Annotated in this window: 44 protein-coding genes and 1 CRISPR repeat array (1 of these 45 running past the window's edge); of the genes, 14 read left to right on the forward strand and 30 right to left on the reverse strand. The window is 40.3% G+C overall.

All coding sequences use genetic code 11. The features are described from left to right. The 7 genes from NWP17_RS12280 to NWP17_RS12310 form a co-directional block, all read right to left on the reverse strand. Nucleotides 1-1,059: peptidylprolyl isomerase (locus NWP17_RS12280; RefSeq protein ID WP_280655191.1), on the reverse strand; the 1,059-nt coding region annotated here is incomplete at its 3' end. 102 nt (nucleotides 1,060-1,161) lie between these two features. Continuing rightward, on the reverse strand, nucleotides 1,162-2,202 hold the full coding sequence (locus NWP17_RS12285) for a methyltransferase domain-containing protein (RefSeq protein WP_280655192.1): 1,041 nt from the start codon (nucleotides 2,200-2,202) through the stop codon (nucleotides 1,162-1,164). Between the two features lie 138 nt (nucleotides 2,203-2,340). Next, a complete protein-coding gene (gene bchB / locus NWP17_RS12290; RefSeq protein WP_280655193.1) occupies nucleotides 2,341-3,867 on the reverse strand; it encodes a ferredoxin:protochlorophyllide reductase (ATP-dependent) subunit B in 1,527 nt (508 codons plus the stop codon). Nucleotides 3,868-4,165: 298 nt separating this feature from the next. Then, nucleotides 4,166-4,858: a DevA family ABC transporter ATP-binding protein gene (locus NWP17_RS12295; RefSeq protein ID WP_280655194.1), complete on the reverse strand. Its 693-nt coding sequence runs from the start codon at nucleotides 4,856-4,858 to the stop codon at nucleotides 4,166-4,168. A 29-nt stretch (nucleotides 4,859-4,887) separates the two neighbouring features. Next, nucleotides 4,888-6,060, reverse strand: coding sequence for an ABC transporter permease DevC (gene devC / locus NWP17_RS12300; protein WP_280655195.1), 1,173 nt, complete (start codon nucleotides 6,058-6,060; stop codon nucleotides 4,888-4,890). Between the two features lie 32 nt (nucleotides 6,061-6,092). After that, nucleotides 6,093-7,286, reverse strand: coding sequence for an ABC exporter membrane fusion protein (locus tag NWP17_RS12305; protein WP_280655196.1), 1,194 nt, complete (start codon nucleotides 7,284-7,286; stop codon nucleotides 6,093-6,095). A gap of 131 nt (nucleotides 7,287-7,417) precedes the next feature. Then, nucleotides 7,418-7,753 (reverse strand): hypothetical protein, encoded by a 336-nt coding sequence (locus NWP17_RS12310; RefSeq protein WP_280655197.1) that lies wholly within the window; start codon nucleotides 7,751-7,753, stop codon nucleotides 7,418-7,420. Nucleotides 7,754-8,344: 591 nt separating this feature from the next. Here NWP17_RS12310 and NWP17_RS12315 point away from each other — a divergent pair. The 6 genes from NWP17_RS12315 to NWP17_RS12340 all read left to right on the forward strand — a co-directional run bounded on the left by NWP17_RS12315 (nucleotide 8,345) and on the right by NWP17_RS12340 (nucleotide 21,714). Continuing rightward, nucleotides 8,345-8,608 (forward strand): hypothetical protein, encoded by a 264-nt coding sequence (locus NWP17_RS12315; protein ID WP_280655243.1) that lies wholly within the window; start codon nucleotides 8,345-8,347, stop codon nucleotides 8,606-8,608. A gap of 236 nt (nucleotides 8,609-8,844) precedes the next feature. Beyond that, nucleotides 8,845-14,775, forward strand: a complete 5,931-nt coding sequence (locus NWP17_RS12320; protein ID WP_280655198.1) for a type I polyketide synthase — start codon at nucleotides 8,845-8,847, stop codon at nucleotides 14,773-14,775. 72 nt (nucleotides 14,776-14,847) lie between these two features. Further along, nucleotides 14,848-17,175, forward strand: coding sequence for a PfaB family protein (locus NWP17_RS12325; RefSeq protein ID WP_280655199.1), 2,328 nt, complete (start codon nucleotides 14,848-14,850; stop codon nucleotides 17,173-17,175). Between the two features lie 87 nt (nucleotides 17,176-17,262). Beyond that, complete coding sequence (locus NWP17_RS12330) at nucleotides 17,263-18,879, forward strand: PfaD family polyunsaturated fatty acid/polyketide biosynthesis protein (protein ID WP_280655200.1); 1,617 nt, start codon at nucleotides 17,263-17,265, stop codon at nucleotides 18,877-18,879. A 3-nt stretch (nucleotides 18,880-18,882) separates the two neighbouring features. Next, nucleotides 18,883-20,205 carry a phthiocerol/phthiodiolone dimycocerosyl transferase family protein gene (locus NWP17_RS12335; protein WP_280655201.1) on the forward strand — a complete coding sequence of 441 codons (1,323 nt, stop codon included), beginning with the start codon at nucleotides 18,883-18,885 and terminating at the stop codon, nucleotides 20,203-20,205. A gap of 42 nt (nucleotides 20,206-20,247) precedes the next feature. Beyond that, a complete protein-coding gene (locus NWP17_RS12340; RefSeq protein WP_280655202.1) occupies nucleotides 20,248-21,714 on the forward strand; it encodes a thioester reductase domain-containing protein in 1,467 nt (488 codons plus the stop codon). A gap of 65 nt (nucleotides 21,715-21,779) precedes the next feature. Here the strand turns inward: NWP17_RS12340 and NWP17_RS12345 are convergent, their stop codons facing one another. Together NWP17_RS12345 and NWP17_RS12350 are read right to left on the reverse strand one after the other, a co-directional pair. After that, complete coding sequence (locus tag NWP17_RS12345) at nucleotides 21,780-22,649, reverse strand: tyrosine-type recombinase/integrase (protein ID WP_280655203.1); 870 nt, start codon at nucleotides 22,647-22,649, stop codon at nucleotides 21,780-21,782. Between the two features lie 940 nt (nucleotides 22,650-23,589). After that, nucleotides 23,590-24,511: direct repeats of the CRISPR family, unit length 36 nt; unit sequence GTCCCCACTCGCTGGGGATATCATTTGAATGGAAAC. A gap of 374 nt (nucleotides 24,512-24,885) precedes the next feature. Further along, nucleotides 24,886-25,473 carry a hypothetical protein gene (locus NWP17_RS12350; RefSeq protein ID WP_280655204.1) on the reverse strand — a complete coding sequence of 196 codons (588 nt, stop codon included), beginning with the start codon at nucleotides 25,471-25,473 and terminating at the stop codon, nucleotides 24,886-24,888. A gap of 429 nt (nucleotides 25,474-25,902) precedes the next feature. Here NWP17_RS12350 and NWP17_RS12355 point away from each other — a divergent pair, with 429 nt between their 5' ends. Continuing rightward, on the forward strand, nucleotides 25,903-26,739 hold the full coding sequence (locus NWP17_RS12355; RefSeq protein WP_280655244.1) for an alpha/beta fold hydrolase: 837 nt from the start codon (nucleotides 25,903-25,905) through the stop codon (nucleotides 26,737-26,739). Between the two features lie 96 nt (nucleotides 26,740-26,835). After that, nucleotides 26,836-27,555 (forward strand): hypothetical protein, encoded by a 720-nt coding sequence (locus NWP17_RS12360; protein ID WP_280655206.1) that lies wholly within the window; start codon nucleotides 26,836-26,838, stop codon nucleotides 27,553-27,555. Here NWP17_RS12360 and NWP17_RS12365 read toward each other — a convergent pair. The 9 genes from NWP17_RS12365 to larC all read right to left on the reverse strand — a co-directional run bounded on the left by NWP17_RS12365 (nucleotide 27,545) and on the right by larC (nucleotide 38,233). Further along, on the reverse strand, nucleotides 27,545-29,473 hold the full coding sequence (locus NWP17_RS12365) for a hybrid sensor histidine kinase/response regulator (RefSeq protein WP_280655207.1): 1,929 nt from the start codon (nucleotides 29,471-29,473) through the stop codon (nucleotides 27,545-27,547). The two genes, NWP17_RS12360 and NWP17_RS12365, sit on opposite strands and share 11 nt — an antisense overlap. A 5-nt stretch (nucleotides 29,474-29,478) precedes the next feature. After that, nucleotides 29,479-29,928 (reverse strand): response regulator, encoded by a 450-nt coding sequence (locus NWP17_RS12370; RefSeq protein WP_280655208.1) that lies wholly within the window; start codon nucleotides 29,926-29,928, stop codon nucleotides 29,479-29,481. 127 nt (nucleotides 29,929-30,055) lie between these two features. Beyond that, nucleotides 30,056-32,326: a sensor histidine kinase gene (locus tag NWP17_RS12375; RefSeq protein WP_280655209.1), complete on the reverse strand. Its 2,271-nt coding sequence runs from the start codon at nucleotides 32,324-32,326 to the stop codon at nucleotides 30,056-30,058. A 531-nt stretch (nucleotides 32,327-32,857) separates the two neighbouring features. Continuing rightward, nucleotides 32,858-33,517: a heterocyst differentiation related protein gene (locus tag NWP17_RS12380; RefSeq protein ID WP_280655210.1), complete on the reverse strand. Its 660-nt coding sequence runs from the start codon at nucleotides 33,515-33,517 to the stop codon at nucleotides 32,858-32,860. Nucleotides 33,518-33,729: 212 nt separating this feature from the next. Further along, the gene (gene trpA / locus NWP17_RS12385) at nucleotides 33,730-34,566 is read right to left on the reverse strand and encodes a tryptophan synthase subunit alpha (RefSeq protein WP_280655211.1); all 837 of its coding nucleotides are present in this window, start codon (nucleotides 34,564-34,566) and stop codon (nucleotides 33,730-33,732) included. A gap of 69 nt (nucleotides 34,567-34,635) precedes the next feature. Next, nucleotides 34,636-34,947, reverse strand: coding sequence for a DUF3007 family protein (locus NWP17_RS12390; RefSeq protein WP_280655212.1), 312 nt, complete (start codon nucleotides 34,945-34,947; stop codon nucleotides 34,636-34,638). 23 nt (nucleotides 34,948-34,970) lie between these two features. Then, nucleotides 34,971-35,213: an NAD(P)H-quinone oxidoreductase subunit L gene (ndhL, locus tag NWP17_RS12395; RefSeq protein ID WP_280655245.1), complete on the reverse strand. Its 243-nt coding sequence runs from the start codon at nucleotides 35,211-35,213 to the stop codon at nucleotides 34,971-34,973. 712 nt (nucleotides 35,214-35,925) lie between these two features. After that, nucleotides 35,926-36,882, reverse strand: coding sequence for a lysylphosphatidylglycerol synthase domain-containing protein (locus NWP17_RS12400; RefSeq protein WP_280655213.1), 957 nt, complete (start codon nucleotides 36,880-36,882; stop codon nucleotides 35,926-35,928). Between the two features lie 100 nt (nucleotides 36,883-36,982). Next, nucleotides 36,983-38,233, reverse strand: coding sequence for a nickel pincer cofactor biosynthesis protein LarC (larC, locus tag NWP17_RS12405; RefSeq protein ID WP_280655214.1), 1,251 nt, complete (start codon nucleotides 38,231-38,233; stop codon nucleotides 36,983-36,985). A gap of 267 nt (nucleotides 38,234-38,500) precedes the next feature. Here larC and NWP17_RS12410 point away from each other — a divergent pair, with 267 nt between their 5' ends. Together NWP17_RS12410 and NWP17_RS12415 are read left to right on the forward strand one after the other, a co-directional pair. Beyond that, nucleotides 38,501-39,151 (forward strand): L-threonylcarbamoyladenylate synthase, encoded by a 651-nt coding sequence (locus NWP17_RS12410; protein ID WP_280655215.1) that lies wholly within the window; start codon nucleotides 38,501-38,503, stop codon nucleotides 39,149-39,151. A 323-nt stretch (nucleotides 39,152-39,474) separates the two neighbouring features. Further along, nucleotides 39,475-40,695, forward strand: coding sequence for a HetZ-related protein (locus NWP17_RS12415; protein WP_280655246.1), 1,221 nt, complete (start codon nucleotides 39,475-39,477; stop codon nucleotides 40,693-40,695). A gap of 161 nt (nucleotides 40,696-40,856) precedes the next feature. Here NWP17_RS12415 and NWP17_RS12420 read toward each other — a convergent pair whose 3' ends face one another. Next, entirely contained in the window at nucleotides 40,857-41,711 is an 855-nt protein-coding gene (locus tag NWP17_RS12420; RefSeq protein ID WP_280655216.1) for a DNA adenine methylase, read from the reverse strand. Nucleotides 41,712-41,821: 110 nt separating this feature from the next. On the opposite strand from NWP17_RS12420, the gene NWP17_RS12425 reads away from it, so the two are divergent. The 3 genes from NWP17_RS12425 (at nucleotide 41,822) to NWP17_RS12435 (ending at nucleotide 43,379) form a co-directional block, all read left to right on the forward strand. Continuing rightward, a complete protein-coding gene (locus tag NWP17_RS12425) occupies nucleotides 41,822-42,028 on the forward strand; it encodes a DUF751 family protein (RefSeq protein WP_280655217.1) in 207 nt (68 codons plus the stop codon). 67 nt (nucleotides 42,029-42,095) lie between these two features. After that, nucleotides 42,096-42,524, forward strand: coding sequence for a 30S ribosome-binding factor RbfA (gene rbfA, locus NWP17_RS12430; protein WP_280655218.1), 429 nt, complete (start codon nucleotides 42,096-42,098; stop codon nucleotides 42,522-42,524). A gap of 615 nt (nucleotides 42,525-43,139) precedes the next feature. Beyond that, a complete protein-coding gene (locus NWP17_RS12435; protein WP_280655219.1) occupies nucleotides 43,140-43,379 on the forward strand; it encodes a DUF4327 family protein in 240 nt (79 codons plus the stop codon). A gap of 501 nt (nucleotides 43,380-43,880) precedes the next feature. On the opposite strand, the gene NWP17_RS12440 is transcribed toward NWP17_RS12435, so the two are convergent. The 3 genes from NWP17_RS12440 to NWP17_RS12450 form a co-directional block, all read right to left on the reverse strand. Then, the gene (locus NWP17_RS12440) at nucleotides 43,881-44,399 is read right to left on the reverse strand and encodes an RNA-guided endonuclease TnpB family protein (RefSeq protein WP_280655247.1); all 519 of its coding nucleotides are present in this window, start codon (nucleotides 44,397-44,399) and stop codon (nucleotides 43,881-43,883) included. Then, the gene (locus NWP17_RS12445; RefSeq protein WP_280655220.1) at nucleotides 44,378-44,731 is read right to left on the reverse strand and encodes a hypothetical protein; all 354 of its coding nucleotides are present in this window, start codon (nucleotides 44,729-44,731) and stop codon (nucleotides 44,378-44,380) included. The genes NWP17_RS12440 and NWP17_RS12445 overlap by 22 nt, the downstream gene beginning before the upstream one ends. 242 nt (nucleotides 44,732-44,973) lie before the next feature. Then, nucleotides 44,974-46,734, reverse strand: a complete 1,761-nt coding sequence (locus NWP17_RS12450; RefSeq protein ID WP_280655221.1) for a protein kinase domain-containing protein — start codon at nucleotides 46,732-46,734, stop codon at nucleotides 44,974-44,976. A gap of 280 nt (nucleotides 46,735-47,014) precedes the next feature. Between NWP17_RS12450 and NWP17_RS12455 the strand changes: the two genes are divergently transcribed. Further along, on the forward strand, nucleotides 47,015-47,500 hold the full coding sequence (locus tag NWP17_RS12455) for a hypothetical protein (protein WP_280655222.1): 486 nt from the start codon (nucleotides 47,015-47,017) through the stop codon (nucleotides 47,498-47,500). Here NWP17_RS12455 and NWP17_RS12460 read toward each other — a convergent pair. From NWP17_RS12460 to csx7, 8 genes are all read right to left on the reverse strand, one after another. After that, the gene (locus tag NWP17_RS12460; RefSeq protein WP_280655223.1) at nucleotides 47,497-48,999 is read right to left on the reverse strand and encodes a dolichyl-phosphate-mannose--protein mannosyltransferase; all 1,503 of its coding nucleotides are present in this window, start codon (nucleotides 48,997-48,999) and stop codon (nucleotides 47,497-47,499) included. The genes NWP17_RS12455 and NWP17_RS12460 overlap by 4 nt on opposite strands. Nucleotides 49,000-49,101: 102 nt before the next feature. Beyond that, the gene (locus tag NWP17_RS12465) at nucleotides 49,102-50,844 is read right to left on the reverse strand and encodes an ABC transporter ATP-binding protein/permease (protein ID WP_280655224.1); all 1,743 of its coding nucleotides are present in this window, start codon (nucleotides 50,842-50,844) and stop codon (nucleotides 49,102-49,104) included. 88 nt (nucleotides 50,845-50,932) lie between these two features. Then, nucleotides 50,933-53,374 (reverse strand): phosphoenolpyruvate synthase, encoded by a 2,442-nt coding sequence (ppsA, locus tag NWP17_RS12470; protein ID WP_280655225.1) that lies wholly within the window; start codon nucleotides 53,372-53,374, stop codon nucleotides 50,933-50,935. A 210-nt stretch (nucleotides 53,375-53,584) separates the two neighbouring features. Continuing rightward, the gene (locus NWP17_RS12475; RefSeq protein WP_280655226.1) at nucleotides 53,585-54,229 is read right to left on the reverse strand and encodes a hypothetical protein; all 645 of its coding nucleotides are present in this window, start codon (nucleotides 54,227-54,229) and stop codon (nucleotides 53,585-53,587) included. 2 nt (nucleotides 54,230-54,231) lie between these two features. Beyond that, entirely contained in the window at nucleotides 54,232-55,263 is a 1,032-nt protein-coding gene (locus tag NWP17_RS12480) for an RAMP superfamily CRISPR-associated protein (RefSeq protein ID WP_280655227.1), read from the reverse strand. Between the two features lie 47 nt (nucleotides 55,264-55,310). After that, complete coding sequence (locus NWP17_RS12485; RefSeq protein ID WP_280655228.1) at nucleotides 55,311-55,757, reverse strand: hypothetical protein; 447 nt, start codon at nucleotides 55,755-55,757, stop codon at nucleotides 55,311-55,313. A 194-nt stretch (nucleotides 55,758-55,951) separates the two neighbouring features. Next, the gene (locus NWP17_RS12490; protein ID WP_280655229.1) at nucleotides 55,952-56,893 is read right to left on the reverse strand and encodes an RAMP superfamily CRISPR-associated protein; all 942 of its coding nucleotides are present in this window, start codon (nucleotides 56,891-56,893) and stop codon (nucleotides 55,952-55,954) included. 50 nt (nucleotides 56,894-56,943) lie between these two features. After that, nucleotides 56,944-57,671: the 3' portion of a type III CRISPR-associated RAMP protein Csx7 gene (gene csx7, locus NWP17_RS12495; RefSeq protein ID WP_280655230.1), read on the reverse strand. It continues 118 nt past the right edge of the window; the window shows 728 of its 846 coding nt (coding positions 119-846); its start codon lies beyond the right edge, outside the window; it ends in the stop codon at nucleotides 56,944-56,946.

Below are 57,671 nucleotides of genomic sequence, written 5' to 3' on the forward strand. Positions count from 1 at the left end.
TGTGGCTACTGGTTTATATCCGGGAGAACCAAAGATATTACTAAATCCCACATAGTTGGTGCTATCCATTAACCATGCTGTATTCCATCCTTGACTGGGATTAGTTAAGAGGATATCTGTTTTACCATCATTGTTGAAGTCTTTAGAATTAGCACTAGGTAAAACTGTGACGGAAAACCGAGAGTCTACAAACTCACCCAATAAATTTGTGGCTCGAATGGAAATATCTGTGGTACCGCTTTGGTTAGGAAAATAATTGAGTAAAAGTTGATTACCGTTGATGGTGGGGGTGACTAAATCAGGTTTGGAGTTGCCAAGGATGGTAAAATTAAGTTCGTCTCGTTGTGAAATTGTAATGTTACTGTAACGGATAAAATTATCATCTTGGTTCACAACAGGTTGCGCTGGGTTCTCGACAATGAGAGGAAGATCCGTAAAAGCTGGATTAACTTGAGTACCGTCATAAGTTGGTATAGATGCGATCGCATCTATAGTACCTAAGTCATTATTGGAAATGGCTTGACCAAATACGGTAAAACCGCCATTCTGATTATTGAGGTTACTGGAATTATCGTTCAGGTTGAAAAACCATTGATTAGTGGCACTGTTGGGATTATTACCCAGTTTAGCCATGGCAATGGTTCCTCTTACATTAGAACGCCGTGTACTAAACTCATTTTCCACTGGTGCATTGCTGGGAACTATTCCAACCCTTAAATTATTTACAGTAAATCCACCACCCTGGATAACAAACTCAGGAGCGGAACGATGAATAATTGTATTGCTATAGCTGCCACTGTTGACATAGTTCTGGAAATTTTGTACCGTTTTGGGTGCGCCTAGTCCGTTTTGGTCAAATAGCACCACATTGATTCCGCCATTACCTATTGATGTGTTAGATAACTGAAAATTAGCTACTAACCCAGTTGTATAGGGGTCGTCAAAGTAATTAATTAAATTAAGGGTTGTATGTGCTGCATTTGCTCTGACAACAATATTATTAATGGGAGTAGTAACAATGGGAGCGGAGACGTTGCTTAAGGCTTGATTAACACTCATGGCTCAGTTTGTATACTGGGTGTAATTGGTTTTGTTCAATCCGGGCAGTATCTATTTATGCCAAAAAATAATACTTCAAAACTGCTGTCATCTAAAAGCTAATTATTTTTTCCCTAAATTAAAACCTGTTTTTAAATGCAACCAAATTTCTCTCAGTTGCCAAAATTTACTTGACTGGATCATGGCAATTGTATTTTTGGATGTTTCCAATTCTAGCTCAAGATTTTTCATGTGCGCTCTTAGTTGTGATAATTCCTGACTTAATTGAGATAATAGCTCAGGGTCAGATTCTTGTGATTGGGAGTTAACTTGATTAATGCGTTCCGCATAAATTTTACTGGGTGGTGCTTCTAAATAGGGAATATGACCTTGAAACCCATAAACAAATTTACCATCTTCAGAAACTAAAGAATCTTCTTTTAAATACAAAGGTTGCTTAGTTAGAGGACAAGCCAGAAGCGGTAAAAACCAATGTTGATCAGTTGTATTAGCCAAAGCTTGAATATAGTAAGGTTTGATATTGATATCACCTGGTTTCCGGACAATAACATAGTGAGTATTGTGAGTATTAGGACTATCCCCCTTAAGTAAATTACCTAATGAGAGGTGACGAATCAGATTGCGCCAAAAGAACCAAGTCAACTTGTGGGGTGGGTGAAACTGTACATACTCCCACAGTAACCAGGCTAAAGTTTGACCGAAGTGATGTACATAAGTACTATCAATGATTTCAAAACCTGCACATTTAAATATTTCTATCAATCCATTTTCTGTAAATCGAATGTAGTCTCCTGGAAAGTTATGCTGAGGTTGTAGAAAGGGAACAGCAATAACCCCGTATCCCATGGGTCTAAGGACTCTATAAAATTCCTCAGCAATTTTCCACGGTTGTTGAGTATGTTCTAATACAGCAATAGATACGATGGTATCCACCGATTGATCTAGTAAAGGAATATTATGTAAATCCGCCAGTATATCTGGTTTATTCCACTCTGTGATATCAATGTTTAAATCTTTTTCACCTAACTGAATGCTTCTTTGTCCAGAGCCGGCATTGAGAACAATACCATAACAGTATTTACGAAAAGAACTGATTTCTTCACTCAAAGGCATCCAGACCAAGGGATTAGGAAAAATGTTCATAGGTGGTAATGGAATTTTATTGTTGAAAATATCATACACTTTTAAATTTTTTTTGATAAATTTATTCTCAGGTAATGTCCAAAACTCAAAATCCCTCTCCTAACTAAGAAGAGGGACAAATGTTACCTCAAAACCAGACTAAGCACCTACAGCTTCTTTAGCTGCATACAGCACTTCCGCGTTAATTTCTTTAAAACCTCGCTCACGAGCAAATTTTTCGGTGTTACGCTTGACTTTACCACGCACAAATCCAGGAATTTTGTTTAATTCTGCTTGACCGTCCTTAGTCCAGTTGAGGTCAGATTCCGCAGAAATTCCCTTGGTAATCACTTCTTTGGTGTCGTGACCACCGAATATTTCTAAGAGGTGGTCTTCCATACCCAAGGTAAAGGAATTGTAAATCAAGTCTGTGATCTGGTTTGTACCTTCGTAACCTAAAAATGGTTTGTAACCAATGGGGAAATTCTGCACGTGAATAGGTGAAGCAATGACACCACAGGGAATATCTAACCGTTTACCAACGTGGCGTTCCATTTGAGTACCAAAAATCGCTGCGGGTTCAACACGAGCGATCGCATCGCCAATTTCCCCGTGGTCATCGCTAATCAGCACCTCATCGCAATAGTCCTTCACCTGTTCCCGAAACCAGTCAGCATCATATTTACAGTAGGTTCCAGCCCAAACAACATGAATCCCCATTTCTCTAGCCAAAATTTTAGTGATTCCCGCAGCGTGGGTATTGTCACCAAACACCACCGCTTTTTTACCAGTCAAGTTTTGACAGTCAATGGAACGGGAGAACCAAGCGGACTGAGATACATACAAAGTCTGTTCATTGATAAACTCTTCGTAGTTGACATCAGCGCCTTGGTCATTAATCACCTGCTGAATCTTGCGGATACATCGAGCAGTTTCTACTACACCTATAGGGGTAATATCCACATAAGGCGTGCCAAATTGGCCTAACAAATAATTAGCCGTGGCTAAACCCAGTTCTCGGTAAGGAACCAAGTTAAACCAAGCTTGGGGTAGTTTTTTCAATTCATGAACCGTCGCGCCTTCAGGAATTATGGTATTGACTTCAATTGCCAAATCAGCCATCAGCCGCTTCAGTTCGGTACAATCGTGGTTGTTGTGAAAACCAAGAGTAGAACTACCAATAATGTTAACAGAGGGTTGTGCAGTTTTACCTAGTGGCAATTCTCCCCGCTTTCTGGCTTTTTCGATGTAGTATTGAACGATTTGATTAAGGGTGCGATCAGCGGCTTGTAATTCGTTAAAGCGGTAATGGTTAACATCTGCTAACATTACATCCCCTTTGGCTTCTAGCTGCGCCCGTTCGACAAAGTTGTGTAAATCTTCCTGCAAGATGCTAGAGGTACAGGTGGGAGTTAAGACAATTAAATCTGGGTGTTCCTCAGCATCTTTGCGGGTGATGTTGTCTACCACCTTTTCTTGCGAACCCCTTGCTAAAACGTTGCGGTCAACCACACTGGTTGTCACTGGGGTGAAGTTTCTTTCCCGCGATAACATAGAACGCATGACGTTAAAGTAGTCATCCCCTAGTGGAGCGTGCATAATCGCATGAACGTTTTTAAATGAGCTAGCCACCCGCAGAGTACCAATGTGGGCTGGTCCTGCATACATCCAGTAAGCTAATTTCATGACTGTGTTCTCCCTTTGCAACTGAAAATAACTATAAGTGGATAATTATCAAATCGCTTGACTATTGTCTCAAAACTGAGATGGGGGTTTAAAGTTAGTAATTAATAGCTCAAACCTATTCTATGATAGGGTTTTAGCCTTTATATTTAACAATGTTTCTGTTTTTTAATTAAATAACTCTTAATGATTTGAAAAATATTTTATTAATTATTGGTTTAACTTACTAGTATTAATTAGTTCACTAAACGTGGGAAGATGCGGAGATAAAAATACAAGTATTACAAGTATTAGCTCTAAACTAAATTAGTCGCCCGTCTTCCATGTGAATTATTCTGTCTGCTATGTCTAAAATGCGGTGGTCGTGAGTTACTATTAAGACGGCGCAGTTTTGTTCTTTGGCTAATTGTTGCATCAAGTTAACAACATCTCTTCCCGATTTACTATCTAAAGCTGCGGTAGGTTCATCAGCTAGAATTAATTGAGGACGACTGACCAAGGCGCGGGCGATGGCTACTCGTTGCTTTTGTCCTCCTGAAAGAGCAGATGGATAGTAATTTACTCGATGTCCCAATTTTACAGCATTGAGCATGGCTTCTGATTGGCGGCGCGCATCTGCTGCGGATATGTTTTTATGTAATTCCAGAGTCATTTGTACGTTTTGTCTAGCTGTTAAAAAATCTAATAAGTTGTGAGCTTGAAAAATATAACCAATACGACGACGCACTTGTACTAATTGCTCATTGCTGGCTTGATAAAGTTCCTCTCCTAAAAATTTAAGGCTTCCTTCTTGAACTGAACGTAAGCCACCAATTAAGGTTAGTAAAGTTGTTTTTCCTGAACCTGAAGGTCCGGTCATAATTACAATTTCTCCTGGTTGAATAGCTAAGTTAATATCAAACAAAATCCGAACTTGTAACCCTTTGTTACCTAGGTATTGATTGAGGTTATGGATTTTAACTATGTATCGTTTTTCCGGTGATTTAACTATCATTTTGATGGCTATAATCGGTAATTAAGCTTTTAAAAAATATCTGCTGGGTCTAAATTTCTTAACTTGATTGTAGATAAAAATCCAGATAATAAGCACATAAACGTTGCCATAAATAACACAATAAATGCTCTATTTAAATTCATAATCACAGGTAGATTAGTGGCATTTTTAGCCAGGTCATACAAACCCAGCGATATGGCAAAACCTGGAATATACCCTAAAGATGCTAAAATTAGGGCTTGTTGAAAAACTATATTTAAAAGGTATTTGTTTTTAAAACCCATAGCTTTGAGTGTGGCATATTCGGTTAAATGAGTAGAAATATTACTATAGAGAATTTGATAAACAACAATGACACCAACAATAAATCCCATTATCACCATAAAGTTAAACACAAAGCCAATGGGTGTTCTTACAGTCCAATAATTTTTTTCTAAATTTATAAAGTCCTGACGACTAATCACCCTCACATCTTTAGGCAATTTACTTATTAAATCGCCTACAAGCTTCTTAACATTAGCACCTGACTTGAGCTTAATTAAACCTATATCTATATTTTGTACTGAACGGTCTTGAAATATCCGCATAAAAGTGGAAGTACTAACTATTAAATTTCCATCGACTCCAAAAGAAGGACCTAAACTAAATAAGCCGCCAATCTTGACTTTATAACCAATTAGTCCAGTGTAACTAAATATTTCCGCTTCTACAGAGTTTCCCTGATGAAATTTTTCAGCAATAGGTCCAAATTCTGTCCGAGAAGCGCGGTCAAATAAAACCTGATCGGGAAGTCGTAGTAAATGGATATTTTGCTGAATGCTTGGTAAAGTAAAACTTGATATAACTGGTTCAATACCTAAAACGTATATAGGGTATTTTAGTCCAGTTTTTGGGTTTTTTAGTTTAGCGAATTGCACATATAAAGGACGCACAGATTCCACATCTTCAAAACCTAAACTCTGATATAAACGCTGGCGGGGAAAACTTTGATTAGATGTCAAAGATTGATATTGAACACTAATTAAAAATAAATCGCCATCTAGATGATTATGCAACTGTGTAGCACTGTCATAAAGAGCATCTTGGAAACCAATTTGTAGAAACATTAAGACAGATACAAAGGAAATTCCCGCTAAAGCAACAATAAAGCGAACTCTTTGTTTGGCTAGTTGTAGCCAAGCTAGAGGTATGTTAAGAATCATTCAGAACACCTCAAATTATGGGTTTATATAGTTTATATATAAATGAGTACTTGTACTTGTAAATCAGTCAGAGTACTAACTTGTTGGTGATTAGGTGGATGATCAAGGCGGATTTTGACATCAACTACTTTGTGATCTGTATCTGCTTGTGGATTAAGGTCAAAAATATTTTGTCTATTTACTTGTAAACCAATATCAGTGACTTTTCCGCGTAGTTCTCCCGCAAAAGCATTACTAGTAATTACAGCAGACTGACCTAAACGCACCTTTTGAATATCAGTTTCATAGACTTCTGCAACTACATACATTTGCTGTGTACGTCCTAATTCTATTATTCCGGTGTTGCTGATAATTTCCCCAGGACGAGTATTAACTTTCAGCACTTGGCCATGGATGGGCGATCGCACTGAAGTTAAATCCCAGTCTGCTTCAGCCTGTTTGACTGAGGCGATCGCACTTTCAACATCAGTTTGTGCAGCTTGCACATCAGTAGGACGGACTTCGGTAATACTCTGGAGTTTAGCTTTAGCTTCTTGTAACTGCTTTTTTAGAGTTTCTACAGTTTGCTTAAAAGCAGCTTTAGCCTCATTAAGTTGTTGTCGGACAGTATCTACTCGCAACTGTTTAGTTTCTGAGTTAGATGCTGAAATTGCACCTTCTTGATATAACTGTTGATATCGTTGATTTTCAGTGTCAGCATTACGTAACTCAACTTTTAAACGAGCAATTCTGGCTTCTTGTGCGGAAACTTCTCCCATTAACTCAGCTTCCAAACCAGCAATTCTGGCTTCTTGTGCGGAGATGTCTCCGGCTTTCGCTCCTGCTGTAACCCGATTAACATTAGCTTGAGCGACTAAAACTTGTTTTTTGGCTTTTTCCAAAGCTGCTAGGCGAGTGTAGTAATTGTCAAGAATAGCCACTACTTGTCCTTCAGAGACCCAATCTCCTTGATTAACCAAAAGTTTGGCCACCCTCAGCGCACCTTGAGAATTAGCAGCAGATAAACGAATCACGTCACCTTGAGGTTCTAAACGTCCTAAAGCAGCAACAGTAGTTATACCGAGGGAGCTAGTTGGTATGATTGGGGGTTCTAATGTAGAAGTTAAACCACTTCTTGACCATCTGTACCAAGTAACTATACCCATAGTTAGAGGTATAGAAATTACCAAAATTATAGATAACTGACTTATGGGTTTTCTGAATAATTGCTTTTGTTTAGTTACCATAATCATTTTTTTAGTTAGAGATATTGAAATATCTACAAACACATTGATATTTAAAACCTTCTGTACTAGGAACAGGTGTAGAGTGTAGTGTTTTATTGCAAACACCCCACACCCTTGTAATATCAAAGATTTCAGCTGGTTTTATTACTATTTAGTGTTGTTTCTTTTTGATTCTGCATAATTGCTAAGTATTCACTACGTGTACCATCTATCCGATAATGGTCGCAAATTTGGCAGAGTTTCAAAATATCCAATCGGCTGAACAATTTTTGATGCTCAATTTTATTATCAGTTCTCCATCGCCAAAATGTTGTTCTATCAATGCGTCGGTTACTCTCAGGCCATCTTCGTCGCGATAAGAAATCTATTATTTCTTGCTCATAAAACGAGTAGCCTTTTGGTAACTTTAGAAGTTCTTCTCTTAACTCAACTAGCGGTATGAGTGGATCTAACTCAGATAGTCTCATGCCAGCAATTCCTTATAGTTTTCTGTCAGTTTAATGATGTAGAATGCTTGATGCAGCACGGTTTATATGGAATTTGACCCTCATTCTGCCTCAATTTCCATGAAAGAGACATGAGATATTTAAATAAGTTTATATCTCTGTATTTCTCTACTGGAAAATTTAACAGTTTTTAATTACCTTTTATATTAAATATAATAAACACCTTGATGCTCAATTGCAACCCATACGCAACATCTTTAATAAGATATCAGCAATATATATATTAGTAAATAAATTTACTGGGATTAAATAAGGACTCCTTTAATGTTTCTTCTAGCTATAGAATCAATCTTTAGGTAGATGAAATCAGTTATTAATTAAATAATTTTCTCAAATTGATTTATATCCTGTAGTATGAAACAATTAAATTAAAGCATAAAATATAAAATTCGTAAATAAAAAACATGAAAACTAAATATATGCAATTTTTATGCAATTTTTACAAATATGAACTTAGTGTATGGCAGAATAAAAAATCAAGGATTGAATAAGTATTCAATTAATAGTTAATGCCCTCTAAAGAGCATATACACAATGAGATTACAGCGATTCATGCTCTCGTTACCAAGTTTTGATAATCAGAGGCTAATTTTTCATGCGGCTCGTCAAACTCTTCGTAAAGCAGAAATGGCGCGTTTATTGGTGCATGAATGGCTCAATCAACACGATTTTGAGCTAGAAGAATGGAAAAACAAAACCGCTTCTGAGCTTGGTATTAGTATTAGTCAGCTAGAGCAGAAACTATTATCTAATAATCAAACACAAGCAATGAAGACAAAAAACCATGATCATACTGATTCCGAAACTAATTATTGAACTATTTACCTATGATAGTGCAAAATCAATCATTCATTCTAGGTCATAAATATGGAGTTGCATATAAGTTGCGATCCAGAATCAATTATTCTAATATAACTACAACTAGCAAATTCATAGAATGATCTAGATTAAGCTGAGTTAAAATAATTTGTCTTGCTAGTTTCCATACATCTACAAATTATTTGCCAACCGAAATATTTTACCTTGACAAGCATAATAGTGAATCTCAAGTCATGGCTGCTTCTAAAATCGAAGCTGAATTAAAACAGTTGCAAGATCAAATCAGCAATTGTGAAACTTATCTACTCAAGCAAATAAAAGAGAAAAAAAAACCTATGGCGAATCATAGCGAAATCAGCACACAAACGCAAGATACACCAATTGCTATTGTTGGCATGGCTTGTATATTTCCCCAAGCTGGGAACTTAGAGGAATATTGGCAAAATATTATTCAGGAGGTTGATTGTATTACTGATGTTCCGCCTTCTCGTTGGGATATAGATGATTATTATGATCCAAACCCCAAAACTGCCGACAAAACCCACTCAAAAAGGGGTGGATTTATTCCAGGAATTAATTTCAACCCCGTAGAATTTGGGCTGCCACCTAATATATTAGAAGTGACAGATATATCTCAACTTTTGAGCTTAGTAGTCGCTGGGTCAGCATTAGCAGACGCTGGGTACAAAAAAAGGGAGGAAAGTAACCACCACAGGACTGGGGTAATTTTAGGAGTGGCAGCCGGGAGACAATTGGCTGTGTCTCTGGGGGCAAGACTGCAATATCCAGTGTGGGAAAAAGTTCTTAAAAACAGTGGTTTGTCAGATGAACAGACTCAAAACATAGTGGAAAGAATTAAAAATGCTTATGTGGGGTGGAATGAAAATGCTTTTCCGGGAATGCTGGCTAATGTAATTGCTGGGAGGATTGCTAATCGCTTTAATTTAGAGGGGATGAATTGTGTAGTTGATGCTGCTTGTGCCAGTTCTCTGGCAGCTGTACAAATGGCTGTTACTGAGTTGGCGACTAGGCGGGCAGATGTGATGTTGACGGGTGGGGTGGATACAGATAACTCCATTATGGCTTATATGTGTTTTAGTAAAACACCCGCTGTTTCTTCAAGTTTATCTTCTAAACCTTTTGATGCTAGTGCTGATGGGATGATTTTGGGGGAAGGGATAGGGATGTTGGTGCTTAAACGTTTAGAAGATGCGGAAAGGGATAAAAACAAAATTTATGGGGTTATTAAAGGGGTGGGGGCTTCTAGTGATGGTCGGCACAGGAGCATATACGCTCCTCGCTCAGAGGGTCAAGTTACTGCTCTACGTCGGGCTTATGAAGCGGCGCAATGTTTACCTGGTTCTGTTGGCTTAGTGGAAGCCCACGGTACTGGAACGATCGCAGGAGACTCAACTGAAATCACATCAATGATGGCGGTTTTCGGTGAAAACAATCACCAGGGGCAATATATAGCTCTGGGGAGTGTTAAATCTCAGATTGGACATACCAAAGCAGCAGCGGGGGCTGCGGGTTTAATTAAAGCGGCTCTGGCTCTACATCATAAAATATTGCCTCCTACTATTAATATTTCTGAACCAAACTCTAAATTGACAATTAAAGATTCCCCCTTTTACTTAAACACCCATACCCGACCTTGGATAAGTACTGCTAATCAACCAAGACGGGCTGGGGTAAGTGCTTTTGGGTTTGGTGGTACTAACTACCATGTGGTATTAGAAGAGTATAAGCAAGAGCATAGTAAACCTTACCGGGTGCATTCCACCCCTGGATCAATACTGATTTGCTCCCAAACACGAGAGGGGCTATTGTCACGCTGTGGGGAAATTCAATTTCAGTTACAGTCTGTTAATAGAGAGAAGTATTACCAAAGTTTAGTGGCTGAAAGCAAGGTTTTAAAAGTACCTACCACATACCCTAGAGTCGGGTTAGTGGTCAATAGCTGTAGTGAAGCTGGGGACTTACTAGAAAAGTTTGTTGATTTTTTAGCAACCCAACCCAGCGTGGAAACTTGGCAACATCAGGAGAGAATTTACTACCGCTTCCATGGCATGGAGAAACACAAAAAAGTAGTGGCTTTGTTCACGGGGCAGGGTTCTCAATATTTGGATATGGGTAAAGAATTAACCATCAACTTTCCTGGTTTTCGTCAAATCTACACAGAAATAGATCAATTGTTGACAGGTAGCAAGTTACAGCCCATTTCTTCTGTTGTTTTTCCTCCTCCCGCCCTTGACTCTGGGGTTAAAACCACACAAAAAGAAATTCTACAAAAAACACAATATGCACAACTTGCCATAGCAGCTTTTAGCTCCGGACTTTACCAACTTCTACAACAAGCAGGATTTAAACCAGATTTTCTAGCTGGTCATAGTTTCGGGGAACTAACTGCTTTATGGGCTGCTGGAGTTATGAGTCAGTCTGATTACTATCGTTTAGCTAAAGCTAGGGGTCTAGCCATGGCAGTTCCAGAAAATTCAGAGTTAGACAGAGGAACCATGCTGGCAGTAAAAGGAGACTTTCAAGCTATTAAACAAGCGATCGCTCCTTTTCCAGCCATAACTATTGCCAACTTTAACTCGTGCCAACAATTAGTTATAGCAGGAACCACAGCAGACATCAATGCAATTACCCCCCTACTGAACGCCCACGGTTTTCATACAGTACCTTTACCAGTAGCTGCTGCCTTCCACACCTCTCTGGTGGGATATGCTCGCCAAGCCTTCACCCAAGCCCTAGAAAATATAAACATTAATTCACCCAAAACACCAGTTTATACTAACTTCACAGCCACACCCTACCCCCCACAACCAAAAGTAATTAAAAACATCCTCTCCGAACACTTAGTTAATCCAGTTTTATTTCAGCAACAAATAGAAAACATATACGCAGAAGGCGGTTACTGTTTTGTAGAAATCGGACCCCGGAACATTCTCACCAAATTAGTTACAGAAATTCTAGGCGAGCGATCGCACCTAGCCATACCCTTAAACTCACATCCTCACAAGGATAGCGATCGCAGTCTACGAGAAGCAATAATTCAACTGCGAGTAGCGGGAGTACCTCTAACAGACCCAGACAGTTACTCAATTCCAGCCACCATTCCACCCCTAAAAACACCTTCAACTGTAGTGCTAACCGGCATTAATTACACATCTCCCCAACTTCAAGAAAGACAGCAGCAAATAAACAACCAGCAGGTAACCATGAATAACCTACAACAGACCTTAACCGAACTCAACCATCATCAAAATCAAGTACTGCAACTTCACCAACAATACTTAACATCCCAACAACAATACACCCAGCAAGTCCTCCAGTTACTTCAACAACATCAAGTTCCCACAGAAAAAGACCTGCTAATTACCATCGATAACACCCCCCAACCCCCTGCCATACCTGAGCCACCATCAAAAGCTACAGAACCTAACACTAATTCCACCACCTCCAGTGATTCCCTAGACCAAACTCTACTAAACATAGTCAGCGACAAAACCGGTTATCCCGTAGAAATGCTAGAAATGTCCATGGACATAGAAGCAGACCTAGGGATTGACTCAATCAAGCGAGTAGAAATTCTCAGTGCATTACTAGAAACACAACCAGAATCACACCCCGACTCATCCCCTCCCAACCCAGAAGAACTAGCCCAACTACGGACTTTACAAGAAATAGTCCATTATATACAAGAAAAAATCAACATACCCCCCCAAACCACAGCAACCACAGACACCATTCACCCCAGACTTATTGAACTCCAACCCCTCCCCTTACCAGACACCTTAGAAACCACCATTCCACCAAACCACATTGCTCTAATCACCGATGATCACAGCCCAGTAACAACTAAACTAGCAGAAGCCTTAGATAAAAAAGGATGGAAAACAGTAATATTAAGCTTTCCCCCTAAAAATACTCAAAACAACCCAGAATTAGATAACCTCAACCGAGTAGTACTAGAGTATTGGGGCGAAGAAAATCTACAGCAACAACTCCAGAGCATAGCTTCTGAACATGGTTCCATAGGAGCTTTTATTCACCTCCACCCTTCAGAACCCCCAGATTCCCTTACAGAGAAAAACCTCCTAAGTCACGTATTCTTAATTGCTAAATACCTAAAACAACCATTAAACCAAGCAGCCCAACAAGGACAAGCTTACTTCCTCACAGTGACCCACTTAGACGGTCAACTAGGACTAGGACAAGAAATCAACCCTAGTTTAATAGCCGCCGGACTACTTGGATTAACCAAAACCCTAAAACAGGAATGGACCAATGTATTCTGTCGGTCCCTGGATATCAGCCCCCATCTAGATTCCCAAACAACAGTACAACATATCCTAGCCGAACTCCACGACCCCAACAACTTAATTACAGAAATAGGTTACACCCCTGACCAGCGCACAACCTTAACCACCACCCCCCAACTTAACCACATCCCCGTCAAAAATAGCTCCAGTCTTAAAGATCAAATTTTTCTAGTCAGTGGAGGAGCAAAAGGCATAACCGCTCAATGTGTAATAGCCATAGCACAGAAATATCAATGTAAATTCATTCTTTTAGGTCGTTCTACTTTTGCGCCAGAGCCTGACTGGTCAATTAAACTAACAGAACCGTCTCAACTAAAACAAGAAATAATCACCAGGAATCTAGCCAAAAACATTCAACCCACACCAGCCCAAATAGAAAAAGAACTACAACCAATCATCTCCAGTCGAGAAATAGCAGCCACCTTACAAGCCATTAAACAAGCAGGAGGAGAAGCAAGATATATATGCGCAGACATCACCAACCAAATACACTTGACTCAAGAACTCAAAAACATAACTGATCAATCAGGTCTAATTACAGGAATTATCCACGGAGCAGGTAACCTAGCCGATAAGCTAATCCACAAAAAAACCTTACAAGACTTTGAACTAGTTTATAACCCAAAAGTTGATGGCTTAGAAAACTTATTACAGTGCATTCCCCCCGAACAACTACAATACCTAATCTTATTTTCCTCCGTAGTCGGAGTTTATGGTAACCCAGGACAAACCGATTATGCGATCGCTAATGAAATCCTGAACAAAACCGCCCATACTATTAAACGCAAACATCCCCATTGTCACACCCTAGCCATAAACTGGGGACCCTGGGAAACCGGCATGGTCACACCAGTCCTAAAAAAAGCCTTCTCAGAACGCCACATCAAAACTATTCCCATCCAAACAGGAACCCAGATATTCATCCAACAACTCCAAAAGAACCATGGACAGCCCCAAATAATTATTGGCAATCCCATCATCCCCCCGCCCCCACCACTTAACCCAGAATTAAAAACAATTCGCATTCACAGACAATTAAGCCTAGCCGCCAATCCATTCTTAATAGATCACGTGATTGCTGGTAAACCCGTCCTCCCCGCCACTTGTGCCTTAAATTGGATAGTTAACGCCTGTGAACAGCTTCATCCCGGTTACTTATTCTTTAGCTGTAAGGACTTTAAAGTTTTAAAAGGTATTGTATTTGATGACCATACACCACAAAAATACACACTAGAACTAGTAGAAACAGCTAAAACCAATGAAATTGAACTAAAAGCCCAAATCATCAGCAATAATTCCGGAGTACTTCGTTATCACTTTAGTGCTGAAATTCAACTAACGCGAGAAATACCCCCACCACCTTTCCACTCACCTACCAAATACCAATCTTCATCAACTTTAGGTCAACCCTATGATCAAAATGGGACATCAAAGCTATTTCATGGCTCCAGCTTTCAGGGAATTAAAACAATTCTGGAACTTAGTCCCCAAAGAATTGTAACCAAATGTAAATTACCTAACCTGGATTCCTCTAAACAAGGACAATTCCCAGTCCAAAGCTTTAACCCCTACATAGTCGATGTACAAATTCAATCCTTATGGATTTGGTCACAATATTTTTATCAAACAGGAAGCTTACCAGCCGGAATCACCAAATTTGAGCAATTCGCGCCACTACCATTTGACCAAGAATTTTATATCTGTAGTGAAATTAAATCAAAGTCAGAATCAATAGTTACAGCAAATATCATCACCCATGATGTCCTAGGGAAAATATATTGTCAGATGACACAAGCTAGAGGAACCCTTCTTTCTCGTCCATTAGCCAAAGCTTAATCACCACTTAAGGGGTGGAAAGTAATACACCCCTTAAATAAAACCTACTTAATATTTCTTCACACTTGAATTATGAAACCAATCAAACCAGCAAACATAACTCAAATAACCAACCTAGCAATTATTGGCATGGATTGTTATCTAGGGGTTAACTGTCCCGACTTACAACACTTAGAGGAGTACATTTACCGCGGAGAACAAGGGGCTTCTTTCATATCTGCGGATACAGTTGATTCCCATATAAATTCAGTTTTAACGAATAAAATCCTGGAAAAAGCCCAAATTCAACCCCAATCAAAAATAGCCATAGTTGTCATAGCCAATTTAAGTGTAACCATACCTCAAGACTTGCACCACTCAACAAACACCTTAGTATTTAAAGTAGAAACAATTTTTCAGGCATTAACCTTAACTCAACAAATATTAACCACTGAACAAGCCAGCGTAGTTCTGTTGCAAGCCTTCCAAGATGCTATTAATCAAGAAGCCGTCGGTGTTTTACTGTCCTTAGAACAAACCGCCATCAAGCAATCTTATTGCATATATGCAATAATTAACGGTTTAGTTAATACAGAAGATATTTCCCAGCTTAAAGCAGAATTACTGAAAATAGATGACATAAAACTCCAAGACATTGGTTACCTAGAACTAATCAACAAAAACAACCAACAAGTTAACAGCATAATATCCGCTCATAGTCATTGTCCTGCCCTTAATTGCGCCCTGGGTGGTAATCCTTGGGGAGAGTCGGTTTTAACCAGCTTAGTTAAAACAGCCCTATCCTTACATCACAGCTACATTCCCACCTTAAGTAAAAGCTGCATCCCCAAAAACCTAGAAATCTGGGAGAATAGCTGCTTTTATCTCCCTAGAATGTCTAAACCCTGGTTTTTAGAACCTGGACAGCATAAAAGAATAGCCGCCATCCTAGAATTGAACCAAACTTATACATATATTGTTGTTTCAGAAGCCAACAAAACAGTTACTAACAGTGCAACAGTGCAGGACAACTCCTTGCGCAAATCTAAATATTTATTCCCTATCGCAGCCAGCGATCGCTCTACCCTATTAGAACAAATTAACCAACTGTCAGAAATTCTCCGTAATCAAACCGACCTAGCTACAATAGCCAAAGATTCTTATCAAAAGTTTCAACAACATAGCCAGCCAAAACACATCCTCTCTATACTTGGGAGTAACCACAAAGAACTAAACCAACAAATTCATCATGCCATCCCTGGAGTAAACCAAGCCCTAGCAACTCAAACTCCCTGGCAAACCCCCAATGGTAGTTATTTTACCCCCGAACCCCTAGGGAAAAACTCTCAACTAGCCTTTGTATATCCTGGTTCCTTCAACTCCTACATTGGCATAGCCAGAGACTTATTCCGGTCATTTCCCCAAATTTACCATAACCCAGCCATTAGCAGCCTTTACCACCGGGTCGCTAAAATTGATAGAGTCCTATACCCCAGAACTATTCATGAACTTTCACCAAGAGAGTTAGGGAAATTAGAACAAGAATTAATTAACCACCCATTAATTATGTTGGAAGCAGAAGTAGGTATTGCTGGATTATTAACAGCAATACTTAGAGATTACTTTCACATCAAACCCAGCCGTGTATTTGGATATAGCTTGGGAGAAATTAGCATGATGTTTGCCCAGGGCGTATGGCAAGACTTCAAGCATAGCAGTGATGCCTTAAATAACTCCCTTCTCTTTAAAAACAGAATTAATGGAACCAAAGAAGCAGTGCGAGAGTATTGGGGGCTAAACTCCAACTTACCAAATGATTTTTGTGGTAATTATCTGCTTCTATGCCCACTTGAGCAAGTCAAAGCAGCTGTTGATTTAGAAGAACGAGTTTACATCACATTAATAAATACTCCAGACGAAGTAATTATTTTTGGAGAAACTCTCGCTTGTCAACGAGTGATTAAAAAACTTAACTGTCATGCTTGCACCGCTCACATTAATCATGTAATTCATTGCCAGCCCATGGTCTCTGAGTACCAAGAACTAGTTAAAATCAACACCCTCCCCGTTAATTGTATTTCAGAAACCTTATTTTACTCAGCCGCTCACCACAACCCCATAAATCTTGAGAGTCACTGTATTGCTGAGAGCATAGCTCAAGGATTGTGTAAACAACTTAACTTCCCTGAGTTAGTTAACCACATCTATAATCAAAACTGCAAAATTTTTATAGAAGTGGGTGTAGGGAGTAACTGTTCTCGATGGATTAACAAAATTTTATCCGGTAAACCACACCTAGCCATACCCCTAAACAAAAGAAAAACAGACGACTACACAAACATTATTAAAGCCATCGCCCAGCTACTTAGTCATCAAGTAGATGTAGACTTATCAACATTATTTAACCAACCAGACAGCTAAACAAAGCAACCGTTTTTATTACTTAAAATCTTTCAGCTTACCCCTACCCTTCCCACCTTACCCCTCAAAACATCATTCTCAAAAATCATGCTTACTAATTCTAAACCCAGCAACTCTCTACTACAGATTTCCTCCCAACCCTCCAACAGTTATAAAATATATTCTCAGTCCTTAAATGACATTTCCTTTGATGGCAATGGTATTAAATCTAAATTACTTAATTTTAGTCAACCCTGTTATATTGTCAAAATTGATGACAAAATAGGCATCACTAATCACGAAATAGAGGACAGACAGCAACTAATATCTATCCCCCCTATAGGTCTGGCACAGTTAGGGGACAGAGATTTTTTAACTTTTCACCAACTCAAATATGCTTACATGGCCGGCGCAATGGCTCAAGGTATTGCCTCAGAAGAACTAGTCATTGCATTAGGTAAAAATCAACTTCTTGGTTGTTTTGGTGCTGGCGGATTGTCTTTAAACCGCATTGAAACAGCCATCAACCGCATTCAAACAGCCCTACCTCACGGACCCTTTGCCTTTAACCTTCTCCACAGTCCCGGAAATTTAGCAAAGGAGTACAGCACCGTTGAGCTATATCTAAAAAAACAAATCACCACCATAGAAGCCTCTGCTTTCCTAGAACTAACAGAAAGCTTGGTTTATTACCGAACAGCAGGTTTAACCTTAAACTCCCTTAATCAAATCCAGATTAAAAATAAAATCATTGCTAAAATTTCTCGCCCAGAAGTCGCTATCAAATTTTTACAACCGCCACCCTTTAAAATTCTCAAAAGATTATTACAAAATAATCTGATCACCGAACAACAAGCCAACTTAGCCGCTAAAATTCCCATGGCCGACGATATCACAGTGGAAGGAGACTCCGGAGGTCATACCGATAATCGCCCCCTGGTGTGTTTATTACCCTCCATTTTACAACTCAGAGATGAAGTCCAAGCACAATATGGCTACCAAAGCCCAGTCAGAATAGGAGTCGCCGGGGGAATTGCCACCCCCCGGTCAGCCTTAGCAGCCTTTATGATGGGCGCAGCTTATATTGTCACTGGTTCCATCAATCAATGTTGTGTCGAAGCCGGCACCTCCGATTACACCAAGCAGTTGCTAGCTCAGGCGGAAATGACTGATGTGATCATGGCTCCAGCAGCTGATATGTTTGAAATGGGTGTTAAATTACAAGTCCTGAAAAAAGGTACTCTCTTTCCCTTGCGATCGCAAAAGCTATTTGAATTGTATAAAACCCATAACTCCATTGATGATATTCCCCCCCAGGAGAGAGAAAAACTAGAAAATCAGGTATTTAGGAGTAGTTTAGATAGCATTTGGCGAGAAACAGTTGATTATTTATCCCAACACAACCCAGAGAAGCTCCAGCAAGCCATAACCTACCCAAAAATCAAAATGGCCGCAATTTTTGGCTGGTATTTAGGACTATCTTCCCGGTGGGCTAAATCTGGGGAAAAAAATCGAGAAATAGACTATCAAATTTGGTGCAGCCCCGCCATGGGTAGTTTTAATAGTTGGGTCAAAAACTCTTATTTAGCTGAACTAAGTAATCGTCGAGTAGTAGATATTGCCTACCATATCATCAGAGGAGCAGTATTTTTACATCGTCTACAAAACTTAAAAATCCAAGGACTGCAAATTCCCCACAGCCATAGTCAATATTACCCAGAATAAAGCATGGTCACCAGAAAACTCAGCAACCTTGAACAGGCCATGGAGAAACTAAATACCAGTGCTAAAACCTGGAATATAGTCACCATCAGCCGCATTCAAGGCAAATTAAACCCCGAAACAATCAGACAAGCCTTAAATCTAGCCCAAAACCGCCACCCCCCTCTAAAGTCTCGCATTATCACCATTAGGGGATATCTACAGTTTCAAACAGAAGGTACAACCAAAATACCCCTGCGTATCCTTGACCCTTCTCCGTCCTCCTGGGAACAAATCGTTAAAGAAGAAATGAATCAACCAATTGACAGCAGTAAATGCTTAATGCGAAGTGTATTTATTTACAATCACTCCCAAAAGCATTATTTTATTACCACATTGCATCATGCCATCGCCGACGGTTTATCATCCATAAAACTACATGGAGAAATTTTTTCCTATTGTCAACAAATTATTACCAGAAAATCAATTAACTTAGTTCCTTTACCAGAATTACCACCAGTAGAAGAATTATTACCTAAGTGGACTCAGCAACTAAAAGGTAAAATCAGCAGCCTGAACTTTTTTCTAAAAATAGCTTATCAAAGACTTTCCCATGGTCTCTCAACCTTAGCCATAGAGAAACCTTTGACCATTGACCAGCGCCAGAGTAATTTTATTCACAGACAACTTAGTCAAGAAACCACCGAAAAATTAGTTAACAAATGTCGTCAAGCAAATACAACCGTCACCAGTGCATTAAGTGCCGCAATCATATTAGTAATTGCCAAACAAATCAACCAAAGTAAAAAGAAAAACATCAACATTAGTTGTTTAACTCATATTGATCTGCGACGACGATTAACCTCAATAATTAGTCACGAACATATGGGAGTCTTAGCCTCATCCATCATCAACTTTTTTACCGTCAGTAACAAAACTAATTTTTGGCAATTAGCACAACAAATTAAACAGCACATAACAGCTACCAGTAAAAACAATGATATTTTTAACATGGTTTTACTAGCTAAACACTTGATTAACCTTACCTTTAGTCAAATACCAGCCACAACATCCATATCTAATGTCGGAGTAATTGATATACCCAAAGTTTACGGAAACTTAGAACTAGAAGAAATTACTTTTATAAGTTCTCATGCCTTATATGTCGGTATGTTTGTTGTTCAAACTTCAACTTTTAGAGGAAGAATGTCTTTAAACTTTGTCTTTTCTGAACCCGCCATTAATCGAGAGAGAATAGAAAACATCGTTAATCAATTAATGCATTACATTTCATTTATTGTCCTTGAAAAATCCAGCTTACATTCTTTAACTTCAGATTTAACAACCTAGATTCTTCAGCCCCTTACCCGTCCTCTACCCCTTTTTTTGAAAATGATTAACACCACCGAAACAATTCAACATTGGCTAGTAGACAACATAGCCAATGTACTAGACCTAGAAACCACCGAAATAGACGTAAATCAGGACTTAGAAACATATAACATAGATTCCACCAAAGCCATTATTTTAGTCAGCACTTTAGAAAAAAAATTAGGGCTTAACCTCTCACCCGTCTTATTATGGCATTACCCAAACATTAAATCTCTTGCCCAGTATTTAGCCCACGACTTAGAATCCAGTTTAGAAAATCCCAAAAATCTAAATAACCATTCCCTTATCAACTTAGATCATGAAATAGAGCTTGACCCTACCATCCTTCCCAGTCAGCCTCCAGAATTTTGTAATACTGAACCCAAACAAATATTTTTAACTGGTGGTACTGGCTTCCTAGGTGCTTTTTTAATTTGGGAACTACTACAAACAACCAAAGCCGACATATATTGTTTAGTCCGCGCTGACAACACCCCAGAAGGCAAGAAAAAGTTACAAAATAACTTAATAAAGTATAAAACTTGGAGCAGTGAATTTAATTCTCGTCTAATTCCCGTAATCGGAGACCTATCCCAACCCCTATTAGGCATCAGCCCTCAACAATTTTATCTTTTAGCCAACCATATTGACATCATCTATCACAGTGGAGCCATGTTGAATTATGTTTACCCCTACTCAGCATTGAAACCCACTAATGTTTTTGGCACTCAAGAAATACTGAGATTAGCTTGTGCAGTTAGAGTCAAGCCAGTACATTACATTTCTAGCATAGCAGTGTGGGAATCAAAAGCTTACGCTAACCAGGTAGTAGAAGAAGACAACCAACTTAATCATTGGCAAACAATTTATCTTGGTTACTCTCAAAGTAAATGGGTAGCCGAGAAAATAGTTCAACTCGCCAGACATAGAGGTTTACCCGTCACCATTCACCGTCCCCCCTTAATTGGAGGACATAGCCAAACAGGCATTAGTAACCCCAACGACTTCATTAACTTAATGCTTAAAGGTTGTTTACAGATGGGCATCTTTCCAGACCTAGACTATATGTTAGATATCTCACCCGTCGATTACGTCAGTAAAGCCATTGTTTATCTGTCAAAACAACCACAATCCATAGGCAAAGCATTTCATTTACAACATCCCCATCCCATATCCTTCAAAGATTTATTTAACTGGCTACAGCAGTTTAGTCATTCCCTGAAAATAGTTCCCTATAAAAAATGGCAGTCAGAGTTAGCCCATAACGTCACCGACACCAGTCATCCCTTATACACCTTACGCCCTTTTTTATTAGAACAGTGGTCTGAGCAGCAGTTAACCATTCCCGAATTGTATTTACAAGGCACAAGAGCAAACATCACCTGTAACCAAACCCTTAAAGCCTTAGCTGGCAGTCACATTACTTGTCCCCCCATCGACACCAAACTCCTAACACTTTACACCCTTTACCTAAATTCCCTCCATTAGTTCCCCCTTAGAATCTTCTTTTTAGCTGACACCCACCAAGTTACAAACCCGCCCAAATAACCCGCCTAAAGGTAGAGGCTACTACAATCATTCGGGCGCGCGTGTAAATACCGTGAAGTAGTAGCCACAGAAGCATGACCCAAACTTTGACTAACCAAATGAATAGGCGCACCCCTATCTAGTGAATGTGAAGCGTGTCCGTGCCTTAACCAGTGCGGACTAAGGTCATTCAAACCTACTCTCCTAGCAGCCCTTTTAACAATTTCCCAAACCATAGCACGGGTTAAAAAACCCATTCTCCCTTGGCGACCGCAAAAAACTGGATATCCCTTATCACCATCACCCCTTAACTGCAACAATTCCTCATATAACTTACAGGGAATAATCACCACCCTAGTTTTACTACCCTTGCCACATATAGTAGCTTGACCATTTCCATCATAACCATGTGACAAATCCCCCCAAGTCAAATTAGTCAACTCTGTAGCACGCAGTCCACAGTAATACAACATTTTTAAAATCAACCCATTCCGTTGGTTAGTTTCTGACTGTATCAGTATATTTATTTCCTGCTCAGACAGTATGCGTTCCGTCAGTGCATCCCTTGGTTTAGGAGTTTTTATCATTTTACCCACGTTATACTGCGTAATCCCCAACTCGTGAGCAAAAGTCAGCAGTGACTTAACTATATTAGTATAAGTTTTTTTAGTGTTATCATTAGTACATAGTAAATTATCAACCCATTGTTGGACATCATCCAACGCAATATTAACAAGTGGTTTGTTTACAAAAATTAAGAACTTAACAGCAATACGCTTGTAACTGTCTTGAGTAGACCTACTCTTACCATGTAGCCACATATTAAGTAGTACATCAATAGGTTTATCAGCATATTGTGTTACTGGTGTAAATTGACTTAGCGTAGTGAGCGTCATTTTATTATTAACTCTGTCCTATTGGTTTCCTTGAGCAGATTTTTCACCGTGATAAAGTTATCAAGATTTTTATCACGTTTATCAAGACTTTTATCACGTTTATAAAAATTCAGAGCCTGGAAGCCTTACAGCATCTAGGTTTTCCTACCGTGATAAAGTTATCACGATTTTTATCACGTTTATCAAGACTTTTATCACGCTCATAAAAATTCAGAGCCTGGAAGCCTTACATCGCCTATGTTTTCCTACCGTGATAAAGTCATCAAGATTTTTATCACGCTTATCAAGATTTTTATCACGTTTATCACGTTTATCACGCTCAGAGCCTACAACCCTTACAGCGCCTAGATTTTTCTACCGTGATAAAATGATCAAGATTTTTATTACGCTTATCACGTTTATCACGCTCGTGAAAATCCAAGCCTGCAACCCTTGCCAATCCTAGATTTTTCTACCGTGATAAAGTCATCAAGATTTTTATCACGTTTATCACGTTTATCACGCTCGTGAAAATTCAAAGCCTGGAACCCTTGCCAATCCTAGATTTTTCTACCGTGATAAAATGATCAAGATTTTTATCACGTTTATCACGTTTATCACGCTCGTGAAAATCCAAAGCCTGGAACCCCTACAACATCTAGGTTTTCCTACCGTGATAAAATGATCAAGATTTTTATCACGTTTATCACGTTTATCACGCTTGTGAAAATCCAAAGCCTGGAACCCCTACAACTCCATTGACATGATTGTAGTTAGCTTTTACCGAGGTTCAGTCAAAATAGCTGAAAAGGTTATTTTTCCGTTTTAACCTGCGGTTCCTTACTGCATAAAGGTTTCAGCCATTTTGATCATCGGTTTATCGGTAATTCAGCCATGATTTTTCCTGACCTTCGGAAACCGTGTCTAGACTTCTTACCAGCTAAGGGTTTAAAATAGGGGGGTCCCCACTCGCTGGGGATATCATTTGAATGGAAACCCCCAGTTTTCATCCTCTACATACCATTTATAATTAGGATGTCCCCACTCGCTGGGGATATCATTTGAATGGAAACTGTATGCTTGATACAGAAGGGATTTAGAGAATATGGTCCCCACTCGCTGGGGATATCATTTGAATGGAAACGTATTCATCTTGATATTTTTCAATAAATCTTCCGAGGCAATATGTCCCCACTCGCTGGGGATATCATTTGAATGGAAACATCTATTGATTTGATAGCTTCTACTGGGTACTCATCCCCCTTATAGAAAGTCCCCACTCGCTGGGGATATCATTTGAATGGAAACAAGGCGTTTATGTAAACGCCTCCTACCTTTTTTCTAGTCCCCACTCGCTGGGGATATCATTTGAATGGAAACCCCTCCATCACATAGGATGGATAATAGTCTAAGTCGTCCCCACTCGCTGGGGATATCATTTGAATGGAAACGAGGGAACAAACCCTTTTTCTCCTTCTCCTTCTCCTTTGTCCCCACTCGCTGGGGATGTCATTTGAATGGAAACCTTTTGAAAATCATGCAATCATCACCCCCACTAACGTCCCCACTCGCTGGGGATATCATTTGAATGGAAACGTTTTACTTCTAGTGAGTTCCCTCAATTCTCGTTGAGTCCCCACTCGCTGGGGATATCATTTGAATGGAAACTTCACAAGGAACATAGCTACCTCCTATTCCAGCTTTTAGTCCCCACTCGCTGGGGATGTCATTTGAATGGAAACTCACACAGCGCAAGTTTACTTAAAATTAGGAGCTAGTCCCCACTCGCTGGGGACATCATTTGAATGGAAACCCGGCTACTCATGACTGCCGGTTAATTTTTCCTAATCCCCACTCCCTGGGGACATCAATTGAATAGAAACAACGAACCCGACAACCAACTGTAATCATTACAGTCAGTTGGGTTCTATTTTTATCCCACCTTGTCTGACATAAGTACTGTTATGTCAAACTGGATTTTTTAAATGCCAGCACAACTTGTATTGACAGTCTATACAAGAAACTTATACAATTTGTATTGACAGTCTATACAAAAAACCTATACAGCTATGAAGGAAAAATTAGCATCATTTCGGGTTGACAAAGAGTTGTGGGAAGCTTTTAAAGCCGTAGCTAGTGATCGTGGGACTTCTGCCAGCTGTTTGCTTGTGGATTTCATCGAATCGGTTGTTAGTAATAAAGATTGTATTGACAATTCCGCGGTAGACAGGCGATAAGTTTGTAAGCTGTAGTTTTATTAAAACCCACAATCATAGGAATCCCTGTATCGTTTATTTATCATTTCTAATGCTTCCTGTGTATTCCATTTTTCGTCTTTAGGCAAATCTTTTATTGATTCTAAAGATGCAGGAACTGGAGTATTTGTTAATTGATAAACTACTTTTGCAATTTCTTTCGCACAGCTATTCGCGTAACAACATACCTGTTTTTCTGAAAAGCGAATAACTATCCACCTTTTATTAATAAAAAAATTATTTCTTCCGGTGTCGTTAGTATGACAAGTTATGTATTCATCATCTACTTTTGTATACGGTTCATCTATCTCAATATCAAAAAAAAGTCCATCTTGGATATAACAGATATCTGGACTATATGGATAAGGGAAACCATCAATATTTAGATAAGCTCCTGTTATCAATTCTCCTGGTAAATATTTTCTTATACTATTCCTTAAAAAATGTTCACATCTACCTTCTCTAGCATTATTTCCAACCCCATCATATTTATATATTTCCTTGATAAAGATATCGATTAATCCTTTATGGTATTTTTCTATGCTTTCCGGTAATTTTAGCTTTTCTACTTCCTCCCCATATTTTCTCATTTCATCTTCAAATATTGATAATAATCCCGGATATCTTGTTTTTTCTGTTCACCGAGTTGGGAGATAGTTTAATCAACTCTTAATGTAGTTTTGGTTTGTGGTTGAGTGGGTGGTTATTTTTTTGATAAAACCCACAGTGCAGTTGATCTGTAATGTTGTTTACAGTAATTTTCAGCTTGATTAAAGTATTAGTAAATTAACTGGCAAGAACTAATATTTAGGAGATGACCTTGAAAAATTTATTAGCTTTTATAGCTAGTATAGTTTTTAGCGTAATTACAATAATTTTCATTCACAACCTGAATTTGCCTGTATTTATCACCTTCACCATTACAATTATTGCCAGTTATAGTTTGATATTTTTGGTAACGTGGCATAATTGGTATAAGAATCATAGAAATAAATAAACTTGTGAACTTTAATCGCCATATGCCCTTACGTCAAAGTTTATCAAAACATGGCATTGAACTTTCCTATTTAGAGTGGAAAGAAGGTAAAAAACCTCTGCTGCTATTACACGGTTTAGCAGATAATGCCTTGGTTTGGTTACAGTTAGCAGAACACTTAGCCCCAGACTATCACATAATTGCCCCAGATATGCGTGGTCATGGTGACAGCAGCAAGCCAAAATCAGATTATACCTTTGCCAGTGCGATCGCTGACTTAGAGGCGTTGATGGATCATTTGGGTTGGTCTTCTGCACAGGTTGTCAGTCACTCTTGGACAGGGAAACTAGCAGTCATTTGGGCTAGAAACAATCCCCAACGTTTACGCAGCATGGTTTTAGTTGACCCAATTTTTATTTGGAAAATGCCTAGTTTATTGCGGTTAACTTTTCCCCTGTTATACCGTTATTTACCCTTTCTCAAAACTATGGGTCCTTTTACCAGTTACTCAGAAGCAGAAGCACAAGCCCGCCAGTTATATCAATATCAAGGCTGGAACAGCTTACAGCAGCAAGTATTTCAAGCCGGAATTGAACAAAAACCAGATGGGAGTTGGGGTAGTAAATTTACTGTTGCTGCCCGTGATGGTATTTTTGCTGATGTCCTCAGTGTACCTGGTTTCATTCACCCCATTGACACACCAACATTATTTGTCCAGCCTGAAAAAGGTCTTAACCGTCAAGAGTGGCAAATCCAACCCTACAAAAAGCATCTAAAAAACTTCCGCCTTTGCCAAGTTCCCGGTAATCATTGGCCATTTCTCACTCAACCTGAAGCATTTAACCGGACTATAGCCGCATTTCTCAGAGAACATAAATGAATGATCATAATCTGGTGGTGGGAGGAAGATGCTCGCTGCTCTTAAAAAATCCACCAAACCCAAAATCTAAACCAAAATCTAAAATTGAAATTGCCTATGTTCACAAAAAAAACCGAAAAATTAGATTTAACAGCTTTATTTGCAGCCCTATTAACATCCTTAACCTTACTCAGCTTCACGGCTTTATTAACACTTTCACCCAGATTTGCTACTTTAGCAACAACAGCACAAGCCCCACATAAAAAAGGTACTATTGACTACTTTCCTTATAAAATCGGCAGAGATAAACAAGGTAGAACCGCTTTGTTTAACATAGCCATCTTATCTAATCAATATAAATGGCTACCGGGTAGTAATTTTCAAATTCAATTCAACCAAGAAATTATTAGTCTTGAACTGTTAAAATTGAAACTCAACCAAGAAAGCCTACAGGAAATAATGGCAGAAGCCACAGCAATAATTGCCGTGGGTGTGGCTGGTTGTGGCGGTAGTCAAGCAGTTCAAGAAGGTCTGGCTTTAGAACGGTCCCAGGAAATTCAAAAACTAGCAAAAAGTTTATTTAAAAACACTCCCAGCGTCCAGAGTTACTATTTATTAAATCTTGGTCAATTTCAAACTAGTAACTGTCAGGAAAATCAAGATTTAACCGCCTACCAAAAAAGCATAATTATTATAGGTGTTAAACCAGAGTCAGAAGACGTAATTTTAGACCAAGCTTTACAAGATAGATTGCAGAATAAACCTTTTGCAGATTTTAAATTAAAAGATTACTCCCTGGCAACAATGGAAACTTTGAAAATTATATCTAGTAATTAACCACACCATCCCCACCGGGTAACTTAACAGTAAAAGTAGCCCCTAACCCCTCCCCCTGACTAAATACCTCAATAGTACCTTGGTGCAGTTCTACCAAATGACGAGCGATGGCCAATCCCAGCCCTAAACCATGTTGTTGTCCATTAAAATTTCCCTGACAATACCTTTCAAACACATAGGGTAGCAATTCTGGCTGGATACCAATACCTGTATCACTAACTTGAATTACTATTAAAGATTGATCATTTTTGGTTAGTTGCACTTGCACTCGTCCACCCGCGGGAGTGAACTTAACAGCATTGGAAAGTAAATTATTTAAAACCTGTAGCAAGCGGTTACTATCAGCCAGAATAGGAGGAATAGACTCATCAATTACAGATTCTAAATAAATGCCCTTAGCATTAGCTAGGGGGTAAGCAGTTTCTACAGAAGTCTTAACAATGTTGTCTACCTTCACCGGGCTGATTTCCAGTTGCAACTGACCCCGGAGAATGCGGGACATATTCAACAAATCTTCCAGCAGCTTGGCCTGAGATTGAGCATTGCGTTCAATGGTTTCTAAGGCCTTGTTGGCGGTATCTGTATCTAACTTACGAGTCCGCAGTAACTTTGCCCAACCCAGGATAGCATTAAGGGGCGATCGCAAATCATGAGACACCATAGCCACAAACTCATCCTTTGTTTGGTTAGCTTTTTCCGCAGCATTGCGAGCGGCTTGTTCCATCTGTAACAAGCGATTTCGTTCCGCTTCCAATTGCTTGCGAGCATCTATATTAGTACCAGTACCAAACCACTGGAAAATCTCTCCCTGTTCATTTTTAATGGGTACACTTCTCACCAAATGCCAACAATAGCTACCATCATGTTTTTGATAGCGCATTTCTTGTTCATAGGACTTCCCTATCTGTAATGCTTTGATCCATTTCTCCATCACAGAGCCAATATCATCTGAATGTATAACCTTTGTCCAGCCAAACCCCATAGCCTCCTCAACCTTTTGCCCTGTAAATTCATACCATTGTTGATTCACATACTCACATTCCCCTTGAGTATTGCAAATCCAGACAAGTTGAGGTATCAGGTTAGATAAATAACGATACCGTTCCTCACTAGCCCGCAAAGCTGTTTCCACCTGTTTTTTGTCGGTGACATCTCGCCAAGCAGCCACAAAGCCGTCTCCCATTTTGGTAAGGCGAATATCAATAACCCTGGTTAATTCCCGTTCACCATTTAAACCAGTATCAACAACAGATTCTTTAACCAAAGGTTTACCAGTTTCCACAACTTGGCAACATTGCTCAAACAGTCCATTTTCTCCCATATTTAAAAGCAGTTGAGCCAGATATTCTTCTGCTGCTCCTAAATTCATCCCTGTAAATTCCCACGCTGCGGCGTTCATATAGTCAACACGAAACCGGAGGATTTTGCCAGCGTCATCGCGTACAGTTGAAAAAATGCCGAAACAATCCAGCATATTCTCAACAGAGGTGCGGAAACGTTCCTCACTGCGTTGTAACTCTTGGCTGAGTTGAGTATTCCTAATAGCTGAGTGAATTGTAGAGCGCAAACGCTCACCAGTGGTTTGTCCCTTAACTAAATAATCTTGGACACCACTTTTCATTGCTTGTACAGCCACAGCTTCATTACCATAACCAGTTAACATAATCACTGCTGGCATAATTTGCTGTGATTGCTGTTTTAATTCCGTCAAAAATTCCAAACCATCCAAATCTGGTAATAAAAAATCTAATAAAATAACATCCGGCTGAGACTGCTGACACAATGTCAAAGCAGCCTCTCCCGATTCTTCTTCCACAATTTTATAACTATATTCTTCATCTTGGAGGAGATAGCGACAATAAACAAGCCGATCTTCAGGACAATCATCAACAATTAGAACATTTAGCGGTTGCAGCATAACTATTAGCCCACACCATCAGGGAGAATTACGATATCTAACCAATAAGTGATGAAAGTTTGCAGAGTCTCAACTAGCCTATTAATATCAATTGGTTTCAACATATAACTAGCAACGGAATATCGGTAACATATTTCTATATCTTTTGGATTAGATGAAGTACTAAATATAACCACAGGAATATATTTCAGATTTTGATCCCCTTTGATTTGCTCTAAAACTTCTCGCCCATCAGTACCCGGTAAATTAAGGTCAAGCAAAATCAGCGCCGGACGGGGAGGGTTTTGCCCACTGTAAACCCCCGTGCGGTAAAGAAAATCCAAAGCCTCATCCCCATCGCTACAGCGAAAAACAGGATTAATAACACCTTGTTTACTCATGACTCGACAAAAAGCTTCAAAGTCTTCATCGCTATCTTCAATTACTAGTAAAGGCTTGACAAAATTACCAATCATGAGTCATAGCATTTCCTAAAAAATTACAAAATCAATGATACAAATCTTCTGGTGTGGGCATCTTCCATAATGTGGCAAGTTTTGGTAAAATTCCCCCTTAACTAAATGATGAGAAACCCGTTTACTTTTAGTCAGTGGTTGCGTCCGCTCCCTGTAATGTGAAATAAAAGGTACTCCCTTCACCGTAGGTAGACTCCACCCAGATTTTACCGCCATGTCGTTCTACTATTTTTTTAGCAATAGTCAAACCCGCTCCAGTACCCCCGCCATATTTACTCGGCCCATGTAATCGTTTAAAAATGCGGAAAATTGACTCAAAGTGTTGTTTTCTAATGCCTATACCATTATCCCGCACGTAAAATGTAATTGGGGATGGCGGCTCATCTATATAACCAATTGCAATCCATTTTTCCGGTTTATCGTTGTATTTGATAGAATTAGCAATTAAATTATTAAACACTTCAACTAACTGGACGCGATCGCAATACACCTTTGGTAGAGGTCGGGGAATATCAATATTTACTTTCATTTCCTCAATGCGAGCGCTCAACAAATCTAAACTATGATGTACCACCTGATTTACATCAGTTAGCTGCATAGAAAGGTCTACCCTTCCGAAACGGGAAAATTGCAGCAGTGAGTCAATTAAATCCTCCATGCGTTGAGTGAGACGAATCAATGTTTTTAACTTTTCCCGACCTTCTTCCTTGAGGGTGTCGCCGTAATCTTCCATGAGGAAATTAGAGTAATTGTGAATACCCCGCAGTGGTTCTTTTAAATCATGGGAAGCAATATAAGCAAAAGCATCTAGTTCATTATTACTGCGTTCCAGTTCAATATTTAGCTGTGCTAGTTGATCTGCTTTCCGCAGCACCATCCCAATAATTGCACTTCTCAACTCTAGCGCTGCATTCACCTCATAAGATTTCCAAGGTAGGGACTTTAATAAAACCATTTCTTTCCATAACTCAAAAGACTTACGGGGTGATAAGTGGATACTGCCATTTTCTGTTACTTCTACAGGTTTATTTGGATTACCCCCCCAATTTACAGTTTGAATCACTTCTGAGCGAAACCATAAAACATAGTTTTTCTGACCTTTGGAAATAGACAGGGCCATCAAACCACTACCCACATCCCGGAATTTTTCTGCTTGTGGGTAAACTTGAGATAAAGAATCAGTGTAGAAAATTTCCTCCTGCTGGTTTTGACTCAGCCATTGGATTAAATCTTGAATATCTTGTTGTTCGGGTGTTTTTCCTAATGTAAAATAACTGTCATGAAAATAAACTGCGGCTCCTTGAGCATTAACAAGATTGAGGAGATTTGGTTGTAGATTAATTAAACCGTCGATGAAGCTATTTTCTGATGACATATACTCCACCAACTTGGAGTAACAAGACTTTACCCGTATTTTAGATTCTACATCTTCGCTATCTTCTTTAGCAGCCATTTCTAATGATGTAATTTGCCCCAAAAATTCACAAGCATTACGAATTTCGTAGGGAATATATTTAGGTGATTGATGATGACAGGCGATTAGTCCCCAAAGTTTTCCATCTTTCATAATAGAAATTGACATAGATGCTGTTACGCCCATATTGTGCATATACTCAATATGTAAAGGCGAAACACTCCGTAATACTGACCTGCTTAAATCTAAAGGTTGGTCAGTTAAAGGATTATTTATGGGTACAATTGCCGCAGGCTGATAGTAGGTATTTGGTATTAATCTTAACCAGTTTTGGCTATATAGTTTTCTGGCTTGTGTGGGAATATCAGACGCAGGGTAATGTAAGCCTAAATAAGCTGTCAGATATTCTGGCTTGTCTTCAGCGATAACTTTACCATTCCAATTTTCATCAAAGCGATAGAGCATGACTCTATCAAAACCAGTAATTTTCTTAACCTCTTTGACAATAATTTGACCCACTTCTGTTAAGCTGGATGCCAGTTGTAGCTTTGACATTGCTACTTTGACTAAGTGGTAAAACTTAAAAAAACCATTGTTTCTTACAGAAATTGTCGGTTCTAGCTCTAAAATTAGCACTGGATGCCATCGGTGAATAATCCCATCAAAATGCACAGGCTGATTATCTACATTAATGGTCAATTCTAAGGGGTTAACAATTGGTAAATCCTCTTGATGTAAACAATCCTTGATGATGGTGATTTGGTCTGACTCCAGCAAGTAGCTTAAGTTTTTATTGAGTAATTCTTGAGGTTGTACACCCAATAAGTTAAATGTATTATCACTCACTTGCAGAATAGTTAAATCTGGTTCTTTCAGGGTAAAAATTACTCCATGGGGTTGAATTAGTCCGGGGATATGAATTGGCTCTTTATTACAGTTGCTGATGTCAAATTGCACAGGGATAGTAATACTATTAATACTCATTTTTTTGGTCTTGGTAGTTACAAGTAGTTTTGAGAGTAGCTGTAAGCTCTTAACCAGTAAATCGAATAATCCGTATGCTTATACAAAATCCTACAGTTACACAAATCAAATGATGTAATAGTTTGGTTGGGGTGATCAAATACTCGTAATGCTTATATTTGCATAGTCCCTACATCTAGGGTAACTATAATCAAGACGGAATTAATGGAAATACTCCTCATGAGTTGTGACTACTTTCTGTCCCATCTCACAATTGATGTAAAACTGTTGTATTTTGGCGTAAACTGTTGTTTAGGGGAGTATAAATAAAGTTGAAATTATGTTAATTTTTATAACAATTTTTATAACAATTTTTTCAATTGATCATTGGTCAGATCATGTTCGCTTGATGACTATTAAACAGGGGGTAGCTGTAGCGGGCAAGATGCCCGCACTACACGACGATCATTTACACTTGTATCTCACGCATTTAAGAAATGCCATAACCAAAAGATCCAAAATCCAAAATTCCAAGAGGGTGGGAGTATCTGACTACATTTCCTCATATTCGGAGGTTTCCACTCTTCTTGCTTCTGTGCGAGATGATGGCAAAAACTCAGCCCGACGCATAGGGCTAAAGGGCTGAGAGGAACCGTTGTAAGGCATGACTTGCACTGTACGGATAGGACGCTGCCGTGGTGAAAATAAAGCTAATACACCCGCTACTACAACACCTCCGCCAATGGTGAGGGTTGCGCCTCCTGCGGCCCAAACGATGGGTGAAGACCACCAAGGCTCCTGAGTTTGGGGCTTAAATATTTCTGATGCAACTTTTTGGCTGTTTTGTTGGGCTAGTTGCATCTGCTGGTTGTTCCAATTTTGGAATTGGAATTGCAGTTGTTGGTTTTGCGCTCTGAGTTGCTCGTTATCACTTTTTAAACGTTCTAACTGCATACTCAGTCGTTCCATTTCTACGCGCTGCTCTGGGTTAGCAGAGGCAGGGGGTTGATTGGGACTGGGATAATATGGATTCACCCCATAAGATGGATACATTGGGGGTTGGGGTATGACGGGCAATGTGACATTGGCGGGCATTTGGGGAGAAGAAGCAGCAAAATTACTCTGCATGGGACCATCTGCACCCCTGAGCAATACCAGCGCCGCCAGCCCGGCCACAGCGACCCCACCGATAAATGCCATACTCTCACTCATGGCTTTTGCTCCTCTCTGTCTTGTGACTGATTCACTCTCACACTGATCATTGTTTGCCTACTCAACTCCAGATAATACTCAACTATAGGTGACCGGACTAGCTAGTTTTTTTTTACAGCATACTGCTGTTAATATTCAAAACTATATTTGCCAAATTGTCCACTAAGTTACACTAAATTGTGGTAAAAAAACAACCCTGTTATTTTTTTATTTTAGTTTTTGGTTTTTGGCAAGTTGGGTGTTGATGGGTCAGGTGTCTTGATGGCTGTTTTGAGAGTTTGGCAAAATTCAGCGATGGCCTGTAGTCCCTGTTCTGGTGTTCCTTCTGCTAAACGTTTGACAAAGGCACTACCGACAATTGCTGCATCTGCCCCCCATTCTTTCACTTGACGAGCTTGTGCAGGAGCGGATATTCCAAACCCTACCCCAATGGGCTTATCTGTAAGACTACGAACTTGAGCTAGTAAATCTGAAACTCTCGATTCTATCTGATTCCGCATCCCGGTGACACCGGTGACACTAACTAAATAAATAAATCCTTGGGAAGAGCGAGCGATCGCCTCTATACGTTGGGGGGAACTGGTGGGAGCCACTAATAAAGTTAAGTCAATACCAATTTCACTGGCGGGTTTGAGTAGTCCTTCTGCTTCTTCTAAAGGTAAATCTGGCACCACTAATCCTGATACCCCGGCGGCGGCAATTCGTTGTAAAAATTTGTCTATGCCACGGTACAAAATAGGGTTGTAGTAAGTGAACAGAATGATGGGCGATCGCAAACTCTGGGTGGTAGTTTGCAACATTTCTAAGACTTGTTCTAGTTTTGTCCCCTGTTGTAAAGCACGGGTTGCGGCTGCTTGAATAACTGGCCCATCTGCTAGCGGGTCAGAGTAGGGGACACCTAGTTCAATTAAATCTGCCCCATGATGGTCTAAAACTTGCAGGGCTGCGGCTGTAGTGCTTAAATCAGGGTCTCCGGCGGTGATAAAGGGAATTAAAGCACACTCTCGATTTTGTCTCAAGGTGTTAAAGCAATCAGAAATGGCAGTCATGACTCAAAAATTATCAATCAGTGGTCAGTGGTCAGTTAGCCAAGGAAAAATAACTGACCAATGATCACTTTACACTCGACCTTGCGATTCTTGTTCGATTTCTGCCTGAATTTTCGCTAGTTCCTCTGGGGTGAGTTCATCCAAACGTTTCTGGAGAAAGGCTTTTTCATACTCTTCTCGTTGCTGATGGTAGGTCATTTTATTTCCCACTGCGCGGAATATGTAGGAAGCTAACCAACCTAGCAAGCCACTCACCAGCAAGACTTGGCTCCAGATTCCTGCTTGTAGATCATCTAAACCTACCAGATCTAGTCCTATATATGCCAAACCACCGGCAATAAAAACACCCAAGCCAATTCCAATAGCGTCAATGCGTCGCATGAGAGTTATGACCTACCAAATTATTAAACTTCTATTTGTCGGGGACGGGGTCGCAGGTTGACAAATGGCGATAACAGCAACAACCCAGGTAAAAAGAAAAACACCATAAAATACATGATAGTGCGCTCTATGGAGGTGGCAACATACCAGCGCTGTTTGAGATACACCATCACCACAACAGGGATGACTAATAGGTAAGCTCCAGCTAAAGCTAGATACAACAGGGCTACAATCATAGATTTTCTCTGGAAGTGGACAAAAAATATAGAGTGCTTCTGTTCTCCATCATAGGCCGAACCCCCTTGTTAAGGAAAGTCTAGCTAGATGAGAGATTAATTTTTGCAAATCTCAAAAAAATTGTTGTCATATTCTGGAATTAGATGCTATAGTGGTCAAGGCAGTAAACAAGACGAAAACTATTACGCATTTCTAAGTTATTAGATTTTAGTAGGTTTTCTCAGTTGCTGTTTAGTACCTGTAAAAAAAAACAAACTACCCGTTCGGGGGTGTGGCGGAATGGTAGACGCTACGGACTTAGAAAACTGAGCCTTGATAGAGAAATCTGTCAAGTGGAAGCTCTCAAATTCAGGGAAACCTAAATCTGTGAACAGACAAGGCAATCCTGAGCCAAGCCGAAACTAATTACTGTTCGGAAGGTGCAGAGACTCGACGGGAGCTACCCTAACGTTAAGCCGAGGGTAAAGAGAGAGTCCAATTCTCAAAGCTAAAGGCTACTACAGCCTAGCAGTAGTGAAAGCTACGAGAGAATGAAAATCCGTTGACCGTAAAAGGTCGTGTGGGTTCAAGTCCCTCCACCCCCATTAACTAATGTTTTGGTTTTCTCAACTGTAATTTTGGCGGTTTTACATGGTGTGTGAGCGATCGCAGTTCGTGGTAAGCACTTTATTAACGTCGGTCTAGAAACGAGCTAGAAAATTTGGAAATCCCCTGTGTCTCAACCAGGGGAAATGTAAGTTTTTATTCGCTCTTTTCTGTTCCCTCATTCTTACTAACACGTTGCTGGAAAGCAGCTAAACTAGCACCAGCAGCTTCAGCAATAATACTGATAAGACGATAACAGGCCATGGCGCTAATCAGCACAGCAGCAGGAAAATGATGTTGTAACAAACTGATGGCGGTCACTTCAAACACACCCAACCCCCCAGGCGCACCCGGAACTACAAAACCCAATAACCAGGCAAAACTAAAAGCCCCTAATAATAGAGGTAACTGGCTCAGATGCAAGGGAGTGAGAGCAAACACAGTTAAAATAAACCCGCCACCACGCAAAAATAAAAAACCCAACTCTCCTAACAAGGGTCTGAGGGGATAGCGTTTTAAGTTGAAGGGAATAGTAGGGCTAGTGGTGGTAGGGTTTTTGCTTTTTAATTTTTTGCTCTTTAATTGATATACCAAGCGGATTACTGGGTTTAAAAATCGGGGATGAACGGCACAAAGCACCACTGCCAAACTAAAGAATTGTAATATTTGGATAAATATAGTGGTATGGGTGGCTGTAAATTGTCCTCCCAAGACAATAATAATGATTAAAGCTGCTGCGGCCATGAGTAAGGGTTCCAGCAATACGCTTAAAGTAGCAGCACCGGCAGGAACATCAGCATTTTTCGCGGCTACAATGCGCCCATAATGATGCCAAACATTGCCAGGTAAATATTTAGCAATATTTGTTTTGAGGTAGACTTGAATAAATTCCGAACTTGGCACAACTTGATTTAATTCTCTTAAAATCCCAGTCCATATCCAACCACCCCAAACATGAGCCAATAGAGTCACACCCGTAGCTATAGAAAGGACTGACCATCCTACTGCATCAATTTGGATCGCCATCACCTCAGACCAGTGACCATTGATGGCTCTACCTAAAAAAAAGAGCGTTACACCCAGAATGAGCCAGCGTAAAATTTGCTTGATCATGTGCCGACAAATATTTGACCTGCTAGATAAAACCTAGAAAAAGCTAGAATTTGCTTCTTACTTCAACGGGAGCAGGGGAGCAGTGCTTGTGTATTTGAACTTATTCCCTATACCTCAATTGATTTTGTAAATACCAGGTTTGTAATGCTAATCGTTGAACCTCGCGCCAGGGAATATTGTACTGTCGAGCTAGTTCTGCACAATCTTCATATTCTGGCTGCACATTGGCAATACAATTATCTTGCTTTTCTCCTAACCATGCTACTTTAACCCGGACCTTGCCATATTCAATTTCCACAGATTGAATTTCCCGTGGTAAAATGGCGCGCTGTTGGGTACTTTGGCGAATTCCTAAAGTGGTGGTTTCCCGGAATAACACCGCTTGACAAGCCAGTATATTCTCAGGATGGCAAATTACAGTTAATAAAATGCCGGGACGGGATTTTTTCATCCCCACTGGCTGGGTAAACACATCCACCGCCCCAACGGCAAATAAAGCTTCAAAAACATAACCGAGGGCTTGGGGATTTAAATCATCAATTTGAGTTTCAAGTACAGTAATGGTTTCTGAACTAGGATGGAAATCTTCATAATTATTAGTGCGATCGCCCAGCCATAGACGTAATATATTAGGAATAGCTAAATTGATCGTTCCTGCTCCCAGTCCCACTTGTTTGATAGTCATGGGTGGTGGTGAACCAAATTCTGTACTGAGGGTAGTAGCGATGGCCGCGCCTGTTGGTGTCACAAGTTCTTTTTCCATACCGTTACTAAAAACTGGACAACCCCGCATTTCCCACAACTTCAATACAGCTGGTACTGGTACGGCCATTTCACCGTGGGCTGCGCGCACTGTTCCCCCACCGGTGGGCAGGGCTGAACAGTATAGTAATGGTAATCCTTGATCATTACTGGCAATTCCCAACCAATCCAAACCCAAACAAGTACCCACAATATCCACAATTGCATCTACTGCGCCCACTTCATGGAAATGTACCTTCTCTGGCACAATACCATGTACTGCCCCCTCTGCCACTGCTAACTGTCGGAACACAGCCAAACTCCAAGCTTTTGCCCGTGATGGTAACGCGGCTTTAAGGATCATATTTTCTATTTCTGGGAGGTGTCGGCCGTGGTGGTGATGGTTGTCTAGTAAATCAACATGAACTTTAGTGGCCTGCTGACCATTGCGTTGCACAAGTTCTGCTCTTAGCTTATGCTGATCAGCAATTCCCAATTTATTGAGTGTTTCAGTTAAATATTCCACCGGAACACCCAAACTCACCAAAGCGCCTAAGCACATATCACCAGAAATCCCCGTCGGACATTGAAGATAAGCAACTTTAGTCATATGGATAAGATAGTCTAGTTTATTTTCATATTTTGCACAATTATAGCATTTATTAAACAGGTGAGATACAAATGTAAATGATAAAATTATTGTATTGCAGGCATCTTGCCCGCTAACCATGTACCTCACTTGGGCAAAAATCGCTATATTCTGATGTTAATCATGGCGTATTTGTGTCACCTATTCATCTACTGAAAATATGTGTAACGCAAAATTCTACATTTACCCCAGAATCCACTATTACTCACCTTTCATTCCCAACTCAATATGGCAAAAATTTTCTCAGTCCATCCTGATAATCCACAAACCCGCAGTATAGAACAAATAAAATCAGCGCTTTCTAATGGTGCAGTTATGCTCTACCCTACAGACACAGTTTATGCGATCGGTTGTGATTTAAATGCCAAGTCGGCAGTGGAAAGAGTGCGGCAAATTAAACAGATGGCTAATGATAAACCATTGACATTTCTGTGTCCCTCACTATCAAATGTCGCTACCTATGCCTTTGTTAGTGATACGGCTTATCGCACCATGAAGCGCTTGATACCGGGAACTTATACGTTTTTACTACCAGCTACCAAGTTAGTACCGCGATTAGTGCAAAGCCCGAAGCGAAAAACCACGGGGATTCGTGTACCAGACCATAGTGTGTGTTGGGCATTGTTAGCAGCTTTGGCAAATCCGATTATTTCAACTTCAGCACATCTTCCACCAGATGATGAACCAGTAGGGCTAGACTTAGAACCCAGACTATCGCGGGTAGAGCTATTTGATCGGTGGGATAAGTTAGTTGATGTAATTATAGACACTGGAGAGGAACCAGGTTATGAGGTGTCTACAATTATCGACCTAACAGGAGATGAACCAATGATCACCAGACGGGGTTTAGGTTGGGAAGCAGCAGCAGCTTGGGTGTGAGAAACAAGTTAGTGATCCAGTTTTGAAACCGTCATACACATAATATCAGGCAGTAGAATCCAACAGGATGGCGACTAATGTCGATCTAGCAAGTCTTTTCCCCATTTTTACAGCGTGTCAGATATCTTTGTGCCATACTCAGTTTGGTTGCTTATCCAAAAACCGACACATTGGTTGACCTGTAACTTTTTTAATTGCCTACAGTCTTATATATCAGCAGTGCTTGCAGAGAGTCGTGAGAATACTAAATGGTTCTCAAGCTTACTCTGGCTTTGCTGTGTTCATATTGTCGTTACGGTGCATACCACACTCTGGAAAAAATCATGAAAGCCAATTTTGCTAATCTACCAGTTATTCAGTCCGCCTTTTTCTGCAACGGTTCAGCGTCAGAGTCAGCAGAACAGCATCCCAATAGCTTGAGACAACTGCTGTATGAAGAAATGCGCGCTCACGTCAAGGCCACGTCTCAGTGTATACAAGCAGTATCAAACCGTATTGCTACAGAGGTTGAACGAATATGTGATAAAAGCTCTCGCATTCAAAAATCTGGGGAAATCGAAGCATGGCAAGTTAATTTAGCGAGACATCGCCTGCAAAAGTGCCTGCACTACTACCAATTGGGTTCCCACCGGGGTAGAGTGGAATTACATAGTAATTTAGGTGCGGTGATTTACCGCCATGTCAGCAATTCTGGTTCTGAGTTTGGATTTAATGCTCGTTACAATCTGATTGAGGACTTTCTGCAAATATTTTACATAGAAGCTATTAAAACCTTCCGCAGGGAAGGTGAACTGCCAGAAAATTACCAACCCCGTACTAAGTTAGAATTAGCAGAGTACATCGCATTTACAGAGCAATATGCTAAACGGCGTATTACTTTACCCGGTGGGAATAATCAGCAATTGATTATCCTCCGCGCCCAAGGTTTTGCCCGTCGTCAGCCCCAAGAAACCACTGTGGATATTGAAATGGCGGTGGAATCTGCTAAAAGTGAAGAAGCAGAAATGTACCAGCGCAACTCGGCAGTTCAACAAATCAGATCACAAATGATTGCCCAGAGTAATTATGATCTATCTGAAGAGTCAGAGCGCGATCGCGTGATTACAGAATTATCCAAATACTTAGAGTCTCAAGGTCAATCTGACTGTGTAGACTACCTGGCGCTAAAATTACAAGACCTATCAGCCCCAGAAATTGACGAAGTTCTCGGTTTAACCAGCCGGGAGCGGGACTATCTGCAACAGCGTTTTAAGTATCATGTGGAAAAATTTGCTAAAAATCACCAATGGCAATTAGTTCATCAATGGTTGGGTGCTGGTTTAGAGCAAAAATTGGGTTTAAATTCTCAGCAATGGGAAAGTTTCCTCAATGTTTTATCTACTCAGCAGGAACAAATTTTGCAGTTAAAAATTAGCGGACATAGTGATCAGGTGATTGCTAAAGCTGTTAAATGTACACCCAAACAGGTACAAAAAAGATGGACTCGTATGCTAGAATTGGCATGGGATATCCGTAATGGTGATGGTCAGGTTCAAGCCAGTTAAAATTTGAAATAGCCCTGGGTTCAACTTTTTAGATAACAGATGTTTTTAACCAGAAATTTCCCCATCAACTACTACATAAAAAATCTTTAACTAAAAAACCCAGTTGAAGGTATCTAGAGATGAAGATGGGGAAATCACCTTACTTATTTTCTTATGATTGTTTATTTGTGCCTGTTCCCGCCCTCATTCCCATAGGAAGTAACTAACACCTCACTGATATTGCCGCGCTTTTTAGCATTAGAATTAATAGACCTTTTGGCTGATATTGTGTGAATGTTGAAGTTTTTATAAAGTTGGCGAATAAACTGACAATCTGAATTAGATAACATCAATTTTACACCACGCTGGGCTAACTCAACAAATATATCCCTGAGTTGAAATTGTTTATTTTCTCCAAAGCAATAGCTACTATAAGCTGTGAAATAGCTGGTTTCACTGACAGGATGATATGGTGGATCAAAATAAACAAAATCATCACTGCTTGTGGCATAGTTAAGAATATCTGTAAAATCTGCCGCTTCAATTACTGATGTTGAGAGTGCTGCTGATGCGGACCGGAGAATATTCTCAGGAGAAATATTAGGATTTTTATATCTGCCTAACGGGACATTGAATTTACCCTGGGAATTAACTCGATACAGTCCATTAAAACAAGTCTTATTTAAATATATAAAACGAGCGGCTCTTTCTAAATCTGTGCATCCTAAACAAGCTCTCATTTCATAATAATATTCTTTATTATGCCGCTTTTGATGTTCTTGCAATAAACAGATTAAGTCTTCAACCTGGTCCCTGACGCAGCGATAAGTAGTAATTAGTTCAGTATTAATATCAGTTAATCTGGCAACTGGCGGAAGGAGATAAAAAAAAATAGCTCCACCACCTAAAAACGGCTCGTAATAAGTTTGATATTCCTGGGGGAAATAATCAATGTATTGTGAAATTAACCGACTTTTACCCCCTGCCCACTTTAAAAATGGACGGGGGCAAGTTTCTGGGGAGATTTGACTGACCATTGATTTACAGCTAAAGTTTGAGGTGAAATTAATAATTTTCCCCCGTATAGATTACAATTAGATAAATACAAAAGCAAATCTAATTCTATAACAAGGCAGCCTATATTCAAATGTTTGACGGATTTTGGGATAACGTCTTTCGCTACCCCCGCTACTTTATTACTATCCTCTTAGGGGTGATGCTGAACACCATTGAGCCTTTGAGTCCACTGTTAAAACGCCCTGTGACTTTGATGGCTCTGCTGGGGTTTATTGTGGGTGGGCTAGTTTTTGTTAGTCTCACCCTCCGGGCTATGCTGGGCTTGAGTACCATCTAAACTGGGAAAATCCTCTGGCTAACCTATATAATTATGTCGTATAACCTCTGTGAGGAGGCAGAATCTTATGGCTACTAATCGCCGCGTTTCCCGCGTTGCTGAATTGATTAAACGAGAAGTTAGCCAATTACTACTCCACGGTATCAAAGATGATCGGGTGGGGACAGGAATGGTGAGTGTGACTGATGTAGATGTTTCTGGGGACTTACAACACGCCAAAGTCTATGTCAGTATTTATGGTACAGAGTCAGCCAAATCAGAAACAATGGCAGGCTTAAGGTCAGCAACGGGTTTTATCCGCAGCGAACTGGGTTCACGAGTTAGGCTGCGTCGCACACCAGAAGTGATTTTTATCGAAGACAAGTCCATAGAAAGGGGTACTAAGGTGTTGTCGCTTTTAAACAAACTGGAGTATGAGCGATCGCCCGAAAGTTTCCCAGGGTGGGAAAATCCTACCGATGAAGATGATCAATCTTCTTCAGAAGTAACTGATTAACAATGTCTCTTGGAGAAGTTGGCTAAACAACTGACCGAAAGATCAACGGCGAGCAGAGCTAATGGCTTCAGAGATGGGGGTTAGCCGTTGGCGATTTTAATCGCCTTCCCCATTTTTCAACTAATTCGCTGGCGCTGGCACTAGTACATCTAACATACTATGCCCTAAATGTTAAAACTACGGTGGTTTTTGTTTTAACTGCATCATGAAGTCAGGAACGTCAGTGACGCTGGAATCCCATCCGATAGCGTGGGGAGTGTCAAAGACCTGATTCCTTCAGGTCTGATTCAATGTAAGCATCACAAATTGTCAAGCGTTGGTGGCGCTAAACAGGTAGCAGGACATTTTCCTGGGGGCTAGAGCCAGGAAACTAACCGTTTTAACAGCCAATCACCAATCCCCGGTAATCACAAATTCAAGTACATTTTTCGGTTTCGTCAGGTTTTGTTGACATTCTTAACATTTCTTTAGATAATTTGAAGGTGTATAGGGTCAAAATAAATTAAGTTCCGTATAGCAAACTACAAAACCCTAGCCACAAGTCTAAATCATTGTCATGTGTTTCCCAGTACTGAATGGGAACATTATCTAATTGTAAACTTTGTGAGTAAAAACATGAGTGTAAATACGGTGCTTTCTATCAATTCTTACTACTCCTTGGATCTAATCCAAGATGAAGCCCGCAGACTGGTACAAAAAGGCATAGTTAGTAGGCAGCAGCCAATCTATACACTCTGCCAATATATTCCAGCTAGAGAGTGGGTTTGTGTTGAATGTGAACTAGAAAAATGTGACTTTTTGTTACGCGATCGCATTGGCGATTTGATTGGTCGTGAAGAATGGGAGAACGACTAGTTAATTCTGTGATTGAGGTTTTGGATTGGGGGTTTTTGGGATGTCTATAATGTGAAAGCCAAGAAATCAACGCTTAAATCCAGGTACAATGTCTAATTTTGATATGTATGTCCCCATCCAGAATTTTAGTTTTTTCATTTAGGCAAAAGCATTAGAATTTGAACGTATCAAAACATAGTGGGGGGGGTTCAACAGGATTTATCCTGTGGTATCCTTAACAAAAGGCTGTGAGTATTCTCAGGGCATTTTTGTTGAGTTAAAATCAAAAAAAGCATCCACAAATTGGTGAAAAACCCCATAAGATGTCAACTCAAGTAGTCACACAGCTAAGTATGATCTTGGTCTAGGTGACTAGGGGAGATTTGACAGTCCCAGGACGATATTTTTTAATAAATCATGTCGTAAAGGTTGTGTGGCGTGTCTGATGACGGGGGAGCAACCCCCATGTCTGAAGCCATTAGCTCCACTCGCTGTTGATATTTCAGTCAACGGTTGACATACTCACCGACCTTGAAGGTCGGTGATTCTTGACAGTTCACAGTAACTCGCAGCCGAAACAGTCTTACAGTCACTCCCTGTCCATTTTAGGTCGTGCCGATGCCCCATGCCGACCATTTTTATATTCTGAGCAGCATTCTCATATCTGTCTGCAAGAGTGTGGCAATTTAAACACAACACTGAGCGAATAGACAAATCAATCTTGCCCCAACGATACCCACAGCAACAGCAAATCTGGCTAGTAGGTTCCCATCTGTCAATTACTCGGAAATCCCTTTTAAGTTTCTCAGATTTAGCCTCACAAAAAGTTCTGAATTGCCGCCACCCTTGCCGGCTAATCGCCCTAGATAGTCTACGATTTTTGAGCATTCCTGATACATTCAAATCTTGCAAAACAATTACTTGGTTATCCTTAACTATTTTGGTTGATAGCTTGTGTAAAAAATCTTTTCTGGTATCAGAGATACGGTTGTGTAATTTAGCTATTACCCTAGCTTTTTTTAGCTCACTTGTTCTAAATATTGGTTAATATCTTCAATAATTCGCGTTAGTTCAGCTTCTGTAGTTAAGCGAATATTCAGATCGCGGATAGTTAGCAGGACTTTGGCAGCAAAGGGAGTAGGCCAAATATTGGGATTACAAAAAACTTCTAAAAATACCTCGCCAGTGTAGCGATACTCCAGAGGAGGTTGAGGAGTGACCTTACCACCTGCGGCGGTGGGTTTAGCGGCCAGAGCTTGGAGGCGTTCGATTAATTGATTGATTGCTGCTTTTAATTCCCGTGCTGCCTGGGCTGAAAAGCTGAAGGACACGGAACCTTCAACCAAATTCAGTGTCAGAGTAGTTGAAGACATGATGAATAAAGACTAATTGATAATTACCTATATTACCGGAATTTTGCGGATGTTTGTTAAAAACAATTGTTACAGGTTATTTAGTTTTGCCTGCCCTTTGTTAAGATCCTCTACCAGTATGTAATACTTTGAAACATTTAATATCGGTTTTAAGATTTACATTTAAGCTCATAGAAACCAATGTTAAATATCTGCCATGACTTAAGGCCACCGCTTGGTGGATTTTGCCGCTCTAATTTCCCTCAGTTGTCTATTCCCTGTTCCCTATTTTTTTCATCTGCTTCTTGAAATAAAGATTTGATTTTGTCCCGCCAGTATTTAGTATCTGGTAGTTTTTCGGGATTATTTCGATAATCTAAAACCTTGTCCCATTCATCATCATCTATGGCTTGATTGATGTCATTAAACAGCGCCTCGGCCTTGGCCCAATCTTTTTGCCACTGATTGATGATAGCAACTGTTTCTTTAATTCCAGAGGAAGTATGACCGGGAATAGAGCGCAGTAAAGCAATGGCTGCTGGGAGATTTCCAGATTCATACTTTTGTCTGGCTTGTTCTAGAATTTTTTGGTTGTGGTTCTCAGGCTGTGATGGATTTGATGTATCTTTTGGCTTAGGCTGAGGAATTGGTCTGGCTGTAATCAAATTAGTATCATCTACTGTGTTAATGCCAATACCTTGATCCCGCAGACAAGAAACCCACTGTTCCTTATTGGTAATTACATCCACGTGGGCCCAAGCCAAACCACCAGATTTAAGTTTAACTTCCACCCATCCGCGTTTTGTGCGGTTGCCAGTTACCTCTAAACCAGTATTTTTACTGGTGGTTTGCACCACAGTATCAGAATTAATGGCGCTGGGTTCAGAACGAATATTAGAATTGCCTGCCACCATAGCCAAGCAGGTGTTAGTATTGGTGTCATTAGCTGTAAAGTTATTAGCTAAATTTCTCACATTGGGATATACGTTAGTGACTATAGCGGCAGCCCCACCCGCTAAAAATAAACCAATTAAGAAGGGCCAAGGGTCGCCTTGGCGAGATTGTACAGCAACTGGTTGAGGGGCAGGATTTGCTGGGGCAACTGCAACGGTTTTTTCCGGCGATATTTGTGAAACAGATTGAACAGCTTGGTGATGCTGACGAGGAAGAAATTTTGGCGGTGTGGTTGGTGTTAATACTGGCTTAACAATGCTTTTACAGGCTTGCAGTGCTTCTGTTGCGGTTTGATAGCGGTCTTTAAAGTGATAATGCACCATTTTAGTTAACAGTGCTGTTAACTCAGGGTTTACCTCTACTAAATGTTGCCACATAAGTTCCCCGGTGTTGGGGTCTTCTTGTAACTCAATGGCGGGTAATCCTGTTAGGGCTTGGATAGCAATAATGCCCAGGGAATAAATATCACTGTTGGGGCGGGGTTTACCCTGCCCTTGTTCTGTGGGCATATAACCGGGGGTGCCAATGGCAACTGTAGCTGTAGGTTGCCCACCAACGCTGACTAGTGGTAATCTTAGCTGCTTGACTGAGCCAAAATCTACTAAAACCAATTTTTGATCACTGGCGCGACGGATAATGTTAACTGGTTTAATATCCCGGTGAATCACCCCTTGACTGTGAACAAACTCCAAAATTTCTAAAATCCCTGCCAATAGTTCTAAAACTTGGCTTTCACTCCAGGGCTGACCGGGTATTAGTTCCTCTGCTAGGGTCTGTCCAGCAATAAATTCTTGTACTAAATAAAATTCTTGGTTTTCATCAAAGTAAGCCAGTAGCCTGGGTATCTGGTCATGATTACCTAATTTTTCTAAGGTTTCAGCTTCGCTGCTAAATAAACGCTTGGCGGTGTCAAAAACTCTGGGGTCGGAAGTTGTGGGTTTAAGGTGCTTCACAACGCAGACAGGATTACCCGGCCGCCTGGTATCTTGGGCAATATAGGTTTGACCAAATCCCCCTTGACCTAGGATATCAGTTATTTGGTAACGGTGGTCTAGTAGCTTGCCGATCATATTTTCCCCTCAGAGTCATTAGCTGATTTTTTCTGCTGGTAATTGAATATCTAATCAATAGCTGCAACTTTTTAACCATGAAATCCGCCAAGTTAGCATAAATATTTGTTATTACAACTTTTAACCATGAAATCCGCCAAGTTAGCATATCATAATAGGAGAAAATCAGCCCCTAGGGGCGTGGGAGAAATTGAATATAGTATGATATGTTATACATAGTACCAATCAAAAATCATTTAGGTTTAACCGACTGTTTATCGAATTTGCCTGTTTACCACCAATGCCACCTAGAATAACTAACCCAACTACATGGCAGCAGGCTGAACTCCTCATGCAGCCTGCTTTTATTCGTGTTGTCGATAATATTCGTAAGCATCTTGATACCTCGAATTGGAAGGGAACTTACCATGATGTTTTGATTTGGCCTGCTAACACCAGTGATGACATCAAGGCTTGGGTAACTCAGTTGTTGCAAGAAATGGAATCTGCAAGTTTAGAACGGGCGGATGAAATTAAGGCCACTCTGGCTGATTTACCTATGCCCTATCCAGGCTATCATTTACGTTTGCAACGTCAAGACCATGAGGTGAGTTTAGACTTGTGGGAAATTTGTTATCAAGTGTGCTTTCTCAATTACTCTCCTGTGAGTGAATCTGTAAGTATTGATACTAGGTTGCTTGATGATGCGGGTGGGGTGAATTGGCAATCTTTGGAAGATAAAACTAAGGATTTAGTGGGGCGGGCATTTGCTAATTTACCAAATTAAATCCAAGTATTCAACCACATTCGCATTTTATAATCTTCAGGGGATAGGGGTAAACCTAAATATAAAGGCATCCAAAAAATAAAACCAGCCACAATTAAGAATATTATGGTGAGACCCATGGCCTGAATTTGGCGGTAATAACTGCAAAGACATTGATCTACACACCAGGCGATCGCTAAAAATGCAAATACCACAGCACTCATATAGTGGTACATAAAAACGCATCTGGTAACTTTTGTCCAAGGTAATAAGTTGGCGGCATAATTTACTATTAAATATAGGGCAATCCAACTATGAATAGTGACCTTGGCAGGTAGTATGTGCTGTTTTTGCCACCAAGGAATGACTACTTCTAACAGTAGCATTACTGCTAAAAACAAAATTGCCCCCACACCCAACCACCATAAAAAAGGATTCCCCATGGCGTGGACATCATAAATAGTTTTGCCTAAGAGAGGTTCACTGCTATTCTGGGTTGTGTGATAGTAATAAGCAATTGGTCGATTCATTAAAGGCCATTGATACCACGGGGCGCAGTAAGGATGGACACTTGGACTGTTACCGCCCATGTGGAGGTGAAATTGCAAAATTTTTTGATGTACTGCTATAAATCCATATCTTTTATCCAGCTGGAGATGAGGAATCCAGATCATGCTGTAAACTACAGCTGGGATAATTCCTAGATAAAATAGCATTGCCAATATATTTATCTGAGTAAGATTTGGTATTGGTGTGTAAGTTGCAGTTGCTGGAGATGTTTGACTGGTTTCTATCCATTGCTGATACCATTGGCGCAAAAAAAGCTGAGTTTGTCTGATTAGTGTTGTGGGGGATATTACCCGGAAGGGTCGATGGGGAAAAGACTGTATTAGTGGAATTATATAAGCTGCTACCCAAATTAAATAAGCACCCAACAAAAACCATAAGCCATTCCATTTAGTGGCGGCTGATGCACCAAAACTGATACCTGCTAGAACTAAACACCAAACACGCTGTTGATTTTGGTTATTTAATGCCAATAAAAAAAACCATTGACCTAATAAGCCAAAAATAATAATATAAATATTATTTAAAGCATATCGAGATTCAACTAAAAAGAAACCATCACAGGCTGTAAATAAACCTGCGAGTAAAGCAAAGCGATAACGATGACTTAATTGATAGGCAATACCAGCCACAACTACAGGAATAAAAGAGCCAGTTACAGCATTTAGCCAACGATAACTCCAGGGCGATCGCACTGACCCTGTGAGTTCATTTACTGTATCTTGCCCAAAAGGAAGATGACTACCCAGCCAGATGCCAATACTAATAATATATTGACTTAGTGGGGGGTGAGCATTAAAAAATGGTGTATTGGTAAGGTAGTTATTGCCGAATTTGGCAAAGTAAACTTCATCAAATACTAAAGTATTAAACCGTTCCAATCCCCAAAACCGTAAGGTGATTGATAACAGAAAAACACCCATCATACCAATTCGGAACCATTTCTTAGACATTTGTCAATACTGATCGGTTTATAAATGATGTAAGTTTGGTAGTGGGGGTATCTGGTTCCCCTATGAATGTACCTGACTAAACCGAGAAGGGCTAGACCGTAGTTAGCTAAAAGCATTTAAATTAACAGTGTACTCTTCCATTGGTAGCAACCGCCAATTAGAACTAGCATCTATTTCTAACACGTACTCATGGTATTGCAACAAACTAGGGCGGTGTCCCACACTAATTAATGTAGTTCCAGAGCTTCTGAGTTTTTCATACAAATTCTTTTCATTAGCTAAATCCAGCGCACTGGTAGCTTCATCTAGAATGACGTAGTTAGGCATACTCAGCAAAAGTCGGGCAAAAGCCAAACGCTGTTGTTCCCCTAAAGAAAGTACATTTGCCCAGTCTAACTCTAGGTCAAAGCCCCCAAATCTTTCTGGTAATTCTGCTAAATTCACCTCTGCTAACACATGGCGCATTTTCTCTTCCCTGATATCATGATCAGTATGGGGGTAAAGTAACTGACTGCGCAGCGAACCCAACACCATATAAGGACGTTGGGGTAAAAACATCATTGCTGAGAGGGGAGGACGGATAATTTGACCAGTACCTGCATTCCACAACCCGGCGATGGCTCTTAATAGGGAACTCTTACCACTACCACTGTTACCAACAATTACCAAGCCTTCCCCTGGCTGTAATCTCAATGGTAAATCCCTCACTAGGGTGCGTTCATAGTTGGGGGTTAATAGGGTGAGATGACGTAATTCAATGTGAGTATCTTCTCTGATATCAATGGTGGTCATTCCTAGCTGCTTTTGGTTGGTGGTTTCCAACGCCTCGGCTAACTCTCCCATCCGTTCAACACCCGCAGCAAAAGCGGTTAAGTTTTCAAATTGACCTACCACCACAGATAAGGCACTAAAAATCTGACTAAAAGCGATGGCTGCTTGGGTAAACGTACCAAAATCTGTTTTACCTGCAAAGTAAATAGGTGCAATTACCAAGTAAGGCAGTGCTGAGACAAAATAGTTATAGCTAGTGGTAAAAAAACCTAAATTACGTTGCCAGTTGATCAATACATCAAAGTTGCGAATTGCCCGCCAGAAACGCTGTTTAAGTTGTAATATTTCTTCTCTTTCACCTTGATAAAAAGCAATGGACTCGGCATTATCTCGCACATGAATTAGTCCATAACGAAAGTCAGCTTCTCGTTTAAGTTGATTAAAATTGATGCCTATTAATCGTTGACCAATCCAAGCAGTAACTACTGTCCCCAAAATGGCATAAACCACCAGCGCTACTGACAGAGCTACTGAGATAGATAATAAAACTCCTGTGAAAGACACTAAAGTAATAACTGAGGTGAGAATCAGCAGGGTAAAAGATAAGCTGGTACGGGTAAAAGAGCGGATATCTTCGGCAATGCGCTGGTCGGGGTTGTCGATTTTTTCGTTAGAATTAATTTGGTAATAAGCGCGATTTTGGAAATATTTATCTATAAAATGGTTAGTTAGCCACTCCCGCCATTGTAATCCCAACTTATCTTGTAGATAGCCATACATGACAACAATCGGAGTACCAATGATCAGCAGCCCGGCATAAAAAATGATGAAGCGCCAAAAGGTTGAGGCATCTTGAGTTTGGGGAAAGGTTGCCAAAGAAGTATCAATATTGCGGAAAATATAGCTAATACCGACATTGATCACATTCACCACTAATGCCAAGAGTAGCAAAAGTGCTAATAGTCCCCTCCCTTGCCATTTTTGTTCAGAAAACCAGTAGGGTTTGGCAACTTTTAGGAATTTATGCCACAACTGCGGGTCTAATCGTTTGGTCTGAGTTGTTGTTGTACTCATTAGTAATTTTGGTCAAAGGTGTGGACAATGGGGGATGGGATAAAGAAAAATTTTCTCTACTCCCACTTCATCCCGGATCCCTAATTATCTACATATTTTGCTCTACTTTTGCCACTTCGAGCATAGTTTTTAAAACTGAATCTGGATTGAGGCTGATGGAATCAATTCCCTGTTCTACTAAAAACTGGGCAAATTCTGGGTAATCGCTGGGTGCTTGTCCACAAATACCAATTTTGCGATTATGTTTCTTGGCGGCTTCTATAGCCATCTTCACCATTCGCTTTACACCTTGACTACGTTCATCAAATAACCGGGCTACTAATGCAGAATCTCTATCTATCCCCAATGTTAGCTGAGTTAAGTCATTGGAACCAATGGAGAAGCCATCAAAAATTTCTGCAAACTCTTCAGCCATAATTACATTGTTGGGTAACTCGCACATCACGTAAACTTGTAGGTGGTTGACACCTTGTTTTAAGTGATTTTTCGCCATTTCTGCCAACACTAAACGCCCTTCATCGGGGGTGCGACAAAAAGGAATCATGGGGATAACGTTAGTCAAGCCCATTTGGTCCCGCACACGCTTGATAGATTGACACTCTAAGGCAAAGGCTTCTTGATAGCCAGGATCATAGTAACGTGCTGCGCCGCGCCAACCTAGCATGGGGTTTTCTTCCTCTGGTTCAAATTGCTTACCACCTAACAGGTTGGCATATTCATTACTTTTGAAGTCTGACAACCGCACAATCACTGGTTTAGGATAAAAACCAGCAGCAATTCTCCCTATACCTTGGGCTAATTTATCGACAAAGTATTGGGGTTTATGGTCATAAAGAGCAGTAATTTGATTAATTTTGGTTTTGACAAATTCATCTTTTAAGTTATGGTAGTGAATTAATGCCATGGGGTGAATTTGGATTTGGTTGGCAATAATAAATTCTGTGCGTGCTAAACCTACACCATCGTTGGGAATTGCAGATAAACTGAATGCTTCTTGAGGATTACCCACATTCATTAAAATTTTTGTGCGGGTGCGGGGTAAGTTTTCTAAAGGTGTTTCTTTAATTTGAAAAGGTAATAAGCCGTGATAAACTTTACCTTCGTCTCCTTCAGCACAAGAAACAGTGACCTCTTGACCGGTTTTTAAAATTTCTGTAGCATTGCCGCAGCCGACAATAGCGGGTACTGCTAGTTCTCTGGCAATAATAGCCGCGTGACAGGTGCGCCCGCCGGAGTTGGTGACAATGGCGCTGGCGCGTTTCATAATCGGTTCCCAGTCTGGGTCGGTTCGGTCTGTTACCAATACATCCCCGGTTTGGAATTGGTGGATTTTACTCACATCTAAAATCAGCTTGATTTTACCTTGACTTATGGCAGTACCCACAGCCCGACCGGTGACTAGGGAATGGGGGGGTTTTTCTGGTTTGATAATGTGATAACTACGTAACAGGTTTTCCTGTTTCTGGGACTGGACTGTTTCGGGACGGGCTTGGACAATAAACAGTTGATTGGTGATTCCGTCCTTGGCCCACTCGATATCCATGGGGGAGTAAGTACCATGGGTTTGGGTGTAATGGTCTTCTATTAAACTAGCCCATTGTGCTAGTTGTAAAATTTCTGTGTCGCTCAGGGCAAATTTATTTTGTTCTGTGGTGGGTACGGCGACGTTTTTAGTAAATTTTGAGCCGTCATCATAGATCATTTTTAGTTTTTTGCTGCCCAGTTTTTTATGAATAATGGGGGAGAAACCTGCTTTTAAGGTGGGTTTAAACACATAATATTCATCTGGGTTAATGGTTCCTTGAACTACGTTTTCCCCCAAACCGTAGGCTGCTGTAATTAGTGCTGCATCTTTAAAACCGCTTTCGGTGTCAATGGAGAACATGACCCCGGAGGTGGCTAGGTCAGAACGCACCATTTTTTGTATGCCTACGGCCAGGGCTATGGTAAAATGATCAAATCCTTTGGTGTGGCGATAGGAAATAGCCCGGTCTGTAAATATGGATGCAAAGCATCTATGACAGGCTGCTAAGACTCCCTCGACACCAACAACATTTAAGTAAGTTTCTTGCTGTCCGGCAAAACTCGCGTCTGGGAGGTCTTCGGCTGTGGCGCTAGAACGCACTGCTACATCTGTATCTGTGTTGTAGTGTTGACATAGTTTTAGATATGCTGTGGCTATGGCCTGACGCAATTCCACCGGAAACGGTGTGTGCATGAGTAGCGATCGCGCTTTTTTGCCTCGTAGTTGTAAATTTTTGACATCCTCAATGTCCAAATCACTGAGAAGTTCCCGCAACTTTGGTTCTAACCCTGCTGATTGGATAAAATATCGGTAAGCATAAGCGGTGGTAGCAAATCCTCCGGGAACTCTGACCCCTTGGGGTGTCAACTGTTGAATCATTTCCCCTAGGGAGGCATTTTTACCCCCTACTAGAGGTACATCAGTAATATTAACTTCATCAAACCAGAGAATAAGCGATCGCTGTTTTTCAGATTGAGTCAATGTGTGTTGAGATACCTTAACCATCTGTGTTACCTCTCAAGTAGATGCTCTGGTTGTCAGTTTGTTATGGCTGGGATCTTGTCCCTATGTTTAATTTTAGATTCAATATTTGGTCTTGTCCTGTGATATGCAACAGATCATACTGTTTTGGTTTAAGGTTGATCAGGTGTTAGGCAGATAAGCTCAGTAAGCGGGCATCTTGCCCGCGCTACATATGATACTTAAGTTTTTGCTCTAATTTGCACATTTAACGCTTTTAATACTGCCATCTTCTTTAAGAGAAATAATTTTTACATCCACGGTTTGCCCTTCTTGAAGCAAACTGGCTTTTCTTGGTTCTCTCTCGGTTAATTTAATGGTTCCTAAAATCTCGTAGGTTACTCTGTTACCATTGATTTTGGTGACTGTGGCTTGTAGTATCTTCCCTTCGTGGAAATCTTGGGATTCTACTAGTTGGGCGATTTCTTTTTGACGTGCTGACTCTGGGGTAAATGCTGAGGGGGGAATAATGTCACCAATGGGTACACCAGCATCTTTGTAGTAACGCATGAGCCGAGTTACCCAGCCTAATATGTGCAGTATGGTGTTGGGATTAGGAATGGTTTTGAGATAATCACTACAAGTTGTTTGGATGTTGGTATAGTATCCTAGGGTTTTGCCACTGTGTCCTATTTGTTTACCGTCTCTGACTAGGGTGGTGAGGTAGGTAAAAAATCTATCAGTGGCATCGCTTTGATTAACTATACTACGTAAGTAGGCGATCGCTTTGCCTAGTTCGTTAATGTCTGTATCTTCTTGTACTAGGGTTTGGGCGATGGCGTGGGCAATTTTCCACTGTTGATCTGTGAAAGATGGGGAACCTAAGTCTGTTATAGTCATAGTTAGTACATTCCTGCTGGGGGTTGGCGATCGCTGGGATAAAGGAGAATGGCGGCGATTTCTTCTAGTTGGGGTTTTTCAATGAGGCGCGAGTGGGCGGCTTGAATGTTTTTCTGTTTATATTTGGCTAATTCTTCGCCGGTTAATTCGTCGGATGTATTGGTTTGGTAGGATGAGTAACGCTGTTTTAAATCTTGGGGTCGGATGATCTTATCTATGGTGACAGTCATGGTTCCCATACCAATGGGTTTACCCCCTCCTACTTTTAAAGCCATGGGATATTTGGGGTCTTGTCCTAAAACAATTAATAAAGTTCCTAATTCCTCTGGTAATAAGTTTTTATAGTGTAATTGGGTGGTGAAGGTGTATTCTCTCCCTGCTTGCTGTACAGCAATTCCCGAATTTTCACCTTTACTAATGGCTTTATTGGTGTTGTAGTAGAATTTCCGTCCGGCGGCTTTCCCTGCGATTAAATATGAGTCATTTTCATCGGGGCGGGGACGATATAATGAGGGCATAAAACCTATGGAAAAATCTACATTAGTACAGGTTGCGTCGTTAAAGTCAAGTAATCCTTGCCAATCTAGCGCCCCAAACACGCGACTAGCTGGGCAAAGTTTTTCTTTGTTCTTACAAGGTGAACGGTCTCTGGGCATTTTATTTATATGCTTAGAAGTTGTGACGGCTAAGGTACTATTAGTAATAGCTTCGTATAGGGAACGAATACAACCTTTTAGGGAACTTCCTTGAATGGAGAGTTTTTGGTCGATGTTTTGCACCATGGTTTTAATCAAGGAAGTTTTGCGGTTCAGGTCGCTACCCAAGACAACTAAACCGGTGGAGACGTGTAAGGAAGTTTGTACTTTCAGGGTTAAATATAAAGTACCATGCAGGCGATCGCTCAGATATTTTTCGTGACCAACTGGGCGTTGTAACTTGGGGGGTTGTGGGGGAAATGAAACGAGTTTGTAAGGTTTGGGTCCAATTTCTGGTTTGGAGGAATCTCTGGGGGTTGGTCTAGGGGTTCTGGTCATGTTGGTTAAATGTGGATGTATATAGATGTATATAGTCTATGGGTGGGTTATTTGATGGTTAAAGCGATAAAGTGGACTTTGGCGGTTTCTGGGTCTATGAAATATCTTTGGGCAATATTGGTTATTTCTGGTGGTAGTTTTTTAGGAAAACGCTGATCTTTGGCATCATGTATATAAGCATCTCGGATTTTAGTTTGCCAATTGTCTCCTATTTTAATCAAGTTTTTAATCAAGTCTGGTTTTTCTGAGGCGACGGTTAAAAGGAGAATTTCATAATTATCGTTAGGTTTTCGTTTCCATCTCAGTTCGCATTGTTGATTAAACATTTGTCCTTCTAGCATGGGGAAGTCTGTGTCTATGGGTTTGGTTTCCCAATCCTGACTAACTTGATGACTCCAACGTAAAAAATAGTAGCTTGGTTCAATGGCTAATTCTGAAATTAGATTTAGTAAATCGCTAACTGATAAATTTTTCTTAACACCAACAAAGGTCATAAGCTGAATTATAGATGGAGGGTATTGGATGTAATGTGAGTTGGGGAGAATGAAGTACAAGTTTGGGGAAGATGTATTAAGCAGTGAGCGGGACTTGTACTGGGCATAGTGGAAGTATAGTCGAGGTATGCTCGCACTACAAGAGGATCATTTACATTTGTATCTCCCGTGTTTGAGGAATGCTATAGGAATTACTATTTATTACTTACTTCTAGTAATTTACTCCAAGACTTGACACTGCGTTGAAATAAATCATGAACAGTACCTTCTCGCCAAGTGAGTTGCACACCAAAACCTAAAGCCATTTCCTGGGCTGCAACTGGTGTATCTTGATGGTCTGGTGTGGGGAAACTATATAACTTTGCTTCTTCTGGTTGTAGAAACTCTCCCACACCTAAAAGGTGGGTGTATGTCCATTGTTTTTGACTACCTAAAGCTACAATTTGTTTGTCCTGCAATTTACAACCAGGATACTGCACTACGGCTTGATTTAGTTGCACTTTTACAGTACCTAAACCACGGGATTTAGCAAAACCTAAGCCAAACCAACCATCATCTAGGTCACGCAATACTAAGCCAATTAAACCTATTTGTGCAAGAGTGAAGTTTTTTAAATGTATTTTGGTGTTAAATTTCCCGGAGACGCATACTTGATAATTAAAAGGTCCAACAGCTACTGAACCAAAAACTCGATCAATGGCTACCCCGTTTCTTTCTTCTAGTTTTAATGATATGCTTGGGTCTGGATGAGCATCTTCTATTCTCAATCTGCTGGCGATGGCAGTATTACCAAAAATTTGGTCAGTAAAGGAAGAGAGTTTATAAATGTCGCTGGTTGATTTGTTTTTGAGATATTCATATTTATCATTTAGTGGGTCGTTAGCCCAGGGTAAGCTGGAGTTGGTTCCGGTTTCTCTCCCTACGGTTCTGACTATGCGTTCTGCATGGGCGCGAATGGCACCTTTTAAGCTGCTTCCTGGTAAGTAAATGGAACGTCCCCCGGCGTGGTAGGTTTCCACAAATTCCATGTCTGGCTTGGTGGGGTCTGCGCCTTCTTTACCGGATTTAATGAGAACTGGTCCGTCGGGTATGATGCTTAAATCAATAGTGCAATGGTTGACAAATTTTTTGTGCATGGCTTTATATGGGGAAGTGTTGAGTTTTAGAAGGCTGGTAAAAGCTGTGTTTAGTTCTCTACTTGAGTGCGATTGGGTATTTTGTTGGTGAGGTGGTCTATTAATCTCTCTACCCAACGGTCTTTGAATTCCTGCGCGTTTTCGTAGGCTTTTTCGTCTCTCATGACCAATTTTTTCAGATAGTTGAGTAGTTTTTCTGGTTGATCTGGGGGATAGTCAAACCAAAGCATTTTGTCTATGTCTAGCTTAACAACACCTAGACCACGCGATCGCCCGCCTCCTAGTGGTATCTGTTCTGTCTCAAACTGATGTAACCCTATCATCAATAGTCCTAATTCCCATTCCTCGGCGTTTTCTACCACGGCTTTAAATTCAAACTGTGTTTGTGCTGGGACTACTTGGAAATCGTAGAGTTTACCCTCTGCTGCGGTTTCTGTATCTCTTTCTATGGCTACACCGTCTCTTTCTTGGTATTGTCCAAACCAGGTTTCAGGTAATACAGTTAAGTCTCGCACTTGAAATTTACTGGCTATCCAGGGTGAACCAAACAGAAGAGATACTAAATCTGTTTGCTTGATAATTTGCTGGGTTAAAGATTGGTCATTGTCAGCAGTGTTTTTTAACTTGTTCATGTTGTCGGTGTTAATTGACCATTCGCTCTCAATAGCTGGATTTGCAGCTAAACTAGGGTCAATACCCCGGACAAAACTTTCAAGACGCGATCGCAATGCTCCTTTAAAGCTAGATCCTGGGATTAATGGTTGACCCAAGGCGTCTT

Origin of the sequence: Chrysosporum bergii ANA360D, from assembly GCF_029891735.1 — a bacterium.
Lineage (GTDB): Bacteria > Cyanobacteriota > Cyanobacteriia > Cyanobacteriales > Nostocaceae > Umezakia > Umezakia bergii.

Coding starts and splice junctions, on each gene's coding strand:
- NWP17_RS12360 (WP_280655206.1), top strand. CDS start 26,836: ATGTTCACAAAAAAAACCGAAAAATTAGATTTAACAGCTTTATTTGCA.
- NWP17_RS12355 (WP_280655244.1), top strand. CDS start 25,903: ATGCCCTTACGTCAAAGTTTATCAAAACATGGCATTGAACTTTCCTAT.
- NWP17_RS12455 (WP_280655222.1), top strand. CDS start 47,015: ATGCCACCTAGAATAACTAACCCAACTACATGGCAGCAGGCTGAACTC.
- NWP17_RS12335 (WP_280655201.1), top strand. CDS start 18,883: ATGGTCACCAGAAAACTCAGCAACCTTGAACAGGCCATGGAGAAACTA.
- NWP17_RS12390 (WP_280655212.1), bottom strand. CDS start 34,947: ATGCGACGCATTGACGCTATTGGAATTGGCTTGGGTGTTTTTATTGCC.
- NWP17_RS12310 (WP_280655197.1), bottom strand. CDS start 7,753: ATGAGACTATCTGAGTTAGATCCACTCATACCGCTAGTTGAGTTAAGA.
- trpA (WP_280655211.1), bottom strand. CDS start 34,566: ATGACTGCCATTTCTGATTGCTTTAACACCTTGAGACAAAATCGAGAG.
- devC (WP_280655195.1), bottom strand. CDS start 6,060: ATGATTCTTAACATACCTCTAGCTTGGCTACAACTAGCCAAACAAAGA.
- NWP17_RS12400 (WP_280655213.1), bottom strand. CDS start 36,882: ATGATCAAGCAAATTTTACGCTGGCTCATTCTGGGTGTAACGCTCTTT.
- bchB (WP_280655193.1), bottom strand. CDS start 3,867: ATGAAATTAGCTTACTGGATGTATGCAGGACCAGCCCACATTGGTACT.
- NWP17_RS12375 (WP_280655209.1), bottom strand. CDS start 32,326: ATGAGTATTAATAGTATTACTATCCCTGTGCAATTTGACATCAGCAAC.
- NWP17_RS12295 (WP_280655194.1), bottom strand. CDS start 4,858: ATGATAGTTAAATCACCGGAAAAACGATACATAGTTAAAATCCATAAC.
- NWP17_RS12435 (WP_280655219.1), top strand. CDS start 43,140: ATGAGTGTAAATACGGTGCTTTCTATCAATTCTTACTACTCCTTGGAT.
- NWP17_RS12460 (WP_280655223.1), bottom strand. CDS start 48,999: ATGTCTAAGAAATGGTTCCGAATTGGTATGATGGGTGTTTTTCTGTTA.
- NWP17_RS12380 (WP_280655210.1), bottom strand. CDS start 33,517: ATGAGTGAGAGTATGGCATTTATCGGTGGGGTCGCTGTGGCCGGGCTG.
- NWP17_RS12320 (WP_280655198.1), top strand. CDS start 8,845: ATGGCTGCTTCTAAAATCGAAGCTGAATTAAAACAGTTGCAAGATCAA.
- NWP17_RS12485 (WP_280655228.1), bottom strand. CDS start 55,757: ATGACCTTTGTTGGTGTTAAGAAAAATTTATCAGTTAGCGATTTACTA.
- NWP17_RS12325 (WP_280655199.1), top strand. CDS start 14,848: ATGAAACCAATCAAACCAGCAAACATAACTCAAATAACCAACCTAGCA.
- NWP17_RS12315 (WP_280655243.1), top strand. CDS start 8,345: ATGCTCTCGTTACCAAGTTTTGATAATCAGAGGCTAATTTTTCATGCG.
- NWP17_RS12305 (WP_280655196.1), bottom strand. CDS start 7,286: ATGGTAACTAAACAAAAGCAATTATTCAGAAAACCCATAAGTCAGTTA.
- NWP17_RS12410 (WP_280655215.1), top strand. CDS start 38,501: ATGGCAAAAATTTTCTCAGTCCATCCTGATAATCCACAAACCCGCAGT.
- NWP17_RS12450 (WP_280655221.1), bottom strand. CDS start 46,734: ATGATCGGCAAGCTACTAGACCACCGTTACCAAATAACTGATATCCTA.
- NWP17_RS12415 (WP_280655246.1), top strand. CDS start 39,475: ATGAAAGCCAATTTTGCTAATCTACCAGTTATTCAGTCCGCCTTTTTC.
- rbfA (WP_280655218.1), top strand. CDS start 42,096: ATGGCTACTAATCGCCGCGTTTCCCGCGTTGCTGAATTGATTAAACGA.
- NWP17_RS12480 (WP_280655227.1), bottom strand. CDS start 55,263: ATGACCAGAACCCCTAGACCAACCCCCAGAGATTCCTCCAAACCAGAA.
- NWP17_RS12420 (WP_280655216.1), bottom strand. CDS start 41,711: ATGGTCAGTCAAATCTCCCCAGAAACTTGCCCCCGTCCATTTTTAAAG.
- larC (WP_280655214.1), bottom strand. CDS start 38,233: ATGACTAAAGTTGCTTATCTTCAATGTCCGACGGGGATTTCTGGTGAT.
- NWP17_RS12475 (WP_280655226.1), bottom strand. CDS start 54,229: ATGACTATAACAGACTTAGGTTCCCCATCTTTCACAGATCAACAGTGG.
- NWP17_RS12370 (WP_280655208.1), bottom strand. CDS start 29,928: ATGATTGGTAATTTTGTCAAGCCTTTACTAGTAATTGAAGATAGCGAT.
- NWP17_RS12285 (WP_280655192.1), bottom strand. CDS start 2,202: ATGAACATTTTTCCTAATCCCTTGGTCTGGATGCCTTTGAGTGAAGAA.
- NWP17_RS12490 (WP_280655229.1), bottom strand. CDS start 56,893: ATGCACAAAAAATTTGTCAACCATTGCACTATTGATTTAAGCATCATA.
- NWP17_RS12330 (WP_280655200.1), top strand. CDS start 17,263: ATGCTTACTAATTCTAAACCCAGCAACTCTCTACTACAGATTTCCTCC.
- NWP17_RS12425 (WP_280655217.1), top strand. CDS start 41,822: ATGTTTGACGGATTTTGGGATAACGTCTTTCGCTACCCCCGCTACTTT.
- ppsA (WP_280655225.1), bottom strand. CDS start 53,374: ATGGTTAAGGTATCTCAACACACATTGACTCAATCTGAAAAACAGCGA.
- NWP17_RS12365 (WP_280655207.1), bottom strand. CDS start 29,473: ATGCTGCAACCGCTAAATGTTCTAATTGTTGATGATTGTCCTGAAGAT.
- NWP17_RS12445 (WP_280655220.1), bottom strand. CDS start 44,731: ATGTCTTCAACTACTCTGACACTGAATTTGGTTGAAGGTTCCGTGTCC.
- NWP17_RS12345 (WP_280655203.1), bottom strand. CDS start 22,649: ATGACGCTCACTACGCTAAGTCAATTTACACCAGTAACACAATATGCT.
- NWP17_RS12350 (WP_280655204.1), bottom strand. CDS start 25,473: ATGAGAAAATATGGGGAGGAAGTAGAAAAGCTAAAATTACCGGAAAGC.
- NWP17_RS12465 (WP_280655224.1), bottom strand. CDS start 50,844: ATGAGTACAACAACAACTCAGACCAAACGATTAGACCCGCAGTTGTGG.
- NWP17_RS12340 (WP_280655202.1), top strand. CDS start 20,248: ATGATTAACACCACCGAAACAATTCAACATTGGCTAGTAGACAACATA.